This window comes from Coprococcus sp. ART55/1, from assembly GCF_000210595.1.
GTDB classification, from domain to species: domain Bacteria; phylum Bacillota; class Clostridia; order Lachnospirales; family Lachnospiraceae; genus Coprococcus; species Coprococcus aceti.
Genome location: NC_021018.1, coordinates 1,688,396 through 1,739,138 on the forward strand (window position 1 = coordinate 1,688,396; position 50,743 = coordinate 1,739,138).

At 45.4% G+C, this 50,743-nt stretch carries 47 protein-coding genes, 1 pseudogene and 1 other annotated feature; of the genes and pseudogenes, 4 read left to right on the top strand and 44 right to left on the bottom strand.

Translation table 11 applies throughout. The annotated features are described in order from the left end of the window. From CCU_RS07750 to CCU_RS07800, 12 genes and pseudogenes are all read right to left on the bottom strand, one after another. On the bottom strand, positions 1-227 hold a 227-nt coding region (locus CCU_RS07750), incomplete at its 3' end, for a GTP-binding protein (protein ID WP_208896100.1). A gap of 92 nt (positions 228-319) precedes the next feature. Further along, on the bottom strand, positions 320-790 hold the full coding sequence (gene rpsG, locus CCU_RS07755; protein WP_004850607.1) for a 30S ribosomal protein S7: 471 nt from the start codon (positions 788-790) through the stop codon (positions 320-322). A 166-nt stretch (positions 791-956) separates the two neighbouring features. After that, the gene (rpsL, locus tag CCU_RS07760) at positions 957-1,376 is read right to left on the bottom strand and encodes a 30S ribosomal protein S12 (RefSeq protein WP_004850608.1); all 420 of its coding nucleotides are present in this window, start codon (positions 1,374-1,376) and stop codon (positions 957-959) included. A 93-nt stretch (positions 1,377-1,469) separates the two neighbouring features. Then, positions 1,470-2,012 carry a hypothetical protein gene (locus CCU_RS07765; RefSeq protein WP_015534191.1) on the bottom strand — a complete coding sequence of 181 codons (543 nt, stop codon included), beginning with the start codon at positions 2,010-2,012 and terminating at the stop codon, positions 1,470-1,472. A 179-nt stretch (positions 2,013-2,191) separates the two neighbouring features. After that, a complete protein-coding gene (gene rpoC / locus CCU_RS07770) occupies positions 2,192-5,914 on the bottom strand; it encodes a DNA-directed RNA polymerase subunit beta' (RefSeq protein WP_015534192.1) in 3,723 nt (1,240 codons plus the stop codon). 17 nt (positions 5,915-5,931) lie between these two features. After that, complete coding sequence (locus CCU_RS14120) at positions 5,932-6,072, bottom strand: hypothetical protein (RefSeq protein WP_015534193.1); 141 nt, start codon at positions 6,070-6,072, stop codon at positions 5,932-5,934. A 141-nt stretch (positions 6,073-6,213) separates the two neighbouring features. Then, a pseudogene (gene rpoB, locus CCU_RS07775) lies at positions 6,214-9,836 on the bottom strand (DNA-directed RNA polymerase subunit beta); the annotation flags it as partial. A 287-nt stretch (positions 9,837-10,123) separates the two neighbouring features. After that, positions 10,124-10,492: a 50S ribosomal protein L7/L12 gene (gene rplL, locus CCU_RS07780; RefSeq protein WP_015534196.1), complete on the bottom strand. Its 369-nt coding sequence runs from the start codon at positions 10,490-10,492 to the stop codon at positions 10,124-10,126. Positions 10,493-10,658: 166 nt separating this feature from the next. Continuing rightward, entirely contained in the window at positions 10,659-11,147 is a 489-nt protein-coding gene (gene rplJ, locus CCU_RS07785) for a 50S ribosomal protein L10 (protein ID WP_015534197.1), read from the bottom strand. A gap of 36 nt (positions 11,148-11,183) precedes the next feature. Continuing rightward, positions 11,184-11,321 (bottom strand) — a sequence feature (ribosomal protein L10 leader region). A gap of 84 nt (positions 11,322-11,405) precedes the next feature. After that, positions 11,406-11,939 carry an N-acetylmuramoyl-L-alanine amidase family protein gene (locus CCU_RS07790; RefSeq protein WP_015534198.1) on the bottom strand — a complete coding sequence of 178 codons (534 nt, stop codon included), beginning with the start codon at positions 11,937-11,939 and terminating at the stop codon, positions 11,406-11,408. A gap of 82 nt (positions 11,940-12,021) precedes the next feature. Further along, positions 12,022-12,987: a glycoside hydrolase family 25 protein gene (locus CCU_RS07795; RefSeq protein ID WP_015534199.1), complete on the bottom strand. Its 966-nt coding sequence runs from the start codon at positions 12,985-12,987 to the stop codon at positions 12,022-12,024. A 45-nt stretch (positions 12,988-13,032) separates the two neighbouring features. Beyond that, the gene (locus CCU_RS07800; protein ID WP_015534200.1) at positions 13,033-14,781 is read right to left on the bottom strand and encodes an alpha/beta hydrolase fold domain-containing protein; all 1,749 of its coding nucleotides are present in this window, start codon (positions 14,779-14,781) and stop codon (positions 13,033-13,035) included. A gap of 163 nt (positions 14,782-14,944) precedes the next feature. Here CCU_RS07800 and panD point away from each other — a divergent pair, with 163 nt between their 5' ends. Continuing rightward, complete coding sequence (gene panD / locus CCU_RS07805) at positions 14,945-15,331, top strand: aspartate 1-decarboxylase (protein WP_015534201.1); 387 nt, start codon at positions 14,945-14,947, stop codon at positions 15,329-15,331. A gap of 78 nt (positions 15,332-15,409) precedes the next feature. Here panD and CCU_RS07810 read toward each other — a convergent pair whose 3' ends face one another. From CCU_RS07810 to CCU_RS07835, 6 genes are all read right to left on the bottom strand, one after another. Beyond that, on the bottom strand, positions 15,410-16,156 hold the full coding sequence (locus CCU_RS07810; RefSeq protein WP_022216757.1) for an HAD family hydrolase: 747 nt from the start codon (positions 16,154-16,156) through the stop codon (positions 15,410-15,412). 28 nt (positions 16,157-16,184) lie between these two features. Beyond that, positions 16,185-16,721, bottom strand: a complete 537-nt coding sequence (locus CCU_RS07815) for a TIGR01440 family protein (RefSeq protein WP_161172242.1) — start codon at positions 16,719-16,721, stop codon at positions 16,185-16,187. Between the two features lie 289 nt (positions 16,722-17,010). After that, the gene (locus CCU_RS07820) at positions 17,011-17,541 is read right to left on the bottom strand and encodes a GNAT family N-acetyltransferase (RefSeq protein ID WP_015534203.1); all 531 of its coding nucleotides are present in this window, start codon (positions 17,539-17,541) and stop codon (positions 17,011-17,013) included. A 26-nt stretch (positions 17,542-17,567) separates the two neighbouring features. Beyond that, a complete protein-coding gene (locus CCU_RS07825; RefSeq protein WP_208896101.1) occupies positions 17,568-18,503 on the bottom strand; it encodes a DUF4097 family beta strand repeat-containing protein in 936 nt (311 codons plus the stop codon). Between the two features lie 132 nt (positions 18,504-18,635). Next, positions 18,636-18,773 (bottom strand): hypothetical protein, encoded by a 138-nt coding sequence (locus tag CCU_RS07830; protein ID WP_015534204.1) that lies wholly within the window; start codon positions 18,771-18,773, stop codon positions 18,636-18,638. 190 nt (positions 18,774-18,963) lie between these two features. Then, complete coding sequence (locus CCU_RS07835; RefSeq protein ID WP_015534205.1) at positions 18,964-19,440, bottom strand: methylglyoxal synthase; 477 nt, start codon at positions 19,438-19,440, stop codon at positions 18,964-18,966. 286 nt (positions 19,441-19,726) lie between these two features. Between CCU_RS07835 and CCU_RS07840 the strand changes: the two genes are divergently transcribed. Continuing rightward, positions 19,727-21,199, top strand: a complete 1,473-nt coding sequence (locus CCU_RS07840; protein WP_015534206.1) for a DUF1846 domain-containing protein — start codon at positions 19,727-19,729, stop codon at positions 21,197-21,199. 147 nt (positions 21,200-21,346) lie between these two features. Here CCU_RS07840 and CCU_RS07845 read toward each other — a convergent pair whose 3' ends face one another. The 3 genes from CCU_RS07845 to CCU_RS14515 all read right to left on the bottom strand — a co-directional run bounded on the left by CCU_RS07845 (position 21,347) and on the right by CCU_RS14515 (position 22,812). Then, the gene (locus tag CCU_RS07845) at positions 21,347-22,018 is read right to left on the bottom strand and encodes a YoaK family protein (protein ID WP_015534207.1); all 672 of its coding nucleotides are present in this window, start codon (positions 22,016-22,018) and stop codon (positions 21,347-21,349) included. Positions 22,019-22,297: 279 nt separating this feature from the next. Then, positions 22,298-22,624 (bottom strand): iron-containing alcohol dehydrogenase, encoded by a 327-nt coding sequence (locus CCU_RS14510; RefSeq protein ID WP_055224433.1) that lies wholly within the window; start codon positions 22,622-22,624, stop codon positions 22,298-22,300. After that, positions 22,579-22,812, bottom strand: a complete 234-nt coding sequence (locus CCU_RS14515) for an iron-containing alcohol dehydrogenase (RefSeq protein WP_055224435.1) — start codon at positions 22,810-22,812, stop codon at positions 22,579-22,581. Before CCU_RS14515 ends, CCU_RS14510 begins: the two co-directional genes overlap by 46 nt. Before the next feature lie 241 nt (positions 22,813-23,053). On the opposite strand from CCU_RS14515, the gene CCU_RS07855 reads away from it, so the two are divergent. After that, positions 23,054-23,647: a helix-turn-helix domain-containing protein gene (locus CCU_RS07855; RefSeq protein WP_015534209.1), complete on the top strand. Its 594-nt coding sequence runs from the start codon at positions 23,054-23,056 to the stop codon at positions 23,645-23,647. Between the two features lie 19 nt (positions 23,648-23,666). Here the strand turns inward: CCU_RS07855 and CCU_RS07860 are convergent, their stop codons facing one another. The 19 genes from CCU_RS07860 to CCU_RS07950 form a co-directional block, all read right to left on the bottom strand. Further along, positions 23,667-24,359 (bottom strand): LrgB family protein, encoded by a 693-nt coding sequence (locus CCU_RS07860; protein WP_015534210.1) that lies wholly within the window; start codon positions 24,357-24,359, stop codon positions 23,667-23,669. Then, positions 24,352-24,720 carry a CidA/LrgA family protein gene (locus tag CCU_RS07865; RefSeq protein ID WP_004850651.1) on the bottom strand — a complete coding sequence of 123 codons (369 nt, stop codon included), beginning with the start codon at positions 24,718-24,720 and terminating at the stop codon, positions 24,352-24,354. The genes CCU_RS07860 and CCU_RS07865 overlap by 8 nt, the downstream gene beginning before the upstream one ends. Positions 24,721-25,034: 314 nt before the next feature. Continuing rightward, the gene (locus CCU_RS07870; protein ID WP_015534211.1) at positions 25,035-25,655 is read right to left on the bottom strand and encodes a DUF47 domain-containing protein; all 621 of its coding nucleotides are present in this window, start codon (positions 25,653-25,655) and stop codon (positions 25,035-25,037) included. 240 nt (positions 25,656-25,895) lie between these two features. After that, entirely contained in the window at positions 25,896-26,957 is a 1,062-nt protein-coding gene (locus tag CCU_RS07875) for an inorganic phosphate transporter (protein ID WP_015534212.1), read from the bottom strand. A 2-nt stretch (positions 26,958-26,959) separates the two neighbouring features. Next, positions 26,960-29,626: a cation-translocating P-type ATPase gene (locus tag CCU_RS07880; RefSeq protein WP_015534213.1), complete on the bottom strand. Its 2,667-nt coding sequence runs from the start codon at positions 29,624-29,626 to the stop codon at positions 26,960-26,962. A gap of 327 nt (positions 29,627-29,953) precedes the next feature. Beyond that, positions 29,954-30,301, bottom strand: a complete 348-nt coding sequence (locus CCU_RS07885; protein ID WP_004850656.1) for a P-II family nitrogen regulator — start codon at positions 30,299-30,301, stop codon at positions 29,954-29,956. A gap of 247 nt (positions 30,302-30,548) precedes the next feature. Beyond that, positions 30,549-31,793 (bottom strand): ammonium transporter, encoded by a 1,245-nt coding sequence (locus CCU_RS07890; protein ID WP_015534214.1) that lies wholly within the window; start codon positions 31,791-31,793, stop codon positions 30,549-30,551. Between the two features lie 296 nt (positions 31,794-32,089). Continuing rightward, complete coding sequence (locus CCU_RS07895; RefSeq protein WP_015534215.1) at positions 32,090-32,776, bottom strand: zinc dependent phospholipase C family protein; 687 nt, start codon at positions 32,774-32,776, stop codon at positions 32,090-32,092. A 160-nt stretch (positions 32,777-32,936) separates the two neighbouring features. Then, entirely contained in the window at positions 32,937-33,878 is a 942-nt protein-coding gene (locus tag CCU_RS07900; protein WP_015534216.1) for an EamA family transporter, read from the bottom strand. Between the two features lie 323 nt (positions 33,879-34,201). Beyond that, positions 34,202-34,903: a response regulator gene (locus CCU_RS07905; RefSeq protein WP_015534217.1), complete on the bottom strand. Its 702-nt coding sequence runs from the start codon at positions 34,901-34,903 to the stop codon at positions 34,202-34,204. Continuing rightward, entirely contained in the window at positions 34,896-36,872 is a 1,977-nt protein-coding gene (locus CCU_RS07910; RefSeq protein WP_015534218.1) for an ATP-binding protein, read from the bottom strand. The genes CCU_RS07905 and CCU_RS07910 overlap by 8 nt, the downstream gene beginning before the upstream one ends. A gap of 63 nt (positions 36,873-36,935) precedes the next feature. Next, complete coding sequence (locus tag CCU_RS07915) at positions 36,936-37,190, bottom strand: hypothetical protein (RefSeq protein ID WP_015534219.1); 255 nt, start codon at positions 37,188-37,190, stop codon at positions 36,936-36,938. A 15-nt stretch (positions 37,191-37,205) separates the two neighbouring features. Further along, positions 37,206-37,853 (bottom strand): potassium channel family protein, encoded by a 648-nt coding sequence (locus CCU_RS07920; RefSeq protein ID WP_015534220.1) that lies wholly within the window; start codon positions 37,851-37,853, stop codon positions 37,206-37,208. 15 nt (positions 37,854-37,868) lie between these two features. Then, on the bottom strand, positions 37,869-39,206 hold the full coding sequence (locus CCU_RS07925) for a TrkH family potassium uptake protein (protein WP_015534221.1): 1,338 nt from the start codon (positions 39,204-39,206) through the stop codon (positions 37,869-37,871). Positions 39,207-39,516: 310 nt separating this feature from the next. Beyond that, the gene (locus CCU_RS07930) at positions 39,517-41,268 is read right to left on the bottom strand and encodes a 1-deoxy-D-xylulose-5-phosphate synthase (RefSeq protein ID WP_015534222.1); all 1,752 of its coding nucleotides are present in this window, start codon (positions 41,266-41,268) and stop codon (positions 39,517-39,519) included. Positions 41,269-41,316: 48 nt separating this feature from the next. Beyond that, positions 41,317-41,694: a MerR family transcriptional regulator gene (locus tag CCU_RS07935; protein WP_015534223.1), complete on the bottom strand. Its 378-nt coding sequence runs from the start codon at positions 41,692-41,694 to the stop codon at positions 41,317-41,319. 231 nt (positions 41,695-41,925) lie between these two features. Then, positions 41,926-42,180, bottom strand: a complete 255-nt coding sequence (locus CCU_RS07940) for a helix-turn-helix domain-containing protein (RefSeq protein ID WP_015534224.1) — start codon at positions 42,178-42,180, stop codon at positions 41,926-41,928. A 517-nt stretch (positions 42,181-42,697) separates the two neighbouring features. Further along, the gene (locus CCU_RS07945) at positions 42,698-43,123 is read right to left on the bottom strand and encodes a DUF4186 domain-containing protein (RefSeq protein WP_161172236.1); all 426 of its coding nucleotides are present in this window, start codon (positions 43,121-43,123) and stop codon (positions 42,698-42,700) included. 50 nt (positions 43,124-43,173) lie between these two features. Beyond that, entirely contained in the window at positions 43,174-43,557 is a 384-nt protein-coding gene (locus CCU_RS07950; protein WP_015534226.1) for a VOC family protein, read from the bottom strand. A 258-nt stretch (positions 43,558-43,815) separates the two neighbouring features. On the opposite strand from CCU_RS07950, the gene CCU_RS07955 reads away from it, so the two are divergent. After that, positions 43,816-45,111, top strand: a complete 1,296-nt coding sequence (locus CCU_RS07955) for a serpin family protein (protein ID WP_015534227.1) — start codon at positions 43,816-43,818, stop codon at positions 45,109-45,111. Positions 45,112-45,249: 138 nt separating this feature from the next. On the opposite strand, the gene CCU_RS07960 is transcribed toward CCU_RS07955, so the two are convergent. The 4 genes from CCU_RS07960 to CCU_RS07975 form a co-directional block, all read right to left on the bottom strand. Then, positions 45,250-45,750, bottom strand: a complete 501-nt coding sequence (locus CCU_RS07960) for a signal peptidase I (RefSeq protein ID WP_208896102.1) — start codon at positions 45,748-45,750, stop codon at positions 45,250-45,252. Between the two features lie 138 nt (positions 45,751-45,888). Beyond that, positions 45,889-48,156, bottom strand: coding sequence for an ATP-binding protein (locus CCU_RS07965; RefSeq protein ID WP_208896103.1), 2,268 nt, complete (start codon positions 48,154-48,156; stop codon positions 45,889-45,891). Between the two features lie 19 nt (positions 48,157-48,175). Beyond that, positions 48,176-50,077 carry an HD domain-containing phosphohydrolase gene (locus CCU_RS07970; RefSeq protein ID WP_015534228.1) on the bottom strand — a complete coding sequence of 634 codons (1,902 nt, stop codon included), beginning with the start codon at positions 50,075-50,077 and terminating at the stop codon, positions 48,176-48,178. A 97-nt stretch (positions 50,078-50,174) separates the two neighbouring features. Beyond that, positions 50,175-50,510: a helix-turn-helix domain-containing protein gene (locus CCU_RS07975; RefSeq protein WP_015534229.1), complete on the bottom strand. Its 336-nt coding sequence runs from the start codon at positions 50,508-50,510 to the stop codon at positions 50,175-50,177. Positions 50,511-50,743: the final 233 nt, after the last annotated feature.

Sequence of the window (50,743 nt, forward strand, 5' to 3'; positions counted from 1 at the left end):
TCAAGTGTCCAGTGACATGTTGTAGCAGCTGAAGTAATTGTTATACCTCTCTCCTGCTCCTGCTCCATCCAGTCCATGGTAGCTGTACCGTCATGAGTATCACCAATCTTATAGTTAACACCAGTATAGTATAAGATACGCTCTGTAAGAGTTGTCTTACCTGCATCGATATGAGCCATAATACCAATGTTTCTTGTTCTGTCCAATGGATATTCTCTTCCAGCCAACGGATTGTCCTCCTTTTGCTAATTTTCGTAACACATCTATTGTGTCCCATATACACATAAGCATGCATGCAAATGCATTCTCACACAGATAACTAGAATCTGTAGTGAGCGAATGCCTTGTTTGCCTCTGCCATCTTGTGCATGTCTTCTTTTCTCTTTACAGATGCACCTGTGTTGTTAGCTGCATCCATGATCTCCTTCGCAAGTCTCTCTTCCATAGTCTTCTCACTTCTTGCACGTGAGAAAGCTGTTAACCAACGAAGTCCGAGAGCCTGTCTTCTGTCAGGTCTTACATCGATAGGTACCTGATATGTTGCACCACCGATACGTCTAGCCTTAACCTCGAGGAGTGGCATGATGTTGTTCATAGCCTCTTCGAATACCTCTAATGCAGGCTTACCAGTCTCTTCTGCGATACGATCAAATGCACCGTAGACGATCTTCTGTGCTACACCCTTCTTACCATCTAACATAATGTTGTTGATAAGCTTTGTAACGACCTTATTGTTGTAAATTGGATCCGCTAATACGTCTCTCTTTGCGATATGTCCTTTACGTGGCACGGTTCTTCCCTCCTTAATTATTTATTAAATCTTCGGTACTCACATTCTCTATATAATTATGGAATGTGTTCGTGCTGTTATCTGTCTTAATTGTTTCTATCTGAATTATTATCTATATAAAAACATGACCTTACCAGCACAAATTAGAATTGTGTTCTAGCATGTTTTATTTTGCATCCTTAGGACGCTTTGCACCATACTTTGAACGAGCCTGACGTCTCTTTGCTACACCTGCTGTATCAAGAGTACCTCTGATGATATGGTATCTTGTACCAGGTAAGTCCTTTACTCTTCCACCACGGATAAGTACAACGCTATGCTCCTGAAGGTTATGACCCTCACCTGGGATATAACTTGTTACTTCGATTCCGTTTGAAAGACGTACTCTGGCGATCTTTCTAAGAGCTGAGTTAGGCTTCTTAGGAGTAGCTGTCTTAACTGCTGTACAAACTCCTCTCTTCTGTGGTGAGCTTGTCTCTACTGGCTTCTTCTTGAGTGAGTTGAAACTTCTCTGAAGAGCTGGTGCAGTTGACTTCTTCTCTACTGTCTGTCTTCCTTTTCTAACTAACTGGTTAAATGTTGGCATGTTTTCACCTCCTGTATATAAATTAAAAATGATAAAGCATGTTTTTACGCATGCTTTATCATTATATAGTCGAGTATTTTCTCTGTCAAGCATTTATTTGACAAATATTTTCTTAACGAACTCAAAGACTCTCTCTGTTTCCATTGCCAGTCTGGCTTGATCAAATTCTGTATAACCTTCATTTACAAGAAACGCCTGTCCCATTATATATTTGTGCATTTCCTCATTTATCTGATCTGCAACAATCTCATCACAGTGAAGTGTCTCAACTAACATCTTCTCTGTCCTGGTATCCTTAAACAGTCCATGTCCCGAGTCATTGTCTGCAACGAGCTGTCTGAACAATACCCTCTCACTGTCTGCAAACTCACAGACAATAGTGGTCTGGCTGACATAATCCGCATTCTCTTTCTTACACAGACTTGTCTTCAGGGAACCGTAAACCTCATTTATACGCTCTGTTGTAATCTCTATAACGGCTCCCATATCAACAAAATTCTCATATATTGGTTGTGTTGAACAGGAAATCTCTTTTGCCAGTTTTCTTGCTGTTATTGCGGCAATTCCTTCTCTTCTGGCAAGGTTATACGCCGCTTCTAATATACCTTCTTTATTGATTTTCTTTACAGCAGCCATATTATTCCATTTCTTTCTTACTAAATATTTCCAAAAAGAAATCCGGCATATCCTATTTCTCACAGGTATATCTGAATACCTTTATGAGAAATTGACATATCCCGGATTCCCCTTATATCCTTCATGTCGAGCAGCTTCGCAGCCACTACTTTTTTATATACATCCAAGCAAATGAGTGATTACTCTTCGTCAGCATCTCCGGCTGTATCGAGGGTCTCAAATACGATCTCCTCTGAATTTACATTCTCTAACTCTTCGTAATCATCTGTATCCTCATCTTCATCAAAGAAGTTAAGCTCTTCCATATCAGTGTCAAGCTTTACTGAACGATATCTCTTCATTCCTGTACCAGCAGGTATAAGCTTTCCGATGATAACGTTTTCCTTAAGTCCGATAAGTGGATCAACCTTACTCTTGATCGCAGCATCTGTAAGAACCTTTGTTGTCTCCTGGAATGATGCAGCCGACATAAATGAATCAGTTGCAAGTGATGCCTTTGTTATACCAAGCATTATCTGTGTTCCAGTTGCAGGCTCCTTGCCCTCTGCGATAAGCTTCTCATTTGTATCTTCAAACTCAAGCAGATCTGCCTGTGTTCCTGGAAGATAATCTGAATCTCCCGGCTCATCAATTATGATCTTCTTAAGCATCTGTCTTACGATGATCTCAATGTGCTTATCATTGATATCAACACCCTGAAGTCTGTAAACCTTCTGAACCTCACGGAGCATGTAATCCTGAACTGCACGAACACCCTTTATCTTAAGGATATCATGTGGATTAACTGATCCCTCTGTAAGCTCATCACCAGCCTCAAGTACCTGGTCATCAAGAACTCTGATACGTGAACCATAAGGAATAAGATATGCCTTTGACTCACCTGTCTCATCGTTTGTTATGACAACCTCTCTCTTCTTCTTGTTGTCACGGAGCTGTACCTTTCCGCCAAACTCTGCAATGATCGCAAGTCCCTTTGGCTTTCTGGCCTCGAAAAGCTCCTCAACTCTTGGAAGACCCTGTGTGATATCGCCACCGGCAACACCACCTGTATGGAATGTTCTCATTGTAAGCTGTGTACCAGGCTCACCGATTGACTGTGCAGCGATAATTCCAACTGACTCACCAACCTGTACAGGCATTCCTGTTGCCATGTTCGCACCGTAGCACTTTGCACACACACCGAGGTGTGACTTACATGTGAGGACTGTTCTGATCTTAAGCTTTGCATCTGATCTTACAACTTCGTTTCCATCGTCATCCTTAACGGTGAATGGAACGCCGTTGGCATCGACACCCTTCTTAACAATGAGCTCAGCTCTCTTAGGAGTTACCATATGATTTATCTTGACAAGCATGTTGCCCTCTGCATCATATACAGACTCTGCAAGGTAACGTCCTGTGATTCTCTCCTGAAACTCCTCGATCATTTCCTTGCCCTCTCTGAAGGCCTCAATGACCATACCCGGAATTGAATCTCTTCCTATACTACAATCAGGCTCTCTGATTATAAGATCCTGTGATACATCTACAAGTCGTCTTGTCAGGTATCCTGAATCGGCTGTACGAAGAGCTGTATCTGACAGACCCTTACGAGCACCATGCGCTGAAATGAAATACTCCAGAACGTCAAGTCCCTCTCGGAAGTTAGACTTGATTGGGAGCTCAATGGTCTTACCTGTTGTATCTGCCATCAGTCCTCGCATACCTGCAAGCTGCTTGATCTGCTGATTAGAACCACGGGCTCCAGAATCAGCCATCATGAATATATTGTTATATTTATCAAGACCTGCGAACAGGAGATCCTGCAGATGCTTATCTGCCTTCTCCCAGATCTTAACTACTGCCTGATATCTCTCCTCGTCTGATACAAGACCACGTCTGAACTTCTTGGTGATTTGGTCAACGAGCTTCTGTGCATCCTCAAGGATATCCTTCTTCTCATCAGGCACCTTCATATCTGAAATAGATACTGATATAGCACTTCTTGTTGAATACTTATATCCTATTGCCTTGACATCATCAAGAACCTCTGCAGTCTTTGTTGCACCGTGTGTATTGATACACTTGTCAAGGATTGGCTTGAGCTGCTTCTTTCCTACATGGAAATCTATCTCAAGCTTCAGAGCGTTCTCACGAACAGTTCTGTCTACATATCCGAGATCCTGTGGAATGATCTCATTGAAGAGAAGCTTTCCAAGTGTTGTATCGATAACACCTGTAACTTCCTCGCCCTCGAACTCACCGGTTCTTCTTACATGGATCTTGGTGTGAAGTGTAATTCCACCATTCTCATATGCAAGTATTGCCTCATTCTTGGACTTAAAATATCTTCCCTCTCCGATCTCGCCTTCCTTTTCCATTGTCAGATAGTAGATACCAAGTACCATATCCTGTGAAGGAACGGCAACAGGCGCACCATCTGATGGCTTCAGCAGGTTGTTAGGTGAAAGCAGAAGGAATCTACACTCAGCCTGTGCCTCTACTGTAAGTGGAAGATGGACAGCCATCTGGTCTCCATCGAAATCGGCATTGAAGGCTGTACATACGAGTGGGTGAAGCTTTATAGCCTTACCGCCTACAAGCACTGGCTCAAATGCCTGGATTCCAAGTCTGTGAAGTGTAGGGGCACGGTTAAGCATAACCGGATGCTCCTTGATGACATCCTCAAGAATGTCCCAAACCTGTGGCTCAAGCTTCTCTACCATCTTCTTTGCCTGCTTGATATTGTTTGCCTTACCTGTAGCTGTAAGCTCCTTCATAACAAATGGCTTGAACAGCTCGATAGCCATCTCCTTAGGGAGACCGCACTGGTAAATCTTAAGCTCTGGTCCAACTACGATAACTGAACGTCCTGAGTAGTCAACTCGCTTACCAAGAAGGTTCTGACGGAAACGTCCCTGCTTACCTTTCAGCATCTCTGAAAGTGACTTCAGTGCTCTGTTACCAGGGCCTGTTACCGCACGTCCACGTCTACCGTTATCTATAAGTGCATCAACTGCCTCCTGAAGCATTCTCTTCTCATTTCTCACGATGATCTCAGGAGCACCGAGATCAAGGAGTCTGCGGAGACGATTATTTCTGTTGATAATTCTTCTGTACAGATCGTTGAGGTCTGATGTTGCAAATCTTCCACCTTCAAGCTGTACCATAGGTCTGATATCTGGTGGGATAACAGGTATTACATTCATGATCATCCACTCAGGTCTGTTCTCTGATGTTCTGAATGCCTCCATTACCTCAAGTCTCTTGATGATCCTTGTACGCTTCTGGCCGCTGCATGTCTCAAGCTCTTTCTTAAGCTCTGCGCTCTCGGCATCAAGGTCTATTGCCTTGAGAAGCTTCTGTATAGCCTCTGCGCCCATCTCTGCAACGAATGAACCGTAACCATACTCCTTCTCTGCCTCTCTGAACTCCTGCTCGTTGAGGATCTGCTTGTAAGCAAGCGGAGTATCCTTTGGATCTGTTACTATATATGATGAGAAGTACAGTACCTTCTCAAGCACTCTTGGTGATATATCAAGGATCAGTCCCATACGGCTAGGGATTCCCTTGAAGTACCATATATGTGATACAGGAGCAGCGAGCTCAATATGTCCCATACGCTCTCTACGAACGTTGGACTTTGTTACCTCAACTCCACACTTATCACACACGATTCCCTTGAATCTGATCTTCTTGTACTTACCACAATTACACTCCCAGTCCTTCTGTGGTCCAAATATTCTCTCACAGAACAGACCGTCCTTCTCAGGCTTAAGTGTTCTATAGTTGATAGTCTCAGGGCGCTTTACCTCACCATGTGACCATTCTCTTATCTTTTCAGGAGATGCAAGTCCGATTTTTATTGCGTCAAAGTTCAATGACTTTTCCTGTTCTGCATTGTCTACATTGTATTCTGGCATCTTACAAAGCTCCTTTCTTATTCTTCCTCATTATTATCCATATAATCTGAATCGCCGAGGTCTTCCATATCACTTATATCGTCGTTCTCATCAACCTCTGAGAATCCGCTTGCCTGAAGTTCATCTGCGTCATCGCCTCTGAACCACCTCAGGTGCATCGCTCTCATCCATATCATCGTCTCTGTCTGATGATCTGTCGCTGAGAAGTCTCTTGATACTTGTGTTGTAATCATAAGCTTCCATGGTCTCGCTGAGATCAACTTCAACCATCTTCTTGTTGCCTTCCTCGTCCTCTTCCTCTCTTACGACTCTTACATCAAGTCCGAGAGCCTGGAACTCCTTGAGAAGTACCTTGAATGACTCAGGCACACCAGGTGCTGGTATATTGTCGCCCTTGATAATAGCCTCATATGTCTTAACACGTCCTACAACATCATCAGACTTAACTGTCAGAATCTCCTGCAGTGTGTATGAAGCACCATAAGCCTCAAGAGCCCAAACCTCCATCTCTCCGAAACGCTGTCCACCAAACTGAGCTTTACCACCCAGTGGCTGCTGTGTTACCAGTGAGTACGGACCGGTTGAACGAGCATGGATCTTATCATCAACCAGATGGTGCAGCTTGAGGTAATGCATGTAACCGATAGTTACAGGGGCATCAAAGTTCTCACCTGTTCTACCATCACGGAGCTGAACCTTACCTGTTCTGTTGATAGGCACGCCCTTCCACTCTGCTCTGTGGTCTCTGTTCGTGTAGAGGTAATCCATAACCTCAGGCTTTACTGTATCCTTGTACTTAGCCTCGAAGTCTTCCCATGTACCATTTGCATAGTCATTGGCCATCTCCAGTGTATCCATGATGTCAAACTCTGTAGCACCATTGAATACAGGAGTGGATACCTTGAATCCAAGAACCTGTGAAGCAAGTCCGAGATGGATCTCGAGGACCTGTCCGATGTTCATTCGTGAAGGAACGCCCAGTGGGTTAAGCACGATATCAAGAGGACGTCCGTTTGGAAGGAATGGCATATCCTCAACAGGGAGCACTCGTGAAACTACACCCTTGTTACCATGACGACCAGCCATCTTATCTCCGACCTGGATCTTTCTCTTCTGTGCTATATATACTCTGACCTTCTTGTCTACGCCTGCCGGAAGATCGTCTCCATCAGCACGTGTAAATACCTTTGCATCTATAACAATACCGAATGCTCCGTGTGGAACCTTCAGTGATGTATCTCTTACCTCTCTTGCCTTCTCACCGAAGATGGCACGAAGAAGTCTCTCCTCTGCTGTCAGCTCAGTCTCTCCCTTTGGAGTAACCTTTCCAACGAGGATATCACCGGCACGAACCTCTGCGCCGATTCTGATGATACCATTCTCATCAAGATCCTTGAGGACATCATTTGACAGACCTGCAAGATCTCTTGTGATCTCCTCCTTACCAAGCTTGGTATCACGAGCCTCACACTCGTATTTCTCTATATGAATTGATGTGTATACATCATCCTGTACAAGTCTCTCGCTGAGAAGAACCGCATCCTCGTAGTTGTAACCTTCCCATGTCATGAAACCGATCAGTGGGTTCTTACCAAGTGCGATCTCTCCGCCAGATGTTGAAGGGCCATCTGCGATAACCTCTCCAGCCTTTACGTGGTCACCCTTGAACACGATAGGTCTCTGGTTCATACAGTTACCCTGGTTGCTTCGTGCAAACTTGATGATGTGATATACATCCTTTGTTCCATCCTCATCTGCTCTTACACAGACCTCTGTGCTGTTTGAATATTCTACAACACCGTCTCTCTTGGCAACAACGCAAACACCTGAATCTACAGCAGCCTTTGCCTCCATACCTGTTCCAACCACTGCTGACTCTGTCATCATAAGAGGAACCGCCTGACGCTGCATGTTTGATCCCATGAGGGCACGGTTAGCATCATCGTTCTGAAGGAATGGGATCATCGATGTAGCAACTGAGAATACCATCTTAGGTGATACATCCATGAGATCAACCTTTGACTTAGGGAACTCGGTTGTATCAGCTCTGAATCTTCCTGATACATTGTTCTTGACAAAGTGTCCATTCTCATCTATAGGCTCATTAGCCTGTACTACTCTGTATCTGTCCTCCTCGTCTGCTGTAAGGTAAACAACCTCATCTGTAACAACAGGGTTAGAAGGATCTGTCTTATCAAGCTTTCTATATGGAGCCTCAACGAAACCATACTCGTTGATACGCGCATATGTAGCCAGTGAGTTGATAAGTCCGATGTTAGGACCCTCAGGGGTCTCGATAGGACACATTCTACCGTAGTGTGTATAGTGTACATCTCGGACCTCGAATCCGGCTCTGTCTCGTGAAAGTCCACCAGGGCCAAGGGCTGAAAAGTCTTCTCTTATGAGTCAGTTCTGACAGAGGGTTATTCTGATCCATAAACTGTGACAACTGTGAACTTCCGAAGAACTCCTTAACAGCAGCCGTTACAGGCTTGATATTGATAAGGGACTGAGGTGTGATAGACTCAGCATCCTGTGTTGTCATTCTCTCTCTTACAACTCTCTCAAGTCTTGAAAGACCGATTCTATACTGGTTCTGAAGAAGCTCTCCAACCGCTCTGATACGTCTGTTGCCCAGATGATCGATATCATCATCAAATCCAATGCCATACTCAAGATGAATATTGTAGTTGATAGATGCAAATATATCTTCCTTTGTGATGTGCTTTGGCACAAGGTCTGACATATCGCGCTCAACTGCAGCCTTCAGCTTCTCTGTGTCATCACCATATTCCTCAAGGAGTCCCTCAAGAACCGGATAGTATACACGCTCAACTATGCCCAGCTCAGCAGGGTCAAAGTCAACATAATTTGCTATATTAACCATCATATTGGAAAGAACCTTCACGTTTCTCTCCTCAGTCTGGATCATTACATATGGAACTGCAGCATCCTGAATTGTGTCAGCAAGCTCCTCTGATACTACTGTACCTGCCTCAGCTATAACCTCTCCTGTGCTAGGATCGATAGCATCCTCAGCCAGCACATGTCCTGCAATGCGGGCCTTAAGGGCAAGCTTCTTGTTGAACTTATAACGTCCAACCTTGGCGAGATCGTATCTTCTAGCATCAAAGAACATGGCATTGATAAGGCTCTCTGCATTCTCCACTACCGAAGGCTCGTCTGGTCTGATCTTCTTGTAAAGTTCAACTACACCCTCTGAGTATGACTTTGCAGGATCCTTGTTAAGGCTCTCCATGATCTTTGGCTCCTCGCCAAACAAATCTATGATCTCCTGATCTGTTCCAAGACCAAGTGCACGGATAAGAACAGTTACTGGTACTTTTCTAGTTCTATCAACACGGACATAGAATACATCGTTGGAATCAGTCTCGTACTCCAGCCATGCACCTCTGTTAGGAATTACTGTACATGCATACAGCTTCTTACCAACCTTATCATGTGTTATATCATAGTAAATACCAGGTGAACGCACTAACTGGCTTACTATAACTCGCTCTGCACCATTGATAACGAATGTTCCTGTCTCTGTCATAAGAGGAAGATCACCCATGAATATCTCATGATCTGACATCTCCTTAGCATCTCCGACTCTGAGTCTGACCTTGACTCTGAGAGGCGCCGCATATGTTGCATCTCTCTCCTTGCATTCCTCGATACTGTACTTCAAGTCATCTTTACAGAACTGAAAATCTACGAACTCAAGACTATACTGTCCAGAGTAATCAGTGATAGGAGAAATATCCCTGAATGCTTCCTTCAGACCGTCAGTTAAGAACCAGTTGTATGAATTCTTCTGAACCTCTATGAAGTTAGGCATCTCCAGGACGTCCTTCTGCTTAGCGTAGCTCATTCTGTAGCCTTTTCCAGACTTGACAGGACTAATTCTGTTCTTTTCCATCGACACATTCACCCCTTGGAATTTATTTTTATGCTTTTTAAGACAAACCTTAGTTTAAATAAGTGTTTTAAAGCCATTTATCACCATATTATGATGTGTATGCACACGAAGCCATAATAGTGACAGTTTACTATCCTAACAGCAAATGCAATATTTGTCAACTATATTTTGGAATTTTTTTAGATTTTTTTATTAATTGAGAAAAGATGTATAGAAAAACCGGCCCGGCGGGATGAGATCCATCTCCGCCAGGCCGAATAAAGTCTGATAATAAAATAAGGATCAAATTACTTTAATGTAACCTTAGCGCCCTCAGCCTCGAGCTTTGTCTTAGCTTCCTCAGCCTCTTCCTTAGTAGCGTCCTCCTTGATTACCTTTGGAGCACCATCTACAGCGTCCTTAGCTTCCTTAAGACCTAAGCCTGTAAGCTCACGAACAACCTTGATAACCTTAACCTTGTTAGGACCAACCTCTGTAAGCTCTACGTTGAATGAATCCTTCTCCTCGGCTGCTGCTGCACCGTCTGCACCTGCTGCTGCAACTACAACACCTGCTGCTGCTGATACGCCGAACTCCTCTTCACAAGCCTTAACTAAGTCGTTTAACTCTAATACTGATAAACCTTTGATTACTTCAATAATTTCCTGAGTTGTCATTATGTTTTTCCTCCATATAATATAATTTGTTATTTTGTAATGCATCCACACATCATTCTCGTATCATGCGGATACCCTTTGTCCATGATATAGACAGTTGAATATCTGACAGCATATGATCCCGGCAGTGCCGATATATACATCAGATGTTCTATCAGGCTTAATATTAAGCCTCCTTCTGCTCTGCGATCTGCTTGATAACACGAGCGAAGTTTGCGATAGGTGACTGGATACTTCCAAGGAACTTGGAAATAAGCGCGTCTCTTGAAGGGATCTTTGCAATAACCTGGATTCCTTCTGCATCGTAGAATGTACCTTCTACAACGCCGCCCTTAAGCTCAAGAGCTGGGGCATTCTTTGCGAAGTCTGCAAGAACTCTTGCAGCCGCTGTAGCGTCATCCTTGCAGATTGCAAGACCAGTCGGTCCCTCTAAACAACCCTTAAGGCCTTCGAACTCTGTTCCCTCGATAGCGAAGTTAACCATTGTGTTCTTGTATACCTTGTATACAACACCAGCTTCTCTTAAATTCTTACGGAGCTGTGTATCCTGCTCAACTGTAAGACCACGATAGTCTACAACTACTGCAGTAGCAGCGCCTTCAAGATTTGCCTTGATCTCTTCTACTATTGGCTTCTTTAACTCTACCTTTGCCATAATGCGCCTCCTTATTTTACTAATGACTGCACATTCCAAGATATAAAAAAACTCTCAAAGCCCTAAGACCTGAGAGTAGATTGTTAATTCAATAACGATATCTTTCCTCGGTAGGTGATATAACATCTTACGCCCTAAGGCACCTACTGTCTTCGGCAGTTCATCGTTGCTTAATGTAACACACTGCAAATGCAATGTCAACAATTTTTTTATTTTTTACCCGACCTGACTCAAATCCGTTTATTGCCAGGCTCACGCTCACGCGCCGATCGTCTCATCCACAGCATTTGCTATTGCGTCTGCTATGGCTTCAAAATTGTAATCATACAGGTAATTGTCGTAATCGTTGTTGATAAAGCCTGTTTCTATGAGCACTGCGGGCATTTCAGTCCGGCGCAGCACCGCCAGCCCCGGCCTCTCCTCAACATTTATATTTCGAAAGCCCAGCTTTTCAAGCTCGCTGTTGATTTCCTGTGCAAGATTGTATTTCACTCCGCTTTTATCGTAGACAAGGGTCTGCACTCCGCTGTACTTGTTGGCCTCCGGTGCAGAGTTGCGGTGAAGCGATATAAAATAATCTGCTCCGCTCTCATTTCCCTTCTGTGCTTTGCGGACCGGAGAATCGTATACATCCTCCGTTCTGGTGTATACCACATCATATCCCCTGCGGGTGAGTTCATCCCCAAGTGCCAGCGCCAGGTTCAGGTTATCGTTTTTCTCAAGCCTGCCCTCATACGATGCACCGTTGTCATATCCGCCGTGCCCGGCATCTATCATAATTTTTGTTGCCATATAAAACATCCAGCCCCGGTTGTTTATTCCATTTATAATATGTAACAACCGAGGCTGTGATAACACGTTTATTCAAGGTTTATTATTTGAACCAGAGATCCAGATCCACGTCTCCGGATATACCGTCAACGGTTCCGGACTCGGTGTACTGCCATCCTGTATATTTGTATGGGAAATTAGGAACATTTGCATAGTGTGCAAGCCACAGCTCGTAATCCCCGAGTCTGTCCATGTCAAGGCACTGTGCGAACATATTCCTGCTGGCATATATCATCGGCGTGTAGCCTGCCGCCTTTATCGTCTCGCAGAAGCCGACTATGCCATCCGTTCTCTCATCATTCGATGCGTTGTCGCCTCTCGCCTCACTGTCGCCGATAAGCTCCGAGTCGATAACTATAGGATACTTGACGTTCATCTTGCCTATCTGTTTGAGGACAAAATTCGCTTCCTCTACACCCTCGTCATATGTTATCGCCTGGGTGAAGAAGTAAAGCCCTGTCGGTATTTTGTATTTGATGACGGCCGCCTTGCTGTCCTCAAAGCTTGAATCCAGCATCAGTCCGCCCTGCGTGTAGCCTCTGTAACCCACTCTGAGCATAACAAAATCTATGTCTTTGTTCTTCGCCAGAGTCTCCCAGTCTATGTCTGACTGGAATGTTGACAGATCCACACCCACCAGTGTGTCCTTTATATTGTCATCGCTGTAATGCATATATCCATCGTCGCCCGTGTAGAACTTCTCAACATCGAGATTGTTTCTCTCCACCTTGTCGCTGATCTTGTACAGCAGCGCATCAGGGCCGAGTTCTCCGACATTGATGTACGCTGTCGGTATATAGTTCCAGTAATTGTCATATATAAGACTGGTTATCTCCGTATCCTCGAGCGTATATCCCGATTCATAGGAAAGCCCCGGAGATGCCTTGGAGTTGATAAATCCTCCCGCTCTTCCTATAAATATTCCTATAACAATTCCAGCAATAAGACATACCGATCCAACCAGTATGCACCAGTTTCTGGTAAATTTCTTTATCTGTTGTGTGTCCATATCTCTACCTGTCTCTTCCTTCTTAGCTTAGTCCGCATACACTGATTACATATTATCAAGGAAATGTTCCGTGCCAAGCCGCAAATGTATGACCTTGTCATACTTCTTCTTTATGGCATGTCTGAACCTTCTCGCCTCACTGTGTGAGAACATTCTCTCAAGATCCGCTTCTCTGAGTATCGGTTCATCACAGAGTATCTTGTACTTGATGTTCCAGTCATACATAAGACTTGTGCAATTATCTATGCTCACCCGCAGCATCGTTCCTTTGTTTTTACCCATGAACACGCTTCTGTTCCATCTGTGTTTTGCAACCGAATTCTTGGCATCAAATACAACCTCAGCCCCCGGATACTTCTTCCATATCGCATCCAGGAACAACTTCAGCTTGTCCTTGTCAAAATATCTCATCATATCGTATACAACAAACAGGATTGCCACATCCTGAGGCTTCTGCACTTCATCAAGCCATTCGTAATCAAATATTGAACTTCCTATGTTGACCTCTCTGTCCCGGATCTCCATGTATTTTCTTCTTATATCTATGCGCTCCGGGAGATCAACATTGTACCACTTTATACGGCCGTTATCCACACGGGAAAACATGGTATCCAGTTCGCATCCGACATTGACGATAATTCCGTCCGCATATCTGTTTATGAAGTTTCGAACCCTCTCGTCCACAGCGACCAGCCTCTCCATCATGACTGTCCTGTCGTAAAATGTGTATCTGGCATTCCTCTTCTTATGCTCGATGCCTAATTTGTCCGTGAGCTTTATGGCCTCGTTGTCCTCATATAACTTTGGATAACGCTCCGCCATCATCGCCCTGCACCAGATGTCATTCTCTATGTCAGCAGGTACAAAATCCGAATCTCCCTTGATGCAGCCGGCGATCTTCTTCATGATGGTCTTGCACTCCGGTATGAGGGGATGCTCGAGGTAATCGTGTGTCACCGCATAATACTGATAGTAATGCACCTTCATATTCGTCCTGCTCGCGTTATCATACAGCCTTCTGGCATAGCAGTTGAGCATGTCGTCATTTGTCGTGAATATATCCATCTCATCGCATATATCCGTTATGTCGTAATACACGGGACTTGTCATATCCGTCCTGCCCGCCGCATCCTTCACCCAGTAAGCAGAGAGGAAATGCTTTATCCCCGGCGTGTAGTAATATCTGTACATAAAACGGCTCTTGTCACTCATCTTCTGTTCAAGCTCCGTGTCCTCAAATTCCGTGTCAAGAACCGGGGAGCACAGTATGAGCTTGTCCGGTCTTCTCCTGCCCTTCTTCCACAACTGTATGGCAAGCGATAACGCCAGACAGCCTCCGGATGAATGTCCGAGAAGCACCAGACGCTGGACATCCTCCGAGTCACATAGCTTGTCATACGCACCCGTAAGCATATCCAGTGCCTCTGTCACCGAATGCTCCGGCGCAAGCGGGTATATCGGAACCACCGCCCCATAGCCGGTTCTCTCCACCGTGTCGAACACAAACTTCCATTCATTGTGTGTTATCCTCGACACAAATCCTCCGCCGTGTATATACATGAAGAACTCCGTCGCCCTGCCGTCTTTAGGCATCACATAAAAGCACAGTCCGCCCTTCTCAAACACCGATCTGACCTTAAACTTATCTTCATTATAAGAAGGCGGATTATAATCCTCTTTTTTGTGAAGCTTAACCGCTGTTTTATATATGTCAGAGGCTTTCATATGCCTGTCATCAAGCATGACGTGCCCCATCTTTTCTATTGCAATAGTTAAGTAATTCTGACTCTCCATTGTCCACCTTTCCAAATGTCCGGTCTACAACTCTCTTTCAGTTATTTTTGCACATGTCAATAATATAATCAAGAAATGATTTTATTTACTGTTGCAATATTGTCAATTTATGATATTATAATTGCGGTAAACAGGATGCATACAGCATAGAAAGGCAAATCTTATGAATATTACGATGTTAAAGAGTAAGATACACCGCGCAGTTGTAACTCAGGCTGAGCTCAATTACGTCGGCAGTATAACTGTAGATTCTGAGCTTTTAAAGGCCGCCGGAATCCTTGAGTATGAATTAGTACAGATTGTTGACATAGAAAATGGTAATCGTTTCGAGACATACACCATAGCTGGAGAGCCGGGATCAGGAGTTATGTGCCTCAACGGTGCTGCTGCCCGTCAGGTCCAGGTCGGAGATCACATCATTCTCATGTGCTACGCATCAATGACACCTGAGGAGGCAAAGGAGCACACGCCTAAGGTCGTATTTGTAAATGATGACAACTCCATCTCACGTATTACCGATTACGAGAAGCACGGAGAGCTTTTCAGCTAGATCATATATAGAATAAAAAGAACTATTCGTTTTAACTAAAGACGAATAGTTCTTTTTTATATTCGGATATGACCGGTCTTATCTGTCGGCATCCTCAAGGATAAGTCTGCACATCTCCGGCACATTTACCTCATCCATAATTATGTCTGCTTTTATGTCTCTGTCGGCATCATCCACCGGGGATATATTGGAGTGTACATAACAGGTGTGGAGTCCGACCTGCTTCGCCGCCAGCACATCACATACCGCGTCATTTCCCACCATTATGGATCTGTTCGGATTGATATGATTTCTGTCCAGGAGCTGCTGATAGAACGCTGCATCCGGCTTCATTGCACCGAAATCCGAAGAGAGCGATATATCTGTAAAATATCCTTCTATGCCAAGTGACTGAACCTCAGGGAAGGTGAAAACTCTCTGTGCATTTGACAGAATGTATAATTTCTTTCCGGCCTGCTTGAGCTGTTCGAGCATATCCGTCACGCCGTCATACAGTCTTATATATCCTGTAGACGCCTTGCGGAACTCCTGAGCCGCAGCCACTGTCAGCTCTGCACAATCGGACGGTGTCTGATCTTTTTTCAACGTGAGCTGCTCAAATACCTCAAGTATCTGTATCTCAGGGAATTTGAACCTCTTCTTTGCCATGGCCTGTTCTGCGCGTCTGATCTGTCTCTTGTACCTTGATCTGAGTCCTGCCGGATTGTATTTCACTCCGTGCTGCGCATAGAACTCACACATATGTTTCCACACAGCGATGTCCTCCTCATCAGTGTGAATGTCTATCAATGTTCCATATAAGTCAAATATAATATTGTCGTACACGTCATACCTCCGGGTAATTCTTTATTTTTTAGCGATAGCAGGCTCTCGCACCGCCAATGTATTTTGCACGGGTTCTCGCCATAACCACATGTGCACTTCCGACCATGCTGTGCTCAGATCTGACCGGAACGGCCACCGGCGCAAGATGCATGCCTATGAGAGTATCTCCTATATCAATGCCTGCCTGTGCCTGTATAGCCTCGATAGCCACTGGCTCCTTCATATCTGCGTATGCCGCTGTGGCAAATGAACCGCCCGCCTTGAGCTGTGGCACAACATTGACTATCGGTATCCTGTTCGCCTTTGCATATTCCTTCTCAACTATTATTGCCCTGTTCAGATGTTCACAGCACTGCGCCGCCATGTAGACACCTGTGTCTTTGAGTTCATCGAGTATTGCTCCCGCTATACATTTGCCGATCTCCTCACTGGAGAATGAGCCTATCCTCATATTTGCAACTTCGCTGGATGAGCAGCCGACCACCAGTGCATCGCCGGGTTCAAGTCCCGCAACTGCAAGAAGATCCTTCACTGCGCCGCGGACCTCATCTTTGATCTCCTTCAAATGGTCAAAGGCTTCTGTTGAAACGCCCTGTCCCGCAGGTCTGAGTCCTTCCTCAATGCTCGTAGGTTCAGCTTTCTCCGGCTCAGAAATATCCTGAACCTCCTCATATTCATCCTTATCTATGGACACCGGCACACCGGTCTTGCCGAGCACAGTCACGCCGCCGTACCATGTGCTGTCCACCTTGAGCACATCGCCCACTTCATATTCCATTGAGTATTCATCTTTCTTTTTTATTATCTTCACCATCTTTGCCATGTCACAGATCTCCTTTCCTGTACATTTGCATTTACATGCGCTTTATTATCTTATATAGAAGAGAGCCATACATAACTCTCATAACCTCTTCGTATTCGTCCCGTGTCACGTACTCTCCGTAGGTCATCATCTCATATGTAACACCGGCTTCTCTGACCTGGTAATCCAGGCAGGACAGGCCATTGCGCTCGTAGAACGCCTTTCTCCGGCACCTCTGGTCGTAATTCGGCGCATTCTCATCAAGGGGCTCGATATTCAGAAACAGCTTCTGATCCGGATACTCTGTTCTCACCTTTTTTAATATTGCAGAGCCGTATCCACCATCTCTTGCCGATTCATCTATCGCAAGGAACATGAGCGTTTTCACCCTGTCATCACCTATCACATATGTCAGTCCGACAAATCTGCCCGAGTCCACAACCGCACGAAACCTCGCCTTTCCCTGTCTGCATCTTCTGGTGAGCATCCACATAGGAGGTCTTTCTTCCCTTGGGAACGCAGTCACGAACAGGTGCTTTACCTGTTTTCTATAATCATCAATATCAACAAATTTTAATTCCATATTATAACCTTCTAAGCTCAGTTGTTCTATCTGTCAACATATTTTATCTGGACATCGCCCGATGCGGTATCGACAATGCACTTGTTTTCATTTGCCATATGGGGCTCAGGTATGTCCATCTCTCCGCTCTTGCTGTTCACAAGGAAACGTTTCTCCGACAAGAATGATATATCCACGTTACCACTCTCCGTCGCAAACCAGAGCATATGTCCATCGCACGCATCTACATTTATATCTCCTGAAGATGTCATGAACTGTCCAACCTTTGCCGCCTTTATATTATACCCCTCAAGCAAACCCTTGCCCGCGGATATTATGACATTGTCGCCGTGGACGTTCATTATCGAAAAGTCGCCGCTGCTGCCATTCACCTTCACACTGTCCGCATCCACAGAAGCCATGGTGACCTCACCGGAATCTGTGACGACATTTACATTTTCTGCGGTTATATTGGACAGATACGCTCCGCCATTCACCTCAGTTACTTCAAATGTCCCACAGGATATCTGCACACTGGACACCAGAGTTCCCGTCTTCGAGGTCATGGATATATCTCCATACTCTCCCTCCGGTATACTCACCACGACATAAGGATCGTCTCCAAAGCCCATGTCTGAGCCAAATGTCCTGTTGTCGGCACAGGTCATGACAAGCGCATCATCCTGCACCGTCACGGAATGTATGACGTCGGGCGAATCGAAATATGTGACGTGACATTTGTCATCGTCGGATTCCACCAGTTTCACATCCATGTCGTCTGCCACCTGTATGTTAATGTCCCGGAACTTCTCAGTTATGGTCATCTCTTTTTCTGTGTAAGAGTTTTTCGCTTTTGCCTTTTTTTCTTCTTTCATCGTCATACGCGCCTGTCTTCCAAGCCCGGCGGATATGATCACCGCAGTCAGCATGACTCCGACCACCAGAACAACTATGGCCCGCATGATCCATTTTGCAACTTTCAAATGCATTTACCTCAATACAAATATGTTTTACATCCAACCCATTATATATACAAAACGGATGTATTGCAAATCCTGCAATACATCCGCGTGTTGTAACTCTATAATTCTATATATCCAGTGCCATGTGGTTCATTATTTCTTAACCACAGTATTTTTTGCAGCACTCCATGTTGAATAATATGTCACCTTGCCGGTATCCTGTGCCCAAGCGGTCACTTCCGGCATATTCACCGAGGTCAGCATCATAGCCGCCGACAGTGCAAATGCCATAAATCATTTCATCCTTCTCATAAGCCGCTCCTTTTATTCACATAATTTTTTTGACAACATTCTGGAAAAATTATACCGCCGATGGAACCAGGCCCCTCCACTATCTCTGCCTAAAATAGAAAAAATCCACAGGTCGGCTGACATTTGCCAGATATCCTGTGGATCCTTAGACTTCATTATCACTATACAATTATTTCCCCAGCGTGTTCGCCCTGTTGTCGATATTCTTCTGGAAGTTGATGACCTTATGGTCGTATGGCTCATCCATCAGCTTGGACTGGATCATGAAATCCGCTGTGGCTTTGTTGTTCGCCATCGGTATGTCGTACACCTGAGCGATACGGAGCAGAGCCTTCACATCCGGATCGTGTGGAGCTGCGGTCAGAGGATCCGAGAAGAAAACCACGAAATCTATCCTTCCCTCAACAATCTTCGCACCTATCTGCTGGTCTCCTCCAAGCGGACCGCTGTTGTAGCCCTTCACCTGAAGATTTGTCCTGTCTGTTATCATGCGGGCTGTGGTTCCCGTTCCGCACAGCTCATGCCGGCTCAATATGTTCCTGTTGTCCTCGCACCATTTGATGAGTTCTTCCTTCTTCGCATCATGGGCGATAAGAGCTATCCTTTTCTGCTTTGGTATGGTCATTGTGATGTAATCTGCACTCATGTCTGTACCTCCTGTTCCTGCTATTTGCGAGCATTACTCCCATACCCTTACTCTACCCAATCCATCCATCATTTTCAATATAAAACACTATAATACAGAAAAATTTACTACATTATTACATTTGCAATTTTGCCGAACTTTCCTCTGTTTTTTCTCCCATCTGTGTGGTATTCTCTTATAGGACGCTTTATAAATTTAAGTATTCTTACTTATTACATTATTTCATAAAGAGATACACAGACAAAACCATATGTCTGTTCAATTATAGTTTAAGGAGATTCACAAGATGAGAAAAATTGGCTTTGACAATGACAAATATCTGTCCATGCAGTCTGAGCATATCAGAGAGAGGATCGGACAGTTCGGAGACAAGCTGTATCTGGAATTTGGTGGAAAGTTATTCGACGACTATCACGCATCCAGAGTCCTTCCAGGATTCGCTCCGGACAGTAAACTTCAGATGCTTCTCCAGCTTGCAGACCAGGCTGAGATGATCATATCTATAAATGCTGCCGACATAGAGCGCAACAAGATCAGACACGACCTCGGCATCACTTACGATCAGGATGTCATCAGACTTATAGGCGTATACAAAGAAAAGGGACTGTATGTGAGCAGTGTGGTAATCACCAGATACGCTGGACAGTCTTCTGCGGATGTTTTCCAGAAGAAGCTTGAAGCAATAGGGATCAAGGTTTACCACCACTATTCAATCGACGGATATCCAAACAACGTAGAAAAGATCGTCAGCGATGAGGGATACGGCAAGAACGAGTATGTTGAGACTACCAGACCTCTCGTCATCGTCACAGCACCTGGCCCTGGAAGCGGCAAGATGGCTACATGCCTCTCCCAGCTCTACCATGAGAATAAGCGCGGTGTGAAGGCTGGCTATGCAAAGTTTGAGACATTCCCTATCTGGAATATTCCTCTCAAGCACCCTGTAAACCTGGCATACGAGGCTGCAACTGCCGACCTCAACGATGTGAATATGATCGATCCGTTCCATCTGGAAGCATACGGTGAGACCACAGTCAACTACAACCGTGATATAGAGATCTACCCTGTCCTTGCGGCTATGTTCGAGGGAATCTACGGACACTGCCCATACAAGTCACCTACAGACATGGGTGTCAACATGGCAGGAAACTGCATCGTTGACGACGAGGCTTGTCAGGAGGCTTCAAAGCAGGAGATCATCAGAAGATATTATCAGTCCGTGAACAGATTTGTCAGAGACGAGGCTACAAAGGATGAGGTCTACAAGCAAGAACTCATCATGAAGCAGGCAAAGATCACCGTGGATGACCGCGCCGTTGTCCCTGTTGCTAACAAGCTTGCCGAGGAGACCGGTTCTGCTGCCGCTGCACTTGAGCTGCCAGACGGAACCATCGTCACAGGTTCTACCTCAGACCTTCTCGGACCTTCATCAGCAGTCCTCCTGAATGCCATCAAGATACTTGGCGGCATCGACAAGAAGACACACCTGATTTCAAGAACATTTATCGAGCCTATACAGAAGCTCAAGACTCAGTACCTTGGCAGCAAGAATCCAAGACTCCACACAGACGAGGTTCTCATCGCCCTGTCCATGTGTGCAGTATCAGATCCAAATGCCAAGCTTGCTCTGCAGCAGCTTCCAAAGCTTGCCGGATGCCAGCTTCACACATCTGCCATACTGTCGGCGGTTGATATGAACACATTCAAGAAGCTTGGAATCGAGTTCACGAACGAAGCGGTGTATGAGGGTAGGATGTAAGCGCATAATATTTTCGCATTTTTATGAAAAAACGGCAGAAAGATACAAAATAATTTAAAATTGTATCTTTCTGCCGCTTTTTTGCTGTTTAGCGATAATTTTGTGATATTTTGAACATCCAGCTACTCTTCAGATAAAAACAGTGCGTTATCTCTTCTCCTTATACATCATGAGATGTGCCACCATAAGAAGTGCACTGGATATCCAGATCGACTTGAACCCCAGATGCAGCGTGCACACGCCGCCAGCTCCGGCGCCAAGTGCGAATATGATGATGATTCCATAATAGTGCATGGCCTTTCTGAGTGCCCCAGGCTCTTTGTCCCTGAGGTATACCGACAGACTCTCCGTCCCGCTTCGGAGATTTCCTATACACATCGTGCTGGCATAGCCGTAGCCGTTTACCTTTCTGAAAGTCTGAACCTGCATGGAGCAGGCAAATGACACAAGCATCGTGGCGAGCAGATTGAACCTCACCGGTATGAATCCAACCGCAAACAATATCACGATCTCCACCAGCACAACTATCTGTCTCCAATGTATGCGGGATGCATTCTTGTATCTATGGCTTATCCTCTCCGCCACCAGCACGCCAAGTGCAAATGCGATCAACGGAAAAAGGTATCTCAATGCAATCTTAAAATCTCCCATCATAAGATGCTGGCTCATGAGAACCACATTTCCTGTCTGGGCGTTGGAGAACACCTCATCTCTGGCATTGTATGTATATGCATCCTGAAAACCTCCTGACAGTGCAAGTATGGCACTTAACAGAAATGTCTCGGATGTCTGTCTGAGTTCATGTTTCTTTCTTAGCATGGTATTTGTCTCTTTTCTCTCCTTATTGAATCGATAGGGCACACTCAGCCCAATAAATCGCAATTCAATTAAATAAGATAGCACAAAATCCTTTTTTTACAAGTGGACATACAGCAAAATGATTCCAGCGAAACAAATCAATTATCTAGAATTGATATGATTGTTTAAATATTATAGAATTGGAAGAAATTTGCAAACGCTATAATTCGCAAACATAAAAACCGCCAGGATACACTCTCGCATGTCCTGGCGATTCATCAATATTTTAAATTATTTTATCTACATTGCCTTCTTATATATCTCAGCGATCTCCTCCTGTGTGAATACCACAGGGTTGTTAGCTATGCTGGCCGCCGAAACCTTCATGCAGTTCTCAGCCATCCAAGGAATATCCTTCTCCTCGATTCCTAGATCTGAAAGCTTGACATCCAGATCAAGATTCTTCAGAAGAGTTCTGATCTTCGATGCCAGATCATCCGCCGTGATACCACCAAATATTCTGGCGATCTTCGCAAACTTGAAGTGATCTCCCTTGTAGGATGCCTCGATGATAACCGGTGTCAGAGCTGCGAGATCTTTGATGTGTATGCCTCCATGCAGTGGCACAGTGCATCAAATCCAACTGCTGCAAGCACATGCTTTGGCATGGTCTTCATGCAGTCCGGATCCACGATGGATACCTTTGCCACGATGGCATTGCATCTGAGCGACTTCTTGTCGCCATTTTCCGGATTGGTGAGAACCGCAAATCCATTTCCCTCTGAACCTGTTCCACAGGTTGTAGGAATAAGCACAAGCGGAAGTGCCGTATCGCTGACCCAAGCGAAAATACAACCTCAACCTGATATCCGGCGGAAAGGGAATGGAGAACATCGTAAGCTGGGTATACATATCAGAGGATATATCCACATCCACATTCTTGAACGGAGGGGAACCTGCGGACTTATTCTGAATACCGGCAGATATATATTTGAGGAGGACATAACCGATGAGATCGTCAGGCTGTGTCACCTATATTCGTTCCCGCTGTTCACCATGCCATGGGACACAAGGATATTTGATATAACCCACGACTACTACAACAGGATATTTGAAGACTCCAGGGATGATGGCAACATGACCGCAGCATTCCAGAATATTCTCATGGGGAATTCTCTGACCGACGAGCAGACTGACACACTAAGAGGCTCCGGATTCAACAATGGCTGCTACAACGTTCTGTCCATCGATACAGAAGCAACAGATGATTTCATGTATATCCTGCAGAAGGTCTGCAACAATACAGATCTTGTCTTTCATGCATTTGTATATGATGGCAGTCCGACAGTTATCCTGAGATGCCCTTCCTCCGGATCCATCGCAGACAAATGTAGTGACATCGCAGAGCAGCTCGGTGGTGTCATAGAGTACGACAAAACCCATCACTCAGCTCTGACGGACACTCTGTACGAATATCTTAAGTGCAGCGGCAGTGTTCAGCACATCTCTGAGAAAATGTTCTGCCACAGGAATACGATAAATTACAGGCTCCGGATAATAAAAGAAGAGCTGGAATATGATCTCTCCAATGCGGAGGTCAGATTCCAGCTCATGGCTGCATATAAGCTCAGAGAGATACGAAAAGTATAACTCTCTCCAATTATATCCATTACATAAAATGTGCATACACCGACGCGAGTATGACCGTGAGTATTCCTGTAACTGCAATCGACAGACTACTCATGGCTCCTTCAACCTCGCCGATCTCCATAGCCTTGGCAGTTCCGATGGCATGGGCTGATGATCCCAGGGCAAGTCCCTTTGATATAGGTTCTTTGATACGGAATATCTTGAACACGATCTCTCCGATTATATTGCCGATCACTCCGGTCACAACTATGACTGCAACCGTGATGGTCACATATCCGCCAAGCTCTTCCGAAACACCCATTCCGATAGCTGTGGTTATGGACTTCGGAAGAAGTGTCACATAATCTTTATGGGAAAGTCCCATGACCTTGCACAACACAAGGACTGTAGTCAGACTCGTTATAACTCCGGCAACTATACCGCCGAGCACAGCCTTATAATTGTGCTTTAAAAGCTCCCACTGCTCATAGAGTGGGATTGCAAGACACACTGTAGCCGGTGTGAGGAACCAGCTCAGATACTTTGCGCCTTCATTGTACACATCGTAATCCACATCAGCCACAACCAGAACCACTATAGTCACTATGATGGACACCAGCAGTGGATTAAGTATAGCTATCTTAAGTTTCTTTTTAAGTACACTTCCAAACATATATGCCAGAAGGCTTATAGTCACCCCTGCAAATATGGACGATTCAAACATATCACTCATTTTCAGTCTCCTTCTTCCTGTCTCTCCTTATTATAAGCTGTGATACCCAGCCTGAAGCAAGCATGACCGTTATGATAACGACCACCGTTATAACGCTGACTGGCACAAGCACAGGCTTAAGCGTTCCCCACGACGACATAAGGCCCACACCGGCTGGTATGAACATAACCGGCATGATCTCTATGAGAAACTTGCCCACACTCTTCACATCGTCCAGCTTGAGGATCTTGGTCTGTAGGCAGATAAACATGATAACCATACCATATATACTCGCCGGAATCGGTAGTGGAACTATGTACTTAAGTATCTCACCGATAAAGGATATGGCGAGGATTATAAGAAACTGCTTCAAATATTTCATCTTTTTTGTCTTCCTTCTATATATTTATCATGCACATATGGAGCAACAATTCATAACTTTGGTATACATGCCTGTATACAGCCTCCGCATGTCGGGCCTTTTTCACAAAAAAGGAGGTTCGATACACAGATATAATTACTCTGTATATTCAAACCACCCTTTAACCCTTTGATTATTATATTCTCACTCTGATTTTATTCAATAGAATATTCTGCTTTTTCTAATTTTTGATAAATATAACAAATTTTTTAATTCAATCTGAAAATATTTCGTAAATATTTCTATTGACTATTATTTTTTGCAGGAATCTCATCCTATGAATTTTTCATGATCACTGTGTTCACAATATCCGCCGCATGCTCGCACACATCCATACAGTTCTCTATGCAGGCATATATGTTTTTCCACACGACCACAGTCCTAAGGTCACTCTCACCGTACAGTCTGTGCATATTCTCCACATACAATCTGTCTCCCTGCTCCTCAAGATCATTTACCCTGATTATGCTCTGCCCAATGGTCTTTGAACTTTTGAATCTCTTCAATTCTCCGATCACATCCTGCAGTGCCTTGATGCACTCGAGGAGCAGTTCTACCATCTGGGGTACATCCTCTCTGATAGTATCCACATTGCACATATAAATCTGTAGGAACACATCCTCAACAGCATCGGTAATATCATCCAGATAGTTAGACAGGGCAACCAGATCCTCCCGTTCAATCGGTGTTATGAACGCCTGACTGAGCACAGTCATCATCTTATGTTTCTTGCCATCGGCCTTCTGCTCAAGCTCATGCATACGATCAAGATTTTCCTTGATGGTGTCCACCGAAAAATCCACGACTACGTTCTTCAGAAACTCCGCAGCCTGATACGAGATCTCCACACATGTATTCAGATTTTTAAAATAAAACTCGTCCTTTTTCTTCTTCATAGTTTTTCTCCTTATAATAAAAACTCTGTGTTTGTAGGTGGTTGAAAAACTCATACGCTGCAATCGTGTAAGTGATTTTTGCATTACCAAATCAGGGGAATACGCAGCCGCCGGTCCTTAGGTGGAGCCTCAAGCGGCACCTTAGTACCGCTGCAGGCTAAGTTAAGTGGGAACGACCCCTGATTGGTATGTCAAAATATCACTTGCACTTCTCAGCCTGCATTTTCAACCACCTACAAACTACCCCAGCCACACGATCAGCAGCTTTGCCATGCCATATCCTATGACACCGCAGCCAGGGAATGTGAGCACCCAGGCGAGCACCATATCACGCACCACCTTGAGGTTGATCGCAGATGCCCTCTTCTCAGCACCCACGCCCATGATGGCTGTCGTCTTCACATGGGTGGTGCTGACCGGGATTCCACATACCGTCGAGAGCAGGATACAGAGTGCCGCCGACAGATCAGCCGCAAATCCCTGATATTTCTCAAGCTTTACCATATCCATTCCAACAGACTTGATGATCTTCTTTCCTCCAATTGATGTTCCAAGTCCCATGACAACCGAGCAAAGTATCATCATCCATATTGGTATCATTACATTTTCTGCACTGCTCTGTCCATTTACGAGAAACAGCCCAAGCAGGAGAACTCCCAGGAACTTCTGACCGTCCTGGGCTCCGTGCATGAATGCCACCGCCGCCGAGCCGGCCACCTGTGCTTTTGAGAAGAAAGCATTTGTCTTTCTTCTGTCAAAGCGGTAACAGATAACCGCGAGCAGCTTGCACACCACAAATCCGACTGCGAATCCGAGAACGGTTGACAGCACAAGACCATATATTACTTTTATCCACTCTGAAGGATTTACACCGTCCAGTCCTCCCTGAAGTGCTATGGCTGCGCCCGTAAGTCCGGCTATCAGTGCATGGCTCTCACTTGTTGGTATGCCAAATGCCCATGCACCGATTGCCCATATTACGATCGCCGTCATTGCCGCACACAGAGCGATCATAGCTGAGTCTGTGTCACCGCCGAAATTCACCATGTTCTTGATAGTCATGGCTACCTTTGAATTGACAAGCGACATGATAAGCACCCCAAGGAAATTGCAGGCAGCCGCCATAATTATCGCCTTATCCACATCTATACATCTGGTAGACACACACGTCGCTATGGCATTTGGTGCATCCGTCCATCCATTTACCAGAATTACTCCAAGTGTCAGCAGGACGGCGATCAAAAGCGCCGGATGGCTCACAACCTGCTCTGCAAAATATGAAAATGTAATATTCTCCAGCATGTCTATCTCCTATTATCCTGTATGGCCTTAATGATCTGTATTATCGCAGTTGGTGCAAATGCAAGTCCCGCTATCTTCAGCACATCCGCTGCTCCAAGACTTACCACGCTGAACAGACTGTGAAGTCCCGGTATGAACAGGACCGCAGCCAGAAATGCCACTCCGGCTAAAAATGCATATACGCTGTATTTATTTGATCTAAATCCAAGCTTAAACATCGACTCCTCACTTCTGCAGTTAAAACCGTGGAACAGTCTGGCAAGTGTCAGTGTTGCAAATGCCATGGTAGTGGCTTTTGCCGGACTCACCGGCAGGCCAAGATGGAATGCTGTCATGGTCGCTATAGCGATGAGAAGGCCCTCCGAGAGCATCTTTGCCATAAAGTCAGATGTCAGTATTCCCTTCTTAGGATCCCTCGGTTTTTCTGAGAGCAGCGATGGATCAGCCGGCTCCATTCCTATCGCGAGCGCAGGAAGAGAATCTGTGAGCAGGTTGATGAATAACAGATGTACAGGTGCAAACGGAACAGGCAGGGCAGCTATCGAGGTATAAAGCACCGCCAGTATTCCAGCTGTGTTTCCTGACAGCAGGAACAGTATCGCATTCTTTATGTTCCTGTATACATTTCGTCCATTTGACACCGCCTTGATGATGGTTGCAAAGTTGTCATCTGACAGTATCATAGCCGCCGCGTCCTTGGACACCTCCGTGCCGGTTATTCCCATGGCAACACCTATGTCTGCTTTCTTGAGTGCAGGGGCATCATTGACACCATCGCCTGTCATGGCTACTATATTGCCGTTCTTCTGCCATGCATCGACTATCCTTATCTTATTCTCCGGTGACACCCTGGCATATACAGATATCTTTGTTATGTCACGTGCAAGCTCCTCATCAGACAGAGCGTCAAGCTCCTCTCCCGTGAGTGCCATGTCCCCATCTTCGTATATTCCGATCTGCTTCGCTATGGCAACCGCTGTGATCTTGTGGTCTCCAGTTATCATGACCGGCTTTATGCCCGCACGCCTTGCATCGGCAACCGCTGCCATAGACTCCGGGCGTGGCGGATCCACCATGGACACAAGTCCAAGGAATGTAAATCCATACTCAGTATCAACTCCCAGTACCTCATCACTTTCCTTATATGCAAATGACAGTACACGGAGGCCATTCTCTGAGAATGCCTTGTTCTGAGCCTTGATCTTCGCTTTTTCTTCATCTGTCATAGGCTTTACGCCATCGCTGTATCTCACGCTTACGCATCTGTCAAGCAGCACATCAACAGCACCCTTGGTGAGTATGGTCGGAACCCCATGAAGCAGATACTTTGTACTCATAAGCTTTCTGTCCGAGTCGAACGGAACCTCCTCCATTCTGTCCATGCAGTCCCTGAGTACATCCTCCTTCAGACTCCATTTTACAGCCTCCGCAGGAACAGAGGTACCTTTACCCTCCGTCTCCATGCCTGGCATCATGTGGACCTGGCGGAACATCTCAAGCAATGCATATTCCGTCGGATCTCCTATTCCTTTTCCATCCACTATGCTGGAATCATTGGTGAGAACCGCATCATATAGCAGATATCTGTGGAGCTGGTTATGGGAATCAAGCTCCTCCGGCTTGTAAAGTTTTCCATCCAGATATATCTCCTGCACGGTCATCTTGTTCTGTGTAAGTGTTCCGGTCTTGTCTGAGCAGATGACTGACACGCATCCAAGGCTTTCAACCGCCTTGAGGTTCTTGATGATCGCATTCTCCTTCGCCATCTTCTGGGTGCCAAATGCCTGCACGATGGTAACTATCGAACCAAGAGCCTCAGGTATTGCTGCAACTGCAAGAGCGACTGCGAACATCATGGAATCAAGCACCGCCATCTTTCTGTATATACAGAGGACAAATACCAGCGCGCACACGATCATGATGAATGCCGCAAGCCTTGCACTGAACTTGTCAAGGCTCTCCTGAAGCGGAGTCTTTCTCTCCTTTGCCGCATTCATAAGTCCTGCAATCTTGCCGAGCTCCGTATCCATTCCTGTTCCGGTCACAAGCACCTCTGCTCGTCCGTATGTAACAAGACTTCCTGAATACACCATATTTGTCCTGTCTGCAAGAGGCACGGAACCTTCTATTATTGCATCATTCTTTTCCACATTTGTAGATTCTCCGGTGAGTGAACTCTCATTTACCTGGAGTGAGAAGTTCCTGAGTATCCTTCCATCGGCAACTATCATATCGCCCGCCTCGAGCAGCACGATATCACCCGGAACTATCTCGCGGGACGGAAGCTCCTGCTTCACACCATCTCTCATAACTTTTGCATTTGGGGATGAAAGCTGTTTCAAACTGTCAAGCGAACGCTCGGCTTTCACATGCTGCACCGTTCCAAGCACAGCATTCATGACGAGTACCGCCAAGATTACTATGGTACTCTCGATATTGTCAGAAAACATAGAAATGACCGCTGCTATGATCAGTATGATCACCAGCAGGTCACAAAACTGGCTGAGGAACACCTGTAATGTGCTCTTTCTCTTGCCTTCCTGGAGAACATTTTCTCCCTTTTCACTGCGGATCTCCTCTGCCCGCTCCGTCGACAGTCCGCGGCTGTCTGTCTTGAATTCTTTTAGTAATTCATCACCGGAACAGTTCCAAAAATTTTTCTCTGTCATACACACCAGACTCCTTTTCTTCTTAATCTCTGTAAACAGGTTGTGTGTGTCATGCAAAGAAAAAGGAACGAGACCTTCATTGCATGATAAACACACAATAAAAGTCTCGTTCCTTTCAATTTCTATATACACTACTATATATACTCCGAAAGCGTGCGTCCCGGTTCCCTGCACAGGTATGTCCCAGCCAGAAAACGTGATGACGAGATCGCACAACATCTTATAACCGATGTGAACTACTCCCTGATATTTCCGACATAATAACACGGGAACCCTGTGATTGTCAAAGGATTCCCGGCTAGTATTTGGTAAAGAAATTATAAACTTTTAATTCAGAGCATCATAGCCGCTCTCCTTTGTACGGATCTTAGTTGCAGTGCGGATCTCGTAGCTGAATATCTTGCCGTCTCCAACCTCGCCTGTATATGCCGCCTTCTGGATAGCCTCGATGGTCTTCTTCTCCCATTCCTCAGATGACACAACTATCTCAAACTTGATCTTTGGCTGCATCACCACATCTACCTCCGTACCACGGACAAGTTTCTTATATCCTCTCTGTGCCCCGCATCCCATAACCTGAGACACTGTAATTCCATTTACATCTATAGCGTTCAGTGCTTCCTTGACGTCCTCAAAGACCTCCTCGCGCACGATAGCCTCAACCTTTATCATCATAATGATATTCTCCTTTCACTTTGCCAAATTTCCAGAATATGCAGGCAATTGCGAACATAGTATTCTTATTTTGTTGAGCTGATTTAGAACTACCAACTCAGGGATATACGAGGGCGCCGGTCCTTAGGTGGTGCCCCCAGGCAGCGCCTTAGTACCGCTGCAGCCTGAGTTAAGCGGAAGCGCTCCCTGATTGGTATTCTAAATCAGTTCAACAGTCTATACATATCCAGTTCGCAATTGCATCCTCCTACGAATCAAGTCCATTGAATGTTGGATATGCACTCTCACCGTGCTCTGAGATATCCAGACCTACCTTCTCTTCTCTGTCTGTTACACGGAGTGGTGTGAAGAGTCTCACGATTCCAAGACAGATAAGTGTTCCGACTACGGCTACCGCGATCGTAACCACAATGCCAACAAGCTGCATCAGAAACAAATGTGCATCTCCGAATACCAGACCATCCCAACGAGCTACACTGTTGATCGAGCTCTTTGCAAATAAACCTGTTGCGATACCTCCCCAGACACCTCCGATACCATGACATCCAAATGCATCAAGTGCATCGTCTATCTTCAGCTTACCCTTCAGGAATGATATTGTAAAGCAGCAGATCGGGCTGACAAGTGCACCGATGATGAATGATGACCAGATTGGTACGAATCCTGCACCAGGTGTTATGGCCACAAGACCGACTACAAGGCCTGTCGATGCACCGACCAGGGTAGGCTTTCCATCCTTTATAACATCTATTATCATCCATGAGAGCATTGCGCTAGCACTGGCAATTGCTGTTGTCATGAACGCATGTGCTGCAAGACCATTTGCGCCAAGGGCACTTCCGGCATTGAAACCGAACCATCCAAACCACAGTATAAATGCACCGAGTGCTACAAATGGAATGTTGTGAACTCTGTATGCTGTGTTCTCATATCCCTTTCTTCTTCCAAGGATGATAGAGAATACAAGGGCGCTCACACCTGAGCTTATATGTACTACATTTCCTCCCGCGAAATCAACTGATCCGATCTCTCCGAGGAAACCACCCTGGCCCCATACCATGTGAGCCATTGGGTAATAAACGATGATCGACCAGAGCATGATGAAGAAGAACAATGCCTTGAACTTCACACGTCCGACCAGTGAACCAGTGATAAGCGCCGGTGTGATCATGGCGAACATCATCTGAAATGCAACGTATACAAGGTGAGGTATATTGTCCGCATAAGGGCCAGCCTCATCCATCTTTATCCCGTTGAGTGCAAACCACTTGAGATCTCCTATAACACCTCCGTGGTTCGTGCCAAATGAGAGCGAGTAACCGAACAGCACCCACATGACAACTGAAAGTCCCATGATGGCCGTACATGCCATGATGGTATTTACAACATTTTTCCTCCTGACGAGGCCTCCGTAGAAAAATGCAAGTCCGGGTGTCATGAAGAACACCAGAGCCGCACAGATCATAATAAAACCAGTATCTCCCGTATTCATAGTTTCTTCCTCCTTAATTATACTCATCTGGGGAACGCGATATCTCATTCTCCCATGGGGACGGAGGTACCTGTCCCCTCCGTCTCCATTGTCGAAACAAAAAAGGCGCCAAACGAATCTTTTCGATTCATTTGACGCCTTTGTCGTGATTTATAATAGCAGACTTCAGAAAATAATGCAAGAGGTAATTTTAAATTGTTTTTCACAAGCTATTTTGTTGTTTTTGCAAAGTTTCTTAATTAAATCTTTATCGCGCACTCAATTTAGACATATCAGATTTTTTACGGCTGCTATTTCTACGCCACCCCTGTGGGCTCCATTCCAGCATTTCCAGCTGCTGCCATACTTACATTTGCCGTAACCGGGATATGTTCCTTATATGCAATTACAACATCCCGCATGGATGGCACTGACACACTCTCTGTCTGCCAGAACCGCTCTGTAACCACGGATATTGCATGTGTGATATGTCTGTAATCATTCTCGCATCCCAGAGCCTCACTGACATACCTGTCATGCATTTCTCTGAGATATTCCACTATGTCTCGCCCATCATCTATGCTTTCCATATTGACACCTACTGAAGATATCGTCTTATTCACATAGCCATGCAGCTCTGTCTCGTACTGGCAGTGTTCTCTAAGATTCCCAGGAAATATACTGTTGTGCGGATATGTGAATGAATCTGCCACGTAGTGAACAAGCTTTCCGAGAAGAAAGCTCTGTCTTATAGTTCCCATTCCGCCTTTTTCAAGTTTCTTTGTGAGTTTATTTGTAAGTTTTTCCATATACTTTTGGACATTTTCATAGTTGTGTCCTCTAAGCTTCTCCTCGCCATGGATGCTGCCCCTGAAATAAGTCAACATATTGATATCCGGCTCTATGCTGCCAAATATGAACGCCGCCTTCTTCAGCTTAGATGCGCCGGCATCCATATGATCCATAATATATCTGCTCAGATTCATGTGGTCTGCTGTTCTCATATTTAACGCCTCCTGCCTGTTCTGCCATCAAGCACAGCTTGATAAGCTTCTCATGTACAAATGTATCCTCTATATCTTTTTCGTTGTATATAGTGTAAACGATAGATATAAAATCCACAGGAAGAAACTATAAATACTTTCTAAATAGGCCGTAAAATATTCAGAAATTCATGGCAAGTAAGAGAGTTCCAGCAGTGATGCATACCACGCCAACAGCCGCTTTCTTGGTCAGCTTTTCGTGGAACACGATTCCTGAAAATGCAATGGTGATGAGCATGCTCAGCTTGTCTATCGGGACGACCACGCTTGCCGGTCCGTCCTGAAGTGCCCTGTAATAACACAGCCAGGATGCTCCCGTGGCTATTCCGGAGAGCGCAATAAACAGCAGCTCCTTCTTCTCTATGCCCTTTATCTCATGCTGTTTTCCTGACACAAACACCATAAGCCAAGCCATGACAAGAACCACCGTTGTCCTGATCGCCGTGCCCAGATTTGAGTTGATATCCGATATCCCTACCTTGCCGAGTATCGCTGTCAGACTGGCAAAAACAGCTGAGAGCACGGCGTACAACAGCCAGCTGCCATGCAAAAGTCCCATTCCCCGCTGTTTCTGTGCCACACTGCCACCGTCTGTTGACATATGTTCGACATCTTTCCCTGACAGCTCCTGATCATCTGCAGTTTTCTTTTTGGTGATCATAAGCATAGTGCCCACACCTATCATAACTATTGAGATACCCTTAACCCAGGTGATCCCCTCATGTAGGAATATAAGGGCAAGCAGAATCGTGAGCACGGTGCTTGATTTGTCTATGGGAACGACCTTGTTGATATCCCCTTTCTGCAGCGCCCTGAAATAACACAGCCAGGATGCGCCGGTTGCAAGGCCGGAGAGGACCAGAAAAAGCAAAGTCTTGCCGCTGATATATGTGTCTGCAGTCCAGGCTCCTGTGACAAGAACCATCAGCCAAGCAAACAGCAGAACCACAACTGTCCTTATGGCCGTCGCCACATCAGAATCCGTCTTTCTTATACCGCATTTTGCAAGTATCGCCGTGATTCCCGCAAAGAACGAAGAACCAGCAGCAAATAATATCCACATTTTACGCGCCTCCCATTTATATGTGACCGTAAGACACACTTACATTTATCATTTTGTATCATCTTTATAGCTAACAGGAAAATGATTAGAAAAAATTTTGATCTTTGATTAAGGTTGCGGGCGTAACAGTTACTGCAAAGTGATTTATTCTACAATGGCGGCGTCCGTCAGTCTGGAATAGTGAGCAGTATATTTCCGTAAAAACAGCAAAGCCGCCCGGTTTCGGACGGCAAATTGGCACAGGCTGTGTTTTATACTCCCCAAAGCAAAGCCAAGCACTTTTCTATTGCATATAAGTTCAAATCCTTGTTTTCTCGCTTTTCTCAGTCTACCCGCAGCATACGGTAACCGACGCCGATATGCGTCTGAATGTATTGCGGACTGTCCTTTTGCGACTCCAGCTTTTTGCGCAGGGTCGCCATGAACACCCGCAGAGAAGCAATATCTTTTTCCCAGCTGCTGCCCCAAATCTGCTGCGTGATATAGGTGTGCGTCAGCACCTTTCCGACATTATGAGAGAGCAGACACAAAAGCTTGTATTCAATCGGGGTCAGGTGCAATTCCTCCCCATTTAGATAAGCACAGCCGGCAGCATAATCAATTTTAAGCTTGCCGTTTTGGAAAACGGGTGAGTCGGCGTCGCCGCTTGCCTGAAGCAGCAGCAGCCGTCTTTGCGTGACCCGAAGGCGTGCCAAAAGCTCCTCTATGGAAAAGGGCTTTGTCAGATAGTCGTCCGCCCCGGCATCCAGCGCCGTGATTTTGTCTTTATCCTCGCTGCGCGCACTGATCACAATAATGGGCATATTTGACCATGAGCGGATGCTTTCGATCACCTGTGTGCCGTCGATATCCGGCAACCCCAGATCCAGCAGAACGATATCCGGGTTATGGGAGGTCGCTTCTATAATAGCGCTGTGTCCGTTCTCCGCGGTCAGGTAGCGGTAATCGTGCGCCTTTAATGTTGTTACGATCAGATTGCGGACGGGACGGTCGTCCTCCACAACGAGAACAAGGGGTTTATTCATTCAGAGTCACCTCGCTGAGCGGTAAAGTAAAGGTAAATATGCAGCCGTGCGGTACGTTATCCGTAAGCGTCAGCGTTCCGCCGTGCAGCTCTACGATAGATTTACACAGGGTAAGCCCGATCCCGAAGCTTCTGCGGCTGTCTGCAACGGTATTTTTCCCGGTGTAAAACATCTCAAAAATATGCGGTTTCATATCGTCTGCAATTCCGTTTCCGTTATCGGCGACTCGGATTACGGCATCCCCGCCCTGTTTTTCGGCACTTACGCAGATCTCGGAGCCTTGTTCGGTATATTTCAAAGCATTATCAATAAGGTTGACAATGACCTGCACGATAAGCTGTGCGTCCATACGGGCAAGGATCAAATCGTCGCACCTTACCGTCACCTTGTGTCCGACGGATTTTTTCTTCAAGTGCGAAACGGCTTCGTTGACCACTTCGTCTACAAGCTGGTCGGTAAGCTCCAGCTTCAGGCGTCCGTCATTCAGCCGTGTAACATACAGCAGATTTTCCACCACGCCGATCAGCCATTCGGAATCGTCATAAATATCTTTATAGATCTGCTGCTTGGTTGCTTCGTCCAGGCAGTTTCCGTTATGCAAAAGCGTGTCCGCATTACCCGAAACGGAGCAAAGCGGCGTGCGCAGATCGTGTGAGATCGACCGCAAAAGGTCGGCGCGCAGCTGCTCGCTTTTTGCAAGATCTGCCGCCCGTTCCTTTTCGGCGGCGTTGTGAGCATTATCCATTGCCAGCGCACATTCGTTCACAACCGAAAGTACGATGCTGCTCTCAAATGAATCGGGCTTTTCGGGTTTCATCGGTATCCCGATTACACCGTATACTCTGCCGCCTGCACGGATCGCAAGATAAAGACATTCGGATTTTCCAAACTGTGCTGTCGCTGCTCCTGCACGGCAACCGTTTTGAAGCACCCATTCTGCGGTCTGCCGCTCTGCATCGCTTAGCAGCTTTTCAGCGTGTGTATCCTTTTTTTCGGCATACAGCCGCCCGGACAACATTCCGTTTTCGCCTTTCGTATAGGCAACAATGCTTCGGTCAAGCAACCGCGAGAGCTGCATACAGGTCACGCTTAAAACATCATCGTTGCTTTTTGCTTTTTGCAGCAGACGATCAGTGTCGAACAGCACCTGCACACGGAACGCGGAGCGAGCCGAGAGCCTTGCATGATCTTTCAGCTTCGAGGCAAGCGTGCCGGTGAGAACGGAAGACGCCAGCATGACTGCAAAGGTAACGGGATAGCCTACGGCATATGTCTGAAAGGACAACCTGGGTTCGGTAAGGAAAAATCCGAACAATACAACACTTAGAAGTGAGCCTGCCATACTGCAAAGGTATCCTTTGGTCAAAACGGAGATCATCAGCACACCTAGGATGTATACCGTAACGATATTGGTATCGGGAAAGTCGAGATGGTCGAACAGAAACCCGATCGCCGTACATACGGCAAGCGCCAGGACGGTCACGGCAATATCCCGCAGCGACGGTATCTCTGCACCTAAGAACAGACGGCGTCTGTGCGGCTTTGTGTAGTTCAGTGCATCGGGAATAATATGAATGTCAACATCGGGGGCGGAGGAGATCAGCTTTTCAGTGAGAGTCGGTCTTCCGAACAGCCATCTGCGTCTGGCACTGCTTTGCCCGATCACAATTTTTGTGACATCGGAAAGCCTGACATATTCCGAGATCTGCAGCGGTACATCCTCGCCGTGCGTCATAACGATCTCGGCGCCGAGCCTTTGCGCGAGCTGTATGTTCTGCGAAAGTCGGGACTGATCCTCATCATTTATGACCGTATCCGTCTGCACATAGATGGCGGTAAATCTTGCATGAAGGGTCTTAGCCATCTTTGCGGCGGTGTGTATGATCCTTGCATTGGACGGAGAAGAGGATAGGCAGACAAGGATATGCTCGTCTGTATCGAATTTTGACTGTTCGTTTTGTACTTTCATCGGTTTCACCGCCATTTTTATTTTATTATTATACAGTAAAACTGTAAAAAAATCTACCGCAGTCTAAAAATCATTCTTCTGCCCATCGGAAAGAATAATATCGACATTTCCGTGCGTTTCACGAAAACGGCGGATCTCACATAATATTTCACTTTCGGACAGCCCCTGCGGCAGCAGAATTTCGGAAGGCTCACGGGATTCGTTTTCCTTTAACAATGCTTTTCTGTTTTCTTCAAGAAATCGATCCAGCCTGCTCATAAGATAAAATCCGAAAGCAAATATGCCAAGCAGGCTGACGATCAGCAATAGTTCAGCCATCCTCACTCACCTCTGTTAAATGCGAAAACACTTTTGCAGTTCTTTGTAAGCACCGAGAACCAAAAGAGTGGTCTTGTTCGTAAGAACGGTTTCCGGTGAAACTGCCATATTGATTTTTCCGTTCTCCTTGGTCGCCATGATATTGATGCTGTATTTTCTGCGGATATCCAGCTCTCCGACGGTTTTTCCGATCCACCCCTCCGGAACCTCTACCTCAAAAATGGCATGAGCCTCATCGACCTCGATGTAATCCCGTATGTGATCGGCGGTGTACCGAATAGCAGCCCAATTTGCTACCTGTTTTTCTGGGTAAACGACCTCGTCCGCTCCGTTACGCAGAAGAAATTTCTCCTGCACATCACGCTCGGCACGGGATACAACTAATTTTGCGCCGAGTTCTTTCAGCAAAGAAGTGGTTTCCAGCGAATTTTGAAAATTTCCTCCTATGGTGACTATGCACACATCAAAGTTTCCGATTCCGAGCGACTTTAAAAATTCCGTGTTTGTGCTGTCACCTATCTGTGCGTTAGTAACGATCGGCAGAATTTTATTGACCCTTTCTTCGTTGCTGTCTACCGCCATCACCTCATGCCCGAGCTTATTCAGCTGCAAAGCGATATGCCTACCGAATCTGCCGAGACCTATCAACAATATGTTTTTCATAATATAGTAACTCCTTTATCCTACTGTGATATTTTCGAGCGGCAGCTTTGCACCGCTCTGATTTTTATTGGAGATCGCCGCGTAAATCAGGGTAAGTCCGCCGACTCTGCCGAGATACATCAAGACGATCAAAATAAGCTGAGAAAGAACACCGAGCTGCGGTGTGATCCCAAGGGTAAGCCCGACCGTTCCGACAGCGGACGCCGTTTCGTAAAGGCAGGTGCTAAGCGGCAGACCTTCTGCCGTGCTGATAACAATGCCGCCGACAAAAAACAGCAGGAAATACATTACGGCAACGGCTGCGGCGTTTTTCACTGCCGAACCGTCAATGCGCCTGCCGCAGACTTCGACATCGTCCTTTTTGCAACAGACGGAGAATGCACTCAGAATCAGAACGGCAAGCGTGGTCGTTTTCATACCGCCTGCCGTGGAGCCGGGCGATCCGCCGACGAGCATCAGCAGAATCATAATTGCCTTGGAGGAACCGGTCATAGCGGGAAGATCGGCGGTATTGAAACCGGCGGTTCTCGGTGTGACAGACTGAAAAAGCGACGCAAGAATCCTTTCGGCGAGCGGCAGCCCCGTAAAATCACAGAAGAAAAAGAATACTGCGGGAGCGATAATGAGGATTGCCGTTGTTACCAATATGACCTTACTCTGCATACGGTATTTTTTGAAATGCCACTTGTTTGTGTAAATATCGTCCCAGGTCAAAAATCCAATACCGCCCACAATAATTAAAAGCATAATTGCAATGTTTATTGTAGGCTCTCCGATGTATCCCGTAAGAGACGGGTATTTGTTTTCTGCGGTGCCGAGTATGTCAAAGCCGGCGTTGCAAAAGGCGGAAATTGAATGAAATGCCGCCATCCAAATTCCCTTGATACCGAAGTTTCTGCAAAATGTCGGCAGCATGACGATCATTCCGATAAGCTCGATCAAAAAAGTTCCCCGTACAATAAAGCGGGTCAGGCGGACGATCCCGCCGACCTTCGGGGCAGAGATGGCGTCCTGCATGGTACTGCGCTGCATCAGCGATATTTTTCTGCCGGACAGCATGGCGAAAAATGCCGCAACTGTCACAACACCGAGCCCGCCTATCTGGATCATCAGCAGTATTACCGTCTGCCCGAAAGCGGACCAATAACTGCCCGTATCCTGCACGACCAGCCCCGTAACGCAAACGGCCGAGGTCGATGTGAACAGCGCCTCGTGAAACGGCGTAACAACTCCGGCAGTCGATGAAAACGGCAGCATCAATATCAGTGCTCCGAGCAGAATAACCCCGGCAAAGCCCAAAACGATCAGCTTAAAGGATGACAGTCGCTTTTTTCTATGTATAATTTCAGACATATATACTTCTCCTATTTTTGTTTGTTTACAAAGAGTATATCATGAAATATAAAAAAACGGTGTAATGATCCGGTGTGCTGTATTAAGATTGCATTAAGGCTCTCGGCTTTGACAAAGACACCGCCGAAGGAGCCATATCAATTCTGACAGAACTCGGCATCATATCATGATCAGACATTTGAATAAAATATCCCCATATAATTTCTGGGAATAAATAATTTCAGAATTATATGGGGCATTTTATGTCTGTTCTATATTTCTACTACTAAATTATTCATATAAACATATCTATCATAGATAATCATATACTTTACAACAATCCCTTAACGTCCTCTGCGATCATCTCCGCATCAAGACGATTATCCTTAAGAACCTCTTCGACATCGTACCTGTCAAGGAATTCCTTCTTAAGACCATAATTCAGTACCTTCATATCCGAATCACCATAGAATCTTGCAATCTTCTCGCCGAATCCGCCGTCCAGTATACCATCCTCGATGGTGACGACAACCGAGTGATCTGCCTTGAGGCTTTCGAGAAGCTCCTCGTCAAGCCCTGTGATATAGTAAGGATTGATGACAGTGGCATCTATTCCAAGCTCACTCTTCATCTCGTCTGCCACGACATTTGCCAGACTGTAGAAGGTTCCAAGGCCGAGTAGGGCAACCTTGCTTCCCTTCTGTGTCACCTCATATTTATTCAGATCTCCAAAGTTCTTCGTAACAGGTCTTCCACTTACCATCGCACCACCTGGAAGCTTGATGGCCACCGGATGCTCATTCTGCTCTATGCTCCAGTCAAGCATGGCAATATACTCTTCCTTTGTTGTCGGAGCAAGATATACAAGATTCGGGATATTTGAAAGCATCGGGATATCCTGAAAGCCCAGATGTGTCACATCGTTCATTCCATATACAGACCCTGCAAATGTCACTATAGTGGCTGCATTGTTGTTGATACAGAGATCCTGGGATATCTGGTCAAATGTTCTCTGCACAAATGAGCTATACACACCGAACACTGGCTTTCCGCCGCCTGCTGCAATTCCTGATGCAAGTGCCACCGCTGTCTCCTCTGCGATTCCCACGTCAACAAACTGCTTTCCGGCCTCACGTCTCTTATCCTCTGTAAATCCTATAACTGTCGGTGTTCCCGCTGTGATGGCAACGACCTTTGGATCCTTCTTCATCTTGTCAAGCAGGTAATCACAGGACACGCTTGAGTAGTCCTCCTCGTCACCTTCAAATAACGATCTTCCTGTCTCTATGTCAAACGGTCCGCTGTAGTGCCACTGCTCCTTGTGCTCCTCGGCTGGTGCATAACCCTTTCCCTTGAGGGTTCTGATGTGGACCACAACAGGCTTCTTTGAATCTTTTACCTTCTGGAATGTGTCTATGAGGGCTGCCACATCATTGCCTTCGTGCACGTAATAATAATCAAGTCCCATGGCGCGGAACAGATTGCACTCTGCTGTTCCCTTAGTATCTCTGAGTAATTTGAGATTTGTATAGAGTCCTCCGTGGTTCTCAGCTATGGACATATCGTTGTCATTTACAACTATGATGAGGTTGCCATCCAGTTCTTTAGCGTAGTCCAAGCCTTCAAGGGCCTCTCCTCCTGACAGGGAGCCATCACCTATCACCGCTATCACATTTCCCTCTGCGCCCTGAAGGTCCCTTGCCTTTGCAAGACCTGCAGCCAGACTGATGGATGTTGAGGTATGTCCAACCGTGAAGAAATCGTGCTCGCTCTCATGCGGGTTGCTGTAACCAGTCACATCATCATAGTGCTCCTCATAGAGGTATGCATCCTTTCTTCCAGTAAGCATCTTGTGCGGATAGCTCTGGTGTGACACGTCATACACAATCTTATCCTTAGGTGACTCAAATACATAGTGAAGTGCTATGGTTGCCTCAACCATACCAAAGTTTGGCCCAAAATGTCCGCCGTGTTTGCTGGCTCTGATGAGAAGTGCATGTCTCATCTCGTCTGCAAGTGTTCCCATCTCGTCTACTGTCAGTTTCTTTACATCCTGTGGTCCGTTGATATTTTCAATATACATTTTTTCTTTATCCTCCTGTTTTTACATAGTGCATTCGCCATCGGTAATTTACCTGTCCCATACAAGCTTGCCGGTCTTCACGGCCTCCTCATATTTGGATATCTTGTAATGTAATCTATCCATGGTGGCTTCAATCTGTTTTCTCTGCTCCTCAAGTTTCTCATACTGCTCCTTAAGGAGATCCAGCCTCGCGCCAAATGTAGCATCTCCCATCTGGAACAGTTTTACATATTCAATAAGCGCCTCTATCGGAACACCAGCATTTCTCATGCATACAGTGTGTTCAACCCAATCGACATCCTTTTCCTGATAATCTCTGTTGCCACTGGCATTTCTCGCTACAGGAGGGATAAGCCCGACCCTCTCGTAATACCTGAGCGTATCAGCGGTGATATCAAACTTTTCACTTACCTCTTTGATAGTCATATTGCCACCTCTTTCCTAATTTCAAGAAAACCTTTCTATTTATAGCTATATGCACTCACACAATACCTATATGTTACATTGAATATATCACTTGGAGCTCACTCCAAGTCAACCCCCAATTTTCACCCCTTATGGGGACGGAGGTGCCTGACCCCATACAGGATATAAAAGAGGCGGGCAACGTAGTTACCGCTGTCCGCCTTTATATACATGAATATGTAAATTTTTATGCTACGCACTGATTCCAACTGTCGAGCAGATGTTTACTGCAATGATATCATCCACTGTTACACCAAAGATGGCGGCCAGAATGATCAGGTTATCTACGGTTGGCATAGCCATACCCTTCTGCCACTTGTATATCGCATTTGGAGTGGCAAATCCAAATATATCCTGCAGATCCTTTACAGAAAAACCTGCATTCTGTCTAAGCTTCACAATATTTCTGCCTGTTCCTGTCATGTCAATTGTTGGTACATTACACATAATACTTCCCTCCCAAAATTCTCATCTCATCTGCATTGCTACAATTGTGACAGATTTCTTCTTCACAAAGACGAGTTAAAAAACACGCAAAAAACGCCCATCCACATGAATACTTCTATAATACTCACATGGATGGACGCTTTTTCGTACATCATGATTCCAATCTATAAATGCTGATAGATCTGGCTGATCTCAGTCTATCGAAACCTATCTGATCTGTTATGTATTTGCTCAGATCATTCAGGTCAGCATATTTGTATGATCATGTTCCGTACGCTCTCGCCCTGTACCATATGAGTACATATGTTCACGCAGCTTATCATCTGTATGTAAAGTATTCCCTGCCACATCACTATTAAACTCTCGGGTTATGTATTTAGCGAAAACTATACTTAACATGATTCTTTCCTTTCCTGACTACCCTTCCGGGTTCCTTTTCCTAAGTCATTTTTTATTGGTGTGTCCTGATTTTCTTCTTTTATTTGACCACCTAAACTGTACTCTACCACAAATATAATTATTTGTCATTACACCGCTGGTATAAAATTATTTTATCCCCGGACCGACCTTTATCCCCGGCTGCTTCAAGCTCCCTCACTATCCAGGTCATGATAACATCCACCAGATACTCCTGCTGTCTTGGACCAAGCTCCACTCCCGGGGCAAATGTATGCCACTTACGTATGCATTCCCGGCAGCATGTAGCCGTGGCATGCTGTGCCACAAACACCGGATGTCCCCGCATGGGAGTCTGCTTTCCGTCATTTGGTATGAATGCCGGAGCTTCCCTCTGCGCTATGAAATCCCGTGCATGCTGTCTTATGGTATCCAGCCCCTTTTCATGTATATAGTCGATATCTTTCTGTGTCAAATGAAATCCACTGCGAAATTTCGACCTTCCCAGACGCTCAAAAAGCCGGGCGTACCATTCTTCCTTTGTCAACCCTATCATCTCCATGTAATTCTATAACAGAAAGTCTCTACAACTCTTCATCATTTCTCACAGAAAAATTCTATCTCCTCGCCAAGCGGTCCTCGGCAGAACGCGATCCTTGCCGGAAACCTTGGATCCGACTGGATCTCTATGTCCTTTGGCTCTACAAACACCTCATATCCTGCCTTTCTCACTGCCGAAACACAGGCATCCACATCCTCTGTGGCAAATGCAAAATGTCTTATATTTCCCTGCGGAAGCGGTGACTCACCATCCTCAAACACCTCGATGATGCCATCTCCAGTGTCAAACATGATCCCGCCATCCCATTTTCTCGCAACTGAAAGTCCCAATATATCACCATAAAACTCTGCTACATTCTTATACTCTTCGCTGCTGCAGCACTTAAGTGCCACATGATGTATTCCTTTTATAAGCGCCATCGTATTGCCTCCTTATGAAAACTGATTCTAAAAGCTGATTGAACCTTTATGATTAATATATATCTAATCCGTGCATTTTCCAAGTTCATTGTTCACTATCTCACGAATCTCATATAAAAACCTCTCATATAAAAATTTGTTGAAAAAGTCCACAAAAAAGCTCTTGATACTCGTATATATATTGAGAGTTAATGATATACCAGTTACAATAAGTCATCGGGACGATACGATGGGCTTTACAATAAGGAGGTTTCAACTATGAAAAAACGAATGACAGCTTTACTACTCAGCGCCTGTATGTGTGCAGGTCTTGCCGGCTGCGGCACAAATACACCGGGGAATAATCCCGGTCACACCAAAACTGATTCGTCGGTCACTTCCCTCACTGACAACATCACTGTGACTTCGGTCAAATCGGATATAACATCATTTGACCAGCTAAAGAACGGAATCAATGAATTCTCTATGAATATGTATTCTGCACTTCCAGCTGACGAGAACATATTTTACTCGCCTTACAGCATTTCAAGTGCACTGTCCATGCTGGATGTAGGTGCAAACGGTGCAACAAAAAAAGAGCTCGAAAATGCTCTCGGCATAACAGATCTTGACGAGTGGAATGCTGAAATGAAGACATATCTGTCAAAAGACTGGTCACAGAATACATTTGTCAACACAGCAAATTCAGTATGGATGAACAAGGATACATCCTGGTCAGCTGACATAGAAAAGGATTTCCTTACACCTGCCAAAGATTACTACTCAGGTGAGGTGTATGAAGCAGACTTCAACGGTCAGCCGGACAAAGTTGTACAGAATGTCAACAATTGGGTCAGCACAAACACTAACAAGATGATCCCTGAAATCTTAAAGGAGATTCCTGGTGGAACCGTGATGATGCTCATAAACGCAGTTTACTTCGAGGGGAAATGGGATACTCCTTTTTCCGAGGATAAAACTTTTCAGAGCAGCTTCTACGGAACCGACAAGGAAAGCGTTGTTGATATGATGCATCTCTACGGTGAGCACTTCACATACATGGACAACGGTGAGATCAAAGGAATCACTCTTCCATACGACGGCGACAATGTTGTCATGAAGGTGTTCATGCCAACCGCCGATGACGGAGACATAAATGAACTCTTTGACAAACTAAGCAACGAAGAAAAACAGAAGCTCATCGACTCTCTGGATAATGCCAACAACGTAGAGATCGATACACTCCAGCTCCCAAAATTCACAGATGAGCAGAGCATTGACGGTCTCGATGAAATTCTTCAGAACATGGGAATAAGATCTGCATATTCAGACAGCGCAGACTTCTCCAAGATTGCCGACGGAATCGCAGTCTCATCTGTAAATCACAGGGCAAAGGTTATCGTGGACGAGAACGGAACCAAGGCCGCAGCAGAGACAGACATCATGGTCAAGGAAACAGCAATGATGCCAAGTGAAGAAACATATAACTTTATTGTGGACAAGCCATTTGTGTATGTGATTGAAGATCAGAGCACAGGAATGATCCTGTTCATGGGCAGGGTGAATTCGCTGTAATTTTTGATTATCGACACATACCAGGACTTGCTTCAGCAGCTTTTACTCGCAAAAAATGGAACATTTTCACTTTTCTTTGCGAATATCAAAAAAGCACACAAGATCTCAAAATCTTGTGTGCTTTTTTCTATAGGCCCGCTATTCCGACTTTCTCTCTGAATTCTCATTGGATTCTGTCGTGTCACCTGTTTCTCTGAGATTCTTCTCCCGTATATACTGGATCGCCTCTTTTACGGCTGCTTCCTCCTCATCCTTTGCTATCTTTCTTGCATAGGATACAGTCTTTACGAGGTTGGCTATGAGTATAATGGCAAGCGGAACAAGAATTATGGGTACAAATATAAGTGGGTTAGACACAAGCCTCACTATCTTGCCAAGTATGAGTGACGACCACACCACCCTGCCAAGCAGGTCTCTTGAGTCCACATCATAACGGTCCACCACATTATTGGCGTCGCCCTTTGTAATATACCTATAATTATTACCATCCGTCTCTATCGAGACAACTCTATGTGTATTTACCGCACCATAAAGAGCCGGATCCGATGAATAAAATGATATGACATCATTCTCATGTATGGATGCCGGGGCTGTCTGCTTAACAATTGTCTGGTCTCCCCCATTTTTCAAATAATACAATATTGTATATCATAATGACGTATTATTATATGGGAAAATGTCAAGTATTCATGTATTAGTAATCTGTTTTTGTGCATATTGCAATATTGCATATGTGCACTATGTTCTACATTCTATCGTCTTGTGAAAATATCGGACCTACTGAGCGGTTGTCACACGGCACCAGTCAAGTACAGCCGAGTAAGAAGCCATCACACTCTCATGCATCTTGCAGATCATATCCACATCAAGTTCTTTAACCGCTTTCTCCAGCTCCTGCGCCTCATCGCCCAGCTCCATGGCTCCGATCGTTCTGGATGTACTTTTTACCGTATGTATCAATATCCTGTAGCCGTCCCAATCTTTTTCATCATAAGCCTTCTGTATCTCTGCGCGCTTGTCGTCAGCTGCATACATTGATATGATTTCTTTCAAAAAGTCTTCACTGCCCCCGCAGTATGTAAGACCTTTCTCGTGGTCAATGTGAACTTCTTTACAAGATATGTCTGAATCCTGTTTTCCCATAACATCTGTTTTTTCGTCTACGGTTCCGGCACCCATTGTTGGGCTTTCCCGATCTTCATCACATACCGCCGGATCCACCAGCTTATCCTCAGGTATATATCTCATCAGGATATCTTCCAGCACCTCCGGCTGCACCGGCTTGCTGATATAATCCTTAAATCCTTCCGCCAGATACATCTCTCTTGCACCCATGACAGCATTTGCAGTCATGACTATATATGTACTCCTGCCACACAGGCTGTCGCGCATGAGCATAGCACGGTGAAATGTCTCCATGCCATCCATCTCAGGCATCATGTGATCCATAAGGATGATATCATACCTGTACTTTTTTATAAGCTCCAGACACTCGGCACCGCTGGCACAGGTCGAAACCTTCATACGTGTAGGCTTAAGCATCATCTTGATAACTTTCAGATTCATGACATTGTCATCCACAACAAGAACACTGACATCCGGGGCACACAATTTGCTCTTATACGTCTTTCTCTCCTTCATATACTGTCTGTGCCTGTCCTTAAAATCGCCTATTCTCTCATCGGACAGACGTTCCTGGCTGATTTTTACCACAAATGTAGTCCCATGTCCATACTTACTATGGCAGGTTATACTTCCACCCATCATTTCCACAAGGTGATATGTGATGGCCAGTCCAAGTCCTGTCCCCTCTATAGATCGGTTATTCGACAGATCAAGCCGCTCAAAATCTTTGAAAAGTCTCTCCTGATCTTCCTCTTTTATTCCGATTCCAGTATCACGAACAGCCATGACCAGTTCCACATTATGGGGATCTGCACCATGATCCTCCATATGGACGGTCACTATGATCGAACCTTTCTTCGTATACTTCACAGCATTTCCAATAAGATTTATCAGGATCCGGCATATTCTGGCGGAATCGCCTTTCAGATCATTGTACAAAATCTCCTGAACCTCGGCATCAAGCTCCAGATTCTTCTGTCTTGCTCTGGACTCCATAACAGACAACACATTGCTGAGCAGCTGGCTGAAATGATATTCCTCATTGACTATCTCCATCCTGCCCGATTCTATCATGGAGAAATCCAGCACATCCCTAACCAGATCTACCAGGATATCACTTGAGCTCTGTATATCCCTGGCACATTTCATGGTTTGTTCCTCGTGTGTCTCTCTCATTATTATCTCATTCATCCCCACTATGGTATTTAGCGGAGTCCTGATCTCATGGGACATATGCGCAAGGAACTCGGATTTGGCATGGTTCGCCACATCAGCATCATCCTTCGCCCTGGTAAGCTCCTCATTTATCTGCTCTATCTCCTCTAGTTTACACTTGTATACGGCATTCTGGAATCTCACTATGGATCCGATAACTATGCCGAATATTATAAGGCTCTGGAGCATGTCTACATACACACTTCTCTCATTTGCCAATGGGATCACCAGTTCTGGGTATTTATACGAGACTATGTAACATGCAACCACCATTATGATCTGGACAGCCAGCATGACATAGCAAAACATGCCATCTATCAGAAGGAATGAGAATATCATGCCTAAGCCAAACCAGAAACCCATACCGCTGTACGCTCCGCCCGAGGTGAAGAACATCATCGGAAATGCCACCAAAGTTATAACAAAAACGATCACTATAGCACTCTGTCTCACCATCTTTTTTGCATTTGCAAGGTAAATGCATATGCCGAGCACAGCCAACGCGGTCAATATGGCAACATCTTGTATAAGTGGAGTTTTGATGATCAGGCTCGCTATAAAGCTGATGATCCCGCCAACGGTGCCTCCACCTGTAATTATATTAAATAGAAGCAGCTGCATGTCCGTATCATTGTTGAGCATCTTCTTCCAAGGTACAGCCTTTGAACTTTTTTTATCTGATTTCTCATTTACTATCTTCCCCAAAGTGTCCCCCCATCTGTATTTAACCGATAACTCCGTACAAGGTCTCAAGGAAAACTATTGGAAGAAACGGCTTCGTAATATAATCCTCAACCCCCATCTGTCTCGCTCTCTCTATCAGCTTATAATCCTTATAAGCTGTTACGAATATGACCGGTACGTCTGTGATCTTTCGTATCTCTTCCAGCGTCTGGAATCCATCCATGTCTGGCATCTCGATATCGAGCAATACTAGGTCTATCTGCTGATTTCCCACTATGTCTATGGCCTGCTTTCCGCTCTCAGCCGCAATGACCTTGTAGAGGGGCTCGTTTTTGCAGATATTCTCTATAAGTCTGATATTTATCTTCTCGTCATCTACAACGAGGATATTGCTGACCATCTTCTCGACCTGTCTCATGTTGTAGTCTTCATCCTCATCAATCATACTGAGCATGACTTCTGCAATGTCCGGATCAAACTGACTGCCCTTGCCCTTCTCCATCTCATCGCGCACTATCTTCTGTGGCAGGGCGTATCTGTAGCTTCGGTTGGATGTCATGGCATCATAGCTGTCTGCCACCGCTATGATTCTTGCACACCTTGGTATATTTTCTCCCTTCAGCCCACTTGGATATCCTGTTCCATCGTACCTCTCATGGTGATACTTTGCGCCCACCGCCAGCTCCGGAAATGCATTTATATTCTTGAGAATATGGTATCCATTTACACAGTGAAGCTTTATCATGGAGAACTCTTCATCCGTAAGTCTTCCCGGCTTGTTGATTATGTTGTCAGGAATACGTATCTTGCCCATATCATGAAGCAGTGCTATCTGATATATCTCGTCCTGCTCCCTGATTGTTCCGCCCATCCGCTTCACCAGCTCACGGCTGTATCTGGCAACACGCACGGAGTGGCCTTTTGTGTATTTGTCCTTTGCATCTATCGTCTTGGCAAATGCCTGCATGACCATATTATTCAGGTCTGTGAGTTCGTTATTTGTCTCATCGAGCTGGCTCATGATTGCATCCGTACTATTCTTGGATCTGGTACAGAAGAACACTATAATTATATATAAAACTATTCCAACGCCTATATCGTAGCCTATCAGGTTTCTTATTCCGTGGTACAGCTTCTCATTTGTGATGACCATGACCACATACCATTCATCAACTATGGAACAGCTGAAAACCGTCACCTTCTTGTCATCAACAACCGCTTGAAATGGTTCGCCGTCATTGTTCGTTATGCCCTTCATGAGTGCAGACATTTCACTCTGAGTGTAGTCCTGTCCTACATCTTTCTTGTCTGAATGGGTTATCACCAAGCCTGACTTGTCGCAGACGAATGCATATCCCTGACCATTTAATTTGATTTTTTCCGTCTCAGACTGTATATAATCCAGAGTTACATCCAGAGATATTACGCTCACACCATCGTAGAGTAACTGGCTGACTGACACCAGAATATCACCTGTCTGCGCATCGATGTACGGCTGTCCCAGGGTTGGCGGGCCGTCTGCCGCCACTGCTGCCTTGTACCATGCCCGCTCCTGAGGAACATAATCATCATCGGGAACCCAGCCTATACCATCCAGGTATTCGCCGTTTATAAAGCCATATACGCCTGTGAATGCAGCATCTATATCCTGGAGATAATAATCTGATTCATTTGTGAGAAAGTTCAGTATATCCTGCTCCGGCCTGCCTTCTCTCATCATATGCTCCACAGTGATCTTCGTAACTTCCACCGCATCCACGGCTCGATTCAGATACGAATTCATATATTCCTGCTCCTGCTTCACAGTCTCTGCCGCCAAAGCCAGAGTATCATTCACTGACTTCCTATAAAATGTCATGATCGTACATAACGACAGTACCACAATCGCCACAAAACTCACTATCAGCGTCAGTATATACTGCCTCTTGCTTACATTCTTCATACCGAATTTCCCCATTTCACGTACATTATTCCGGTCCCAGATCAGCTCAAGTTTATACTTACATATAGCTACAATTGTAACACACTACCAACATTAATCAAATATTTAATGGGGTCTGAGGGGTCCGCCACCTCCGTCCCCAGAGATAAATTACACCCGTTAGAGCGCGCCATGGCGCGCAAACAAAAACAACCTCCTGGCGGTTTCCCACCAGAAGGTCGTCAATCCCTACCCCGAATAGGCAGGCCATTGCATACATGTTGTCAAATGTAGGAAGGCATTCGCCCCTCTGCCACTTGTAGATCGATACAGGTTCATTGAACCCGAGAAATGCCTGCAATGCTTTTACGGTGATTCCTTTCTGCTCTCTCACTTCTTTGATCCTCTTGCCTGTTGCGCAAAGGTCGATCATTGGAAAATTGTTCTGTGTCATAAATGATACCTCCCATTGTAAATGCTATAAACTATCTGACTACCAATATCTCCAATAGTCTTATAACTGGGTCAATATCCCGAACACTAATAATAAAATATGTCAGAAGGAATCTACAGATACTATAACACAAATAAACCACAGGTTAAAAGTAAACCTGTGGTTTAAAATTTTTTATTCAGTTTTCCCGTTCTGCTTCGCAAGCTTGTACTGGGTCATCTTCCTCTTGGAAG

Excerpts from the sequence above, each read along its gene's own strand:
- rpsL (WP_004850608.1), bottom strand. The coding sequence starts at position 1,376 with ATGCCAACATTTAACCAGTTAGTTAGAAAAGGAAGACAGACAGTAGAG.
- CCU_RS07765 (WP_015534191.1), bottom strand. The coding sequence starts at position 2,012 with ATGGCTGCTGTAAAGAAAATCAATAAAGAAGGTATATTAGAAGCGGCG.
- rpoC (WP_015534192.1), bottom strand. The coding sequence starts at position 5,914 with ATGCCAGAATACAATGTAGACAATGCAGAACAGGAAAAGTCATTGAAC.
- CCU_RS14120 (WP_015534193.1), bottom strand. The coding sequence starts at position 6,072 with ATGCACCTGAGGTGGTTCAGAGGCGATGACGCAGATGAACTTCAGGCA.
- rplL (WP_015534196.1), bottom strand. The coding sequence starts at position 10,492 with ATGACAACTCAGGAAATTATTGAAGTAATCAAAGGTTTATCAGTATTA.
- rplJ (WP_015534197.1), bottom strand. The coding sequence starts at position 11,147 with ATGGCAAAGGTAGAGTTAAAGAAGCCAATAGTAGAAGAGATCAAGGCA.
- CCU_RS07790 (WP_015534198.1), bottom strand. The coding sequence starts at position 11,939 with ATGGCAACAAAAATTATGATAGATGCCGGGCACGGCGGATATGACAAC.
- CCU_RS07795 (WP_015534199.1), bottom strand. The coding sequence starts at position 12,987 with ATGGACACACAACAGATAAAGAAATTTACCAGAAACTGGTGCATACTG.
- CCU_RS07800 (WP_015534200.1), bottom strand. The coding sequence starts at position 14,781 with ATGGAGAGTCAGAATTACTTAACTATTGCAATAGAAAAGATGGGGCAC.
- panD (WP_015534201.1), top strand. The coding sequence starts at position 14,945 with ATGAATATTACGATGTTAAAGAGTAAGATACACCGCGCAGTTGTAACT.
- CCU_RS07820 (WP_015534203.1), bottom strand. The coding sequence starts at position 17,541 with ATGGAATTAAAATTTGTTGATATTGATGATTATAGAAAACAGGTAAAG.
- CCU_RS07830 (WP_015534204.1), bottom strand. The coding sequence starts at position 18,773 with ATGGCATTTGCACTGTCGGCGGCTATGATGCTGACCTCGGTGAATATG.
- CCU_RS07835 (WP_015534205.1), bottom strand. The coding sequence starts at position 19,440 with ATGAGTGCAGATTACATCACAATGACCATACCAAAGCAGAAAAGGATA.
- CCU_RS07840 (WP_015534206.1), top strand. The coding sequence starts at position 19,727 with ATGAGAAAAATTGGCTTTGACAATGACAAATATCTGTCCATGCAGTCT.
- CCU_RS07845 (WP_015534207.1), bottom strand. The coding sequence starts at position 22,018 with ATGCTAAGAAAGAAACATGAACTCAGACAGACATCCGAGACATTTCTG.
- CCU_RS07855 (WP_015534209.1), top strand. The coding sequence starts at position 23,054 with ATGCCATGGGACACAAGGATATTTGATATAACCCACGACTACTACAAC.
- CCU_RS07860 (WP_015534210.1), bottom strand. The coding sequence starts at position 24,359 with ATGAGTGATATGTTTGAATCGTCCATATTTGCAGGGGTGACTATAAGC.
- CCU_RS07865 (WP_004850651.1), bottom strand. The coding sequence starts at position 24,720 with ATGAAATATTTGAAGCAGTTTCTTATAATCCTCGCCATATCCTTTATC.
- CCU_RS07870 (WP_015534211.1), bottom strand. The coding sequence starts at position 25,655 with ATGAAGAAGAAAAAGGACGAGTTTTATTTTAAAAATCTGAATACATGT.
- CCU_RS07875 (WP_015534212.1), bottom strand. The coding sequence starts at position 26,957 with ATGCTGGAGAATATTACATTTTCATATTTTGCAGAGCAGGTTGTGAGC.
- CCU_RS07880 (WP_015534213.1), bottom strand. The coding sequence starts at position 29,626 with ATGACAGAGAAAAATTTTTGGAACTGTTCCGGTGATGAATTACTAAAA.
- CCU_RS07885 (WP_004850656.1), bottom strand. The coding sequence starts at position 30,301 with ATGATGATAAAGGTTGAGGCTATCGTGCGCGAGGAGGTCTTTGAGGAC.
- CCU_RS07890 (WP_015534214.1), bottom strand. The coding sequence starts at position 31,793 with ATGAATACGGGAGATACTGGTTTTATTATGATCTGTGCGGCTCTGGTG.
- CCU_RS07895 (WP_015534215.1), bottom strand. The coding sequence starts at position 32,776 with ATGAGAACAGCAGACCACATGAATCTGAGCAGATATATTATGGATCAT.
- CCU_RS07900 (WP_015534216.1), bottom strand. The coding sequence starts at position 33,878 with ATGTGGATATTATTTGCTGCTGGTTCTTCGTTCTTTGCGGGAATCACG.
- CCU_RS07905 (WP_015534217.1), bottom strand. The coding sequence starts at position 34,903 with ATGAATAAACCCCTTGTTCTCGTTGTGGAGGACGACCGTCCCGTCCGC.
- CCU_RS07910 (WP_015534218.1), bottom strand. The coding sequence starts at position 36,872 with ATGAAAGTACAAAACGAACAGTCAAAATTCGATACAGACGAGCATATC.
- CCU_RS07915 (WP_015534219.1), bottom strand. The coding sequence starts at position 37,190 with ATGGCTGAACTATTGCTGATCGTCAGCCTGCTTGGCATATTTGCTTTC.
- CCU_RS07920 (WP_015534220.1), bottom strand. The coding sequence starts at position 37,853 with ATGAAAAACATATTGTTGATAGGTCTCGGCAGATTCGGTAGGCATATC.
- CCU_RS07925 (WP_015534221.1), bottom strand. The coding sequence starts at position 39,206 with ATGTCTGAAATTATACATAGAAAAAAGCGACTGTCATCCTTTAAGCTG.
- CCU_RS07930 (WP_015534222.1), bottom strand. The coding sequence starts at position 41,268 with ATGTATATTGAAAATATCAACGGACCACAGGATGTAAAGAAACTGACA.
- CCU_RS07935 (WP_015534223.1), bottom strand. The coding sequence starts at position 41,694 with ATGACTATCAAAGAGGTAAGTGAAAAGTTTGATATCACCGCTGATACG.
- CCU_RS07940 (WP_015534224.1), bottom strand. The coding sequence starts at position 42,180 with ATGTGTAATGTACCAACAATTGACATGACAGGAACAGGCAGAAATATT.
- CCU_RS07950 (WP_015534226.1), bottom strand. The coding sequence starts at position 43,557 with ATGGCGCTTATAAAAGGAATACATCATGTGGCACTTAAGTGCTGCAGC.
- CCU_RS07955 (WP_015534227.1), top strand. The coding sequence starts at position 43,816 with ATGAAAAAACGAATGACAGCTTTACTACTCAGCGCCTGTATGTGTGCA.
- CCU_RS07970 (WP_015534228.1), bottom strand. The coding sequence starts at position 50,077 with ATGAAGAATGTAAGCAAGAGGCAGTATATACTGACGCTGATAGTGAGT.
- CCU_RS07975 (WP_015534229.1), bottom strand. The coding sequence starts at position 50,510 with ATGACACAGAACAATTTTCCAATGATCGACCTTTGCGCAACAGGCAAG.